The 57,671-nt window shown below is 32.9% G+C and carries 58 protein-coding genes (2 of these 58 only partly in view); 25 read left to right on the forward strand and 33 right to left on the reverse strand.

Annotated elements, in window-relative coordinates:
* Positions 1-405 carry the 3' portion of a lipocalin family protein gene (locus ACE3PD_RS05715; RefSeq protein ID WP_374400433.1) on the forward strand. 12 nt of this gene lie to the left of the window's left edge, so the window shows 405 of its 417 coding nt (coding positions 13-417); its start codon lies beyond the left edge, outside the window; the stop codon is at positions 403-405.
* Position 406: 1 nt separating this feature from the next.
* Positions 407-703 (forward strand): DUF721 domain-containing protein, encoded by a 297-nt coding sequence (locus ACE3PD_RS05720; RefSeq protein ID WP_026724607.1) that lies wholly within the window; start codon positions 407-409, stop codon positions 701-703.
* 63 nt (positions 704-766) lie between these two features.
* Here the strand turns inward: ACE3PD_RS05720 and aceA are convergent, their stop codons facing one another.
* On the reverse strand, positions 767-2,044 hold the full coding sequence (aceA, locus tag ACE3PD_RS05725) for an isocitrate lyase (RefSeq protein WP_374400436.1): 1,278 nt from the start codon (positions 2,042-2,044) through the stop codon (positions 767-769).
* Positions 2,045-2,130: 86 nt separating this feature from the next.
* The gene (gene aceB, locus ACE3PD_RS05730) at positions 2,131-3,711 is read right to left on the reverse strand and encodes a malate synthase A (protein WP_374400439.1); all 1,581 of its coding nucleotides are present in this window, start codon (positions 3,709-3,711) and stop codon (positions 2,131-2,133) included.
* 192 nt (positions 3,712-3,903) lie between these two features.
* On the opposite strand from aceB, the gene ACE3PD_RS05735 reads away from it, so the two are divergent.
* Complete coding sequence (locus ACE3PD_RS05735) at positions 3,904-5,379, forward strand: helix-turn-helix domain-containing protein (RefSeq protein ID WP_374400547.1); 1,476 nt, start codon at positions 3,904-3,906, stop codon at positions 5,377-5,379.
* Between the two features lie 53 nt (positions 5,380-5,432).
* Here ACE3PD_RS05735 and ACE3PD_RS05740 read toward each other — a convergent pair whose 3' ends face one another.
* Positions 5,433-5,852 (reverse strand): nucleoside-diphosphate kinase, encoded by a 420-nt coding sequence (locus tag ACE3PD_RS05740; RefSeq protein ID WP_159779243.1) that lies wholly within the window; start codon positions 5,850-5,852, stop codon positions 5,433-5,435.
* A gap of 184 nt (positions 5,853-6,036) precedes the next feature.
* Positions 6,037-7,626: a bacillithiol biosynthesis cysteine-adding enzyme BshC gene (gene bshC, locus ACE3PD_RS05745; RefSeq protein WP_374400441.1), complete on the reverse strand. Its 1,590-nt coding sequence runs from the start codon at positions 7,624-7,626 to the stop codon at positions 6,037-6,039.
* Positions 7,627-7,758: 132 nt separating this feature from the next.
* Between bshC and ACE3PD_RS05750 the strand changes: the two genes are divergently transcribed.
* The 7 genes from ACE3PD_RS05750 to ACE3PD_RS05780 all read left to right on the forward strand — a co-directional run bounded on the left by ACE3PD_RS05750 (position 7,759) and on the right by ACE3PD_RS05780 (position 15,995).
* Positions 7,759-8,985, forward strand: a complete 1,227-nt coding sequence (locus ACE3PD_RS05750; protein WP_374400443.1) for an ATP-binding protein — start codon at positions 7,759-7,761, stop codon at positions 8,983-8,985.
* Positions 8,976-9,470, forward strand: coding sequence for a hypothetical protein (locus tag ACE3PD_RS05755; protein ID WP_374400446.1), 495 nt, complete (start codon positions 8,976-8,978; stop codon positions 9,468-9,470). The genes ACE3PD_RS05750 and ACE3PD_RS05755 overlap by 10 nt, the downstream gene beginning before the upstream one ends.
* A gap of 7 nt (positions 9,471-9,477) precedes the next feature.
* A complete protein-coding gene (locus ACE3PD_RS05760; protein WP_374400448.1) occupies positions 9,478-11,676 on the forward strand; it encodes a radical SAM protein in 2,199 nt (732 codons plus the stop codon).
* Between the two features lie 92 nt (positions 11,677-11,768).
* Positions 11,769-12,254 (forward strand): biotin/lipoyl-containing protein, encoded by a 486-nt coding sequence (locus ACE3PD_RS05765; RefSeq protein ID WP_374400451.1) that lies wholly within the window; start codon positions 11,769-11,771, stop codon positions 12,252-12,254.
* A gap of 125 nt (positions 12,255-12,379) precedes the next feature.
* Positions 12,380-13,819: an acetyl/propionyl/methylcrotonyl-CoA carboxylase subunit alpha gene (locus tag ACE3PD_RS05770; protein WP_374400549.1), complete on the forward strand. Its 1,440-nt coding sequence runs from the start codon at positions 12,380-12,382 to the stop codon at positions 13,817-13,819.
* 42 nt (positions 13,820-13,861) lie between these two features.
* Positions 13,862-15,403 (forward strand): acyl-CoA carboxylase subunit beta, encoded by a 1,542-nt coding sequence (locus ACE3PD_RS05775; RefSeq protein ID WP_374400453.1) that lies wholly within the window; start codon positions 13,862-13,864, stop codon positions 15,401-15,403.
* A gap of 46 nt (positions 15,404-15,449) precedes the next feature.
* Positions 15,450-15,995 carry a peroxiredoxin family protein gene (locus tag ACE3PD_RS05780; RefSeq protein ID WP_374400455.1) on the forward strand — a complete coding sequence of 182 codons (546 nt, stop codon included), beginning with the start codon at positions 15,450-15,452 and terminating at the stop codon, positions 15,993-15,995.
* Positions 15,996-16,062: 67 nt separating this feature from the next.
* Here the strand turns inward: ACE3PD_RS05780 and ACE3PD_RS05785 are convergent, their stop codons facing one another.
* The 3 genes from ACE3PD_RS05785 to ACE3PD_RS05795 all read right to left on the reverse strand — a co-directional run bounded on the left by ACE3PD_RS05785 (position 16,063) and on the right by ACE3PD_RS05795 (position 19,807).
* Positions 16,063-16,668: a DUF6705 family protein gene (locus tag ACE3PD_RS05785; protein ID WP_374400457.1), complete on the reverse strand. Its 606-nt coding sequence runs from the start codon at positions 16,666-16,668 to the stop codon at positions 16,063-16,065.
* A 187-nt stretch (positions 16,669-16,855) separates the two neighbouring features.
* Positions 16,856-18,304, reverse strand: a complete 1,449-nt coding sequence (locus ACE3PD_RS05790; RefSeq protein ID WP_374400459.1) for a glyceraldehyde-3-phosphate dehydrogenase — start codon at positions 18,302-18,304, stop codon at positions 16,856-16,858.
* A gap of 123 nt (positions 18,305-18,427) precedes the next feature.
* Positions 18,428-19,807: a S1C family serine protease gene (locus ACE3PD_RS05795; protein WP_374400463.1), complete on the reverse strand. Its 1,380-nt coding sequence runs from the start codon at positions 19,805-19,807 to the stop codon at positions 18,428-18,430.
* A gap of 125 nt (positions 19,808-19,932) precedes the next feature.
* Between ACE3PD_RS05795 and dapF the strand changes: the two genes are divergently transcribed.
* From dapF to ACE3PD_RS05820, 5 genes are all read left to right on the forward strand, one after another.
* A complete protein-coding gene (gene dapF, locus ACE3PD_RS05800; protein WP_374400465.1) occupies positions 19,933-20,721 on the forward strand; it encodes a diaminopimelate epimerase in 789 nt (262 codons plus the stop codon).
* A 39-nt stretch (positions 20,722-20,760) separates the two neighbouring features.
* Positions 20,761-21,294, forward strand: coding sequence for a GNAT family N-acetyltransferase (locus tag ACE3PD_RS05805; protein WP_374400468.1), 534 nt, complete (start codon positions 20,761-20,763; stop codon positions 21,292-21,294).
* A 4-nt stretch (positions 21,295-21,298) separates the two neighbouring features.
* Positions 21,299-22,339 carry an endolytic transglycosylase MltG gene (mltG, locus tag ACE3PD_RS05810; protein WP_374400470.1) on the forward strand — a complete coding sequence of 347 codons (1,041 nt, stop codon included), beginning with the start codon at positions 21,299-21,301 and terminating at the stop codon, positions 22,337-22,339.
* A gap of 136 nt (positions 22,340-22,475) precedes the next feature.
* Positions 22,476-23,348: a DUF2279 domain-containing protein gene (locus tag ACE3PD_RS05815; protein ID WP_374400472.1), complete on the forward strand. Its 873-nt coding sequence runs from the start codon at positions 22,476-22,478 to the stop codon at positions 23,346-23,348.
* Positions 23,349-23,444: 96 nt separating this feature from the next.
* The gene (locus tag ACE3PD_RS05820; protein ID WP_374400474.1) at positions 23,445-24,092 is read left to right on the forward strand and encodes a peptidoglycan-binding protein LysM; all 648 of its coding nucleotides are present in this window, start codon (positions 23,445-23,447) and stop codon (positions 24,090-24,092) included.
* A gap of 2 nt (positions 24,093-24,094) precedes the next feature.
* Here the strand turns inward: ACE3PD_RS05820 and ACE3PD_RS05825 are convergent, their stop codons facing one another.
* The 3 genes from ACE3PD_RS05825 to dnaA are packed head-to-tail and all read right to left on the reverse strand — an operon-like array spanning position 24,095 to position 26,720.
* Positions 24,095-24,829: an SAM-dependent methyltransferase gene (locus ACE3PD_RS05825; RefSeq protein ID WP_374400476.1), complete on the reverse strand. Its 735-nt coding sequence runs from the start codon at positions 24,827-24,829 to the stop codon at positions 24,095-24,097.
* A gap of 4 nt (positions 24,830-24,833) precedes the next feature.
* Positions 24,834-25,289 (reverse strand): low molecular weight protein-tyrosine-phosphatase, encoded by a 456-nt coding sequence (locus tag ACE3PD_RS05830; protein WP_374400478.1) that lies wholly within the window; start codon positions 25,287-25,289, stop codon positions 24,834-24,836.
* A gap of 3 nt (positions 25,290-25,292) precedes the next feature.
* Positions 25,293-26,720, reverse strand: coding sequence for a chromosomal replication initiator protein DnaA (dnaA, locus tag ACE3PD_RS05835; protein WP_026724816.1), 1,428 nt, complete (start codon positions 26,718-26,720; stop codon positions 25,293-25,295).
* Between the two features lie 203 nt (positions 26,721-26,923).
* Here dnaA and ACE3PD_RS05840 point away from each other — a divergent pair, with 203 nt between their 5' ends.
* Positions 26,924-27,334 (forward strand): thioesterase family protein, encoded by a 411-nt coding sequence (locus ACE3PD_RS05840; protein ID WP_026724815.1) that lies wholly within the window; start codon positions 26,924-26,926, stop codon positions 27,332-27,334.
* Here the strand turns inward: ACE3PD_RS05840 and ACE3PD_RS05845 are convergent.
* The 4 genes from ACE3PD_RS05845 to ribD are packed head-to-tail and all read right to left on the reverse strand — an operon-like array spanning position 27,331 to position 30,452.
* Positions 27,331-27,945, reverse strand: coding sequence for a YigZ family protein (locus tag ACE3PD_RS05845; protein WP_374400480.1), 615 nt, complete (start codon positions 27,943-27,945; stop codon positions 27,331-27,333). The two genes, ACE3PD_RS05840 and ACE3PD_RS05845, sit on opposite strands and share 4 nt — an antisense overlap.
* 1 nt (position 27,946) lies before the next feature.
* Positions 27,947-28,807 carry an EamA family transporter gene (locus ACE3PD_RS05850; RefSeq protein ID WP_374400482.1) on the reverse strand — a complete coding sequence of 287 codons (861 nt, stop codon included), beginning with the start codon at positions 28,805-28,807 and terminating at the stop codon, positions 27,947-27,949.
* Between the two features lie 3 nt (positions 28,808-28,810).
* Positions 28,811-29,416, reverse strand: a complete 606-nt coding sequence (locus tag ACE3PD_RS05855) for an HAD family hydrolase (RefSeq protein ID WP_374400484.1) — start codon at positions 29,414-29,416, stop codon at positions 28,811-28,813.
* Entirely contained in the window at positions 29,409-30,452 is a 1,044-nt protein-coding gene (ribD, locus tag ACE3PD_RS05860; protein ID WP_374400487.1) for a bifunctional diaminohydroxyphosphoribosylaminopyrimidine deaminase/5-amino-6-(5-phosphoribosylamino)uracil reductase RibD, read from the reverse strand. Before ribD ends, ACE3PD_RS05855 begins: the two co-directional genes overlap by 8 nt.
* 216 nt (positions 30,453-30,668) lie before the next feature.
* Here ribD and ACE3PD_RS05865 point away from each other — a divergent pair, with 216 nt between their 5' ends.
* Together ACE3PD_RS05865 and prmC are read left to right on the forward strand one after the other, a co-directional pair.
* The gene (locus ACE3PD_RS05865) at positions 30,669-31,007 is read left to right on the forward strand and encodes a GNAT family N-acetyltransferase (protein WP_374400489.1); all 339 of its coding nucleotides are present in this window, start codon (positions 30,669-30,671) and stop codon (positions 31,005-31,007) included.
* A 180-nt stretch (positions 31,008-31,187) separates the two neighbouring features.
* Complete coding sequence (gene prmC / locus ACE3PD_RS05870) at positions 31,188-32,072, forward strand: peptide chain release factor N(5)-glutamine methyltransferase (protein ID WP_374400490.1); 885 nt, start codon at positions 31,188-31,190, stop codon at positions 32,070-32,072.
* A 10-nt stretch (positions 32,073-32,082) separates the two neighbouring features.
* Here the strand turns inward: prmC and ACE3PD_RS05875 are convergent, their stop codons facing one another.
* Complete coding sequence (locus tag ACE3PD_RS05875) at positions 32,083-33,324, reverse strand: ABC transporter permease (protein WP_374400491.1); 1,242 nt, start codon at positions 33,322-33,324, stop codon at positions 32,083-32,085.
* Positions 33,325-33,565: 241 nt separating this feature from the next.
* Between ACE3PD_RS05875 and hisS the strand changes: the two genes are divergently transcribed.
* Both hisS and ACE3PD_RS05885 read left to right on the forward strand, forming a co-directional pair.
* Complete coding sequence (gene hisS / locus ACE3PD_RS05880; RefSeq protein WP_374400493.1) at positions 33,566-34,936, forward strand: histidine--tRNA ligase; 1,371 nt, start codon at positions 33,566-33,568, stop codon at positions 34,934-34,936.
* A 277-nt stretch (positions 34,937-35,213) separates the two neighbouring features.
* Positions 35,214-35,561, forward strand: coding sequence for a hypothetical protein (locus ACE3PD_RS05885; protein ID WP_374400495.1), 348 nt, complete (start codon positions 35,214-35,216; stop codon positions 35,559-35,561).
* A gap of 107 nt (positions 35,562-35,668) precedes the next feature.
* On the opposite strand, the gene ACE3PD_RS05890 is transcribed toward ACE3PD_RS05885, so the two are convergent.
* From ACE3PD_RS05890 to ACE3PD_RS05920, 7 genes are all read right to left on the reverse strand, one after another.
* On the reverse strand, positions 35,669-36,613 hold the full coding sequence (locus ACE3PD_RS05890) for a tRNA dihydrouridine synthase (RefSeq protein WP_374400497.1): 945 nt from the start codon (positions 36,611-36,613) through the stop codon (positions 35,669-35,671).
* Between the two features lie 35 nt (positions 36,614-36,648).
* Positions 36,649-37,182 carry a CIA30 family protein gene (locus tag ACE3PD_RS05895; protein WP_374400498.1) on the reverse strand — a complete coding sequence of 178 codons (534 nt, stop codon included), beginning with the start codon at positions 37,180-37,182 and terminating at the stop codon, positions 36,649-36,651.
* Between the two features lie 106 nt (positions 37,183-37,288).
* Positions 37,289-37,972 carry a prolyl oligopeptidase family serine peptidase gene (locus ACE3PD_RS05900; protein WP_374400500.1) on the reverse strand — a complete coding sequence of 228 codons (684 nt, stop codon included), beginning with the start codon at positions 37,970-37,972 and terminating at the stop codon, positions 37,289-37,291.
* Positions 37,973-38,036: 64 nt separating this feature from the next.
* Positions 38,037-38,459: a VOC family protein gene (locus ACE3PD_RS05905; protein WP_374400503.1), complete on the reverse strand. Its 423-nt coding sequence runs from the start codon at positions 38,457-38,459 to the stop codon at positions 38,037-38,039.
* 47 nt (positions 38,460-38,506) lie between these two features.
* Positions 38,507-38,869 carry a hypothetical protein gene (locus ACE3PD_RS05910; protein ID WP_374400505.1) on the reverse strand — a complete coding sequence of 121 codons (363 nt, stop codon included), beginning with the start codon at positions 38,867-38,869 and terminating at the stop codon, positions 38,507-38,509.
* 141 nt (positions 38,870-39,010) lie between these two features.
* On the reverse strand, positions 39,011-39,460 hold the full coding sequence (locus ACE3PD_RS05915) for a DUF1456 family protein (RefSeq protein ID WP_374400507.1): 450 nt from the start codon (positions 39,458-39,460) through the stop codon (positions 39,011-39,013).
* A gap of 44 nt (positions 39,461-39,504) precedes the next feature.
* Complete coding sequence (locus tag ACE3PD_RS05920; protein WP_374400509.1) at positions 39,505-40,293, reverse strand: alpha/beta hydrolase; 789 nt, start codon at positions 40,291-40,293, stop codon at positions 39,505-39,507.
* A gap of 42 nt (positions 40,294-40,335) precedes the next feature.
* Here ACE3PD_RS05920 and ACE3PD_RS05925 point away from each other — a divergent pair, with 42 nt between their 5' ends.
* Complete coding sequence (locus ACE3PD_RS05925; RefSeq protein WP_374400511.1) at positions 40,336-40,737, forward strand: excinuclease ABC subunit B; 402 nt, start codon at positions 40,336-40,338, stop codon at positions 40,735-40,737.
* Here the strand turns inward: ACE3PD_RS05925 and ACE3PD_RS05930 are convergent.
* The 6 genes from ACE3PD_RS05930 to ACE3PD_RS05955 form a co-directional block, all read right to left on the reverse strand.
* On the reverse strand, positions 40,734-41,171 hold the full coding sequence (locus tag ACE3PD_RS05930; protein ID WP_374400513.1) for a VOC family protein: 438 nt from the start codon (positions 41,169-41,171) through the stop codon (positions 40,734-40,736). The two genes, ACE3PD_RS05925 and ACE3PD_RS05930, sit on opposite strands and share 4 nt — an antisense overlap.
* A gap of 54 nt (positions 41,172-41,225) precedes the next feature.
* Positions 41,226-41,699, reverse strand: coding sequence for a DUF4375 domain-containing protein (locus tag ACE3PD_RS05935; protein WP_374400515.1), 474 nt, complete (start codon positions 41,697-41,699; stop codon positions 41,226-41,228).
* An 8-nt stretch (positions 41,700-41,707) separates the two neighbouring features.
* Positions 41,708-43,699, reverse strand: a complete 1,992-nt coding sequence (uvrB, locus tag ACE3PD_RS05940) for an excinuclease ABC subunit UvrB (RefSeq protein WP_374400518.1) — start codon at positions 43,697-43,699, stop codon at positions 41,708-41,710.
* A gap of 41 nt (positions 43,700-43,740) precedes the next feature.
* Positions 43,741-44,403, reverse strand: coding sequence for a thiamine diphosphokinase (locus ACE3PD_RS05945; protein ID WP_374400520.1), 663 nt, complete (start codon positions 44,401-44,403; stop codon positions 43,741-43,743).
* A gap of 116 nt (positions 44,404-44,519) precedes the next feature.
* On the reverse strand, positions 44,520-45,347 hold the full coding sequence (locus ACE3PD_RS05950; RefSeq protein WP_374400522.1) for a DUF4249 domain-containing protein: 828 nt from the start codon (positions 45,345-45,347) through the stop codon (positions 44,520-44,522).
* 4 nt (positions 45,348-45,351) lie between these two features.
* Positions 45,352-47,724, reverse strand: coding sequence for a carboxypeptidase-like regulatory domain-containing protein (locus ACE3PD_RS05955; protein WP_374400524.1), 2,373 nt, complete (start codon positions 47,722-47,724; stop codon positions 45,352-45,354).
* A gap of 121 nt (positions 47,725-47,845) precedes the next feature.
* Between ACE3PD_RS05955 and ACE3PD_RS05960 the strand changes: the two genes are divergently transcribed.
* Complete coding sequence (locus ACE3PD_RS05960) at positions 47,846-48,508, forward strand: hypothetical protein (protein WP_374400526.1); 663 nt, start codon at positions 47,846-47,848, stop codon at positions 48,506-48,508.
* A gap of 64 nt (positions 48,509-48,572) precedes the next feature.
* On the opposite strand, the gene ACE3PD_RS05965 is transcribed toward ACE3PD_RS05960, so the two are convergent.
* From ACE3PD_RS05965 to ACE3PD_RS05985, 5 genes are all read right to left on the reverse strand, one after another.
* Positions 48,573-50,795 carry an NADP-dependent isocitrate dehydrogenase gene (locus ACE3PD_RS05965; RefSeq protein WP_374400528.1) on the reverse strand — a complete coding sequence of 741 codons (2,223 nt, stop codon included), beginning with the start codon at positions 50,793-50,795 and terminating at the stop codon, positions 48,573-48,575.
* Positions 50,796-50,951: 156 nt separating this feature from the next.
* Complete coding sequence (gene rplS, locus ACE3PD_RS05970; protein WP_374400529.1) at positions 50,952-51,308, reverse strand: 50S ribosomal protein L19; 357 nt, start codon at positions 51,306-51,308, stop codon at positions 50,952-50,954.
* A 137-nt stretch (positions 51,309-51,445) separates the two neighbouring features.
* Positions 51,446-52,123, reverse strand: coding sequence for a tRNA (guanosine(37)-N1)-methyltransferase TrmD (gene trmD, locus ACE3PD_RS05975; protein WP_194096522.1), 678 nt, complete (start codon positions 52,121-52,123; stop codon positions 51,446-51,448).
* A 17-nt stretch (positions 52,124-52,140) separates the two neighbouring features.
* The gene (locus ACE3PD_RS05980) at positions 52,141-52,950 is read right to left on the reverse strand and encodes a class I SAM-dependent methyltransferase (protein WP_374400531.1); all 810 of its coding nucleotides are present in this window, start codon (positions 52,948-52,950) and stop codon (positions 52,141-52,143) included.
* Positions 52,951-53,132: 182 nt separating this feature from the next.
* Positions 53,133-53,852, reverse strand: a complete 720-nt coding sequence (locus ACE3PD_RS05985; RefSeq protein ID WP_374400533.1) for a 3-ketoacyl-ACP reductase — start codon at positions 53,850-53,852, stop codon at positions 53,133-53,135.
* Between the two features lie 167 nt (positions 53,853-54,019).
* Between ACE3PD_RS05985 and ACE3PD_RS05990 the strand changes: the two genes are divergently transcribed.
* The 3 genes from ACE3PD_RS05990 to cas9 all read left to right on the forward strand — a co-directional run.
* On the forward strand, positions 54,020-54,952 hold the full coding sequence (locus ACE3PD_RS05990; RefSeq protein WP_374400535.1) for a peptidylprolyl isomerase: 933 nt from the start codon (positions 54,020-54,022) through the stop codon (positions 54,950-54,952).
* A gap of 192 nt (positions 54,953-55,144) precedes the next feature.
* A complete protein-coding gene (locus tag ACE3PD_RS05995; protein ID WP_374400537.1) occupies positions 55,145-55,891 on the forward strand; it encodes a hypothetical protein in 747 nt (248 codons plus the stop codon).
* A 283-nt stretch (positions 55,892-56,174) separates the two neighbouring features.
* Positions 56,175-57,671: the beginning of a type II CRISPR RNA-guided endonuclease Cas9 gene (gene cas9 / locus ACE3PD_RS06000; RefSeq protein WP_374400539.1), read on the forward strand. The gene runs 1,863 nt beyond the window's last position; 1,497 of the gene's 3,360 nt are visible here — the first part of the coding sequence; it begins with the start codon at positions 56,175-56,177; its stop codon lies beyond the right edge, outside the window.

Genomic DNA, 57,671 nt, shown 5'->3' on the forward strand with positions numbered 1-57,671 from the left:
CTTTTGTTAATTGTTTTATTTTCAGTGTTTTCATGTAAGCAGAAAATAACAGATACTGATATTTCTAATTTAAATGGATATTGGGAAATAGAAAAAGTAGAACTTCCTGATGGAGATAAGAAAGAATACAAGGTGAATGAAACGATTGATTTTTTTAAAATCGAGGAAAATAAAGGTTTTAGAAAAAAAGTTATGCCACAATTGGATGGAACTTACTTAACAAATGATGTTCAAGAAGACGTTACTGTGGTTTTAAAAGATGGCGATGCGTCACTACAATATAAAACTACTTATGCTTCATGGAATGAAGAAATTATCGAATTAACTAAAGATAAATTAGTAGTTAAAAACGAACAAGAAATTGAATATTATTATAAAAGACCAGCAAAATTTTCAGTAAAATAAAATGGCTAAGCGATTTAACGAAGAGAGTTCGATAGGAGATGTATTAAAACAATTTATTTCTCAAAATAAGCTGGAAGCAGGTATGGATGTAGTAAATGTTCGTGATGCTTGGAAAAATTTAATGGGAAATGGAGTAAATAATTACACAACCGAAATTCAGCTCAAAGGTTCTACATTGTATGTAGCTTTATCGTCAGCGGTTTTGCGTGAAGAATTAAGTTATGGAAAAGAAAAAATCATCAAGATGATTAATGAAGAACTCAGAAAAGATTTGGTAACGAATTTAGTTTTACGGTAAAAAGAAGCCCCAATTCTTTATCCAATGGGGCTTCAACAAACTCAAAATTAAAAATTAATAAGATTAAAATTGCGCAGTTTCTGTAGAATCTTTCATAGCTACAGTTGAAGATAATCCTGCAGTAACTGTGTTTTGGACTTCATCGAAATAACTAGTTCCTACAAAGTTTTGATGTTTTACAGCTCTAAATCCTTCTGCTTGTAAAGCGAATTCTTTTTCTTGTAACTCAGAATAGCCAGCCATTCCTCTTCTTTTATAAGCTAAGGCTAATTCAAACATTGAAGTGTTTAAAGCGTGGAATCCTGCCAATGTTATGAACTGGAATTTATATCCCATTTTGGCAATATCTTCTCGAAATGTTTCCATCTGAGCTACTGATAATTTTGCAGCCCAGTTAAATGAAGGCGAACAATTATAAGCCAGTAATTTTCCTGGATATTTTGCATGAATTGCAGATGCGAATTTTCTTGCCTCTTCTAAATCTGGTGTTGATGTTTCTAACCAAACTAAATCTGCATAAGGAGCATATGACAATCCTCTGTCAATTCCTTGTTCAATTCCAGCTTCAACGTAAAAAAAACCTTCAGGTGTTCTCTCTCCTGTAATAAATTTTCTATCTCTTTCATCAATATCGCTGGTTAATAAATTGGCAGCATCGGCATCGGTTCGTGCCACAATTAATGTTGGAACTCCCATTGTATCAGCTGCTAATCGTGCTGCAATTAATTTATTGATAGCTTCTTGTGTTGGAACTAATACTTTTCCGCCTAAATGTCCACATTTTTTTGCAGATGAAAGTTGGTCTTCGAAATGAACTCCTGCAGCCCCAGCTTCAATCATGCTTTTCATAAGTTCAAAAGCATTTAAGTTGCCTCCAAAACCCGCCTCTGCATCGGCTACAATTGGAACTAAATAATCTTTTTTATTTTCAACTTTGTTCACAGACTGAATTTGGTCGGCGCGTAACAATGCATTATTAATACGCTTAACAACTAATGGAACACTGTTAGCAGGATATAACGATTGGTCAGGATACATTTCGCCAGCTACATTTGCATCAGCAGCTACTTGCCAGCCACTCAAATAAATAGCTTCTAATCCAGCTTCTACTTCTTGAATAGCTTGATTTCCTGTTAGTGCGCCTAAACCTGCAACCCAATCTTGATTGTTTAATTTGTTCCAAAGAATTTCAGCTCCACGGCGCGCAATAGAATATTCAATTTGATATGAACCTTGCAGTTCTACTACTTTTTCCGCTGTGTAAGGTCTTTCGATACCTTTCCATCTTGGATTTGTTGTCCAATCTGTAACTAATTGTTGAATTCTTTCTTCAGTTTTCATAATTTTGTGGTGTTTTTAGATAGTTATTATTTTGTAATTATTTATGGATAGACTGTCGGATGTTGCAGCATTCGGCAGTTTTTTTGTTAGTCTATATACTCGTATGCTTTCAAGGTTAAAAATTCGTCTAATTCTGAATTTAATATCATATCTGTGAATAGTTTAGTCGCTAATTCAAATTTTCCTGAATTAAATCGTTCTTCTCCAACATAATTTTTGATTTTGATTAACTCTTCAGAGGTGTATTTTTGATATAATTCTGCGGTGCATTTTTCTCCATTTTCAAGAATAACTTCTTTATGTAACCAAAGCCATAATTGTGTTCTTGAAATTTCGGCTGTGGCAGCATCTTCCATCAAATTGTATAATGCGGCAGCACCCATACCCATTAGCCAAGACTCTATGTATAAAATTCCAACATTGATGTTTTTACGAACACCGTTTTCAGTTACAGTTCCTTTCGGAAGTTCTAACAATTGTTCTTCTGTTATATGCAATTCAGCTCTTTTAATGTGCATTTGGTTTTTTGTTGGCATATTTTCGTTGAAAACTTTCATTGCTAGTGGTACTAATCCTGGATGAGCTACCCAAGTGCCATCGTGTCCGTTTTTAACTTCTCTTTCTTTATCTGTTTTTACTTTTTCATAAGCTATTTCATTTGCATATTCGTCATTTTTTATTGGAATTTGCGCTGCCATTCCTCCAATAGCTAGTACATTTCTTTTGTGACAAACTTGAACTACTCTTTGCGAATAGGCACTCATAAAAGGGCTAGTCATTGTAACTTGGTCTCTATCTGGGATCATAAAACCAGGCTGTAATTTTAGTTTTTTGATGTATGAAAAAATGTAATCCCATCTTCCACAATTTAATCCAGCCATATGATCTTTTAATTCATATATAATTTCATCTAATTGAAAGCTTGCAGTAATTGTTTCAATTAAAACGGTTGCTTTTATTGTTCCAACGGGAATTTTGAAGTAGTCTTGTGAATACAAAAAAACATCGTTCCACCAACGAGCTTCTTCATAATGTTCTAATTTTGGTAAATAGAAAAATGGAGCTAATTCTTGTTTTATTAGCGTTTCTGCGTTGTGGAAAAAGAATAAGCCAAAATCTACTAAAGCGCCAGAAAAATTTTCCCCGTTTAATTGAATGTTTTTTTCTTCTAAATGCAAGCCTCTTGGGCGAACTAAAAGTGTGGCTGTTTGATTATTTAATTGATATTTTTTTTCATTTTGTTCTAATGAAATGGTTTTGTTTATAGCATCTTTTAAATTTTGTTGCCCATCTAATAAGTTAGACCAAGTAGGAGAGCAGCTATCTTCAAAATCAGCCATAAAGACTTTTGCGCCAGAATTTAATGCATTAATAACCATTTTTCTATCAACAGGTCCTGTAATTTCAACTCTTCTGTCTAGCAAAATTTCAGGGATTGGTGCAGCAGTCCAATTGCTATTTCTTATTTCTAATGTTTCTTTTGGGAAATGAGGTTTTTCGCCTAAATCAAAACGTTTTTGTTGTTCTTTTCGCTTCTCTAGTAATTCTAATCTTTTTGGATTGAATTTTACTTGTAGCTTTTCTATAAATAATAAAGCATCATCTGAAAGGATTTCAGGATACTTTTCTTGTTGTTTTACTTGAAGTTGTGAGATATTCGTTTCCATAATTAGAAAGTTTATTTGTTTGATTGGTACAATATTATAAAATTAAAAAATATAAAACAAGCGAACGTTCGCAAAAATGTAAAATAAATTTTAAAAATGTTTTTCGCAAAAATGTATTATATTTGTTTTCTGTTGTAAAATGAGGCAAAGAGCAAAAAATGTTTTCTATTTTTTTTAAATAATTTAATGATGATTGAAGAAGAATATATTCGTTTGATTTTTGGTTTAAAATTGAAACAAATCAGAACCGAAAAAAATCTATCGTTGTTTGGTTTGGCAAAAATGACAGGTTTGTCTAAATCGTATTTAAACGAAATTGAAAAAGGAAAAAAATATCCTAAAAGAGATAAGATTGTACTCTTATCTGAAGCTTTAGAAACAACATATGATCAATTAGTTTCTTTAAAATTAGATAAAAATTTGGCTCCAATTGGAGAGATTTTGCAGTCTAGAATTTTAAAAGAGATTCCATTAGATATTTTTGGAATTAAAGAAAGCGATTTAATTGATATTATTGCAGAGGCTCCAGTTAAGGTTAACGCCTTTATTAGTACACTTTTTGAAATTGCTAAGCACTATAATTTAACACGCGAAAGTTTCTTTTTAGCGGCTTTACGTTCATACCAGGAAGCAAATAATAATTACTTTGAAGAAATTGAGCTACAGGTTGAAAAATTTGCTAAAGCATATTCGTTAGATTTGAATAAACGTTTAAATTCAAAAGATTTTGAAGAAATTTTAGTTGAAGAATATGGTTATACAATTGATAATGATGAGTTAACCCAACATAAGGAATTGAATAATTTGCGTTCTGTTTTTGTACCAAACTCTAAAACTCTTTTGGTTTCCTCTGAAACAGATGATTCGCAACGAATGTTTATTTATGCAAAAGAAATTGCTTACAACTTTTTGAATATAACGGATAGATTGTTTACTTTTTCATGGATAAAATTTGATAGTTTTGATCAAGTTTTAAATAATTTTATAGCTTCATATTTTGCAGGAGCTTTGTTAATTCCGCGTAAATTACTAGTTGCATCACTTAAATCTTTTTTTGATAAGAAAACTTTTTCTACTAATGATTTTCAAATGTTGATGGATGGTTTTACAGATTCTCCTGAAACCTTTTATCAACGATTAACGAATGTGTTACCAAAAGATTTTAATCTGAAAAATTTATTCTTTTTGCGATTTAGTTACAAACCTGAACGTACTGATTTTCAGTTGACCAAAGAATTGCACATTACAAATTTATTAGAACCACATGCGAATGAACGCAATGAGCATTACTGTCGTAGATGGATATCTTTAAAAACAATTCAAAATTTGACAGAAACAACTGAAAATCATGTATTAGATAGTCAGATATCTTCTTATAATCATACAGATAATGAATATTTTGTAATTTCTTCGGCTACAAAAGATCCTTTTAGAAAAGGTTATTATAGAAGTATTGCATTAGGTATTATGATTAATCAACATTCTTTAGGTAAAATAGCTTTTTTGCATGATGAAAATATTAAACGAAGAAAAGTTGGTGTAACTTGTGAGTCTTGCTCAATTTCAGATTGTTTAGAAAGAGTTGCACCACCAAAAAATTTAGAACGAAAAGCTCGTTTTTTGCAAACCGATATGGTTGTGAAGGAGATAATGGAAAAATATAAATAAAAAAAATCCAGATTTATTAAATCTGGATTTTTTTATATGATAAATTCTAAAAATTAGAATTGCTCTCTTCCTGCAAAGTGGAAAGCACCTTCGATAGCTGCATTTTCATCAGAATCAGATCCGTGAACTGCATTTTCACCAATTGAAGTAGCGTATTTTTTACGGATAGTTCCTTCAGCAGCGTCTGCTGGATTTGTAGCACCAATTAAAGTTCTGAAATCCTCAACAGCATTTTCTTTTTCTAATATAGCTGCTACGATTGGACCTCTTGTCATAAATTCAACTAATTCACCAAAAAATGGTCTTTCGCTGTGTACTGCATAAAATTTTTGTGCATCAGCTACAGTTAATTGTGTTAATTTCATTGCTACAATTCTGAAACCACCTTCTGTAATCATATTTAAAATTCCACCGATGTGTCCGTTCTCAACCGCATCAGGTTTAATCATTGTAAATGTTCTATTTGTTGCCATTTTTATCTTTTTAATTTGGGTACAAAAGTAGTTATAAATCTTTAAAATAGAAATAAAATATAGCTTTTTTTAAAGCAAATTGTTCAGGCTTTTTTGGTTTCCATTTTCCTGCTGTCCGCACTACGCGGTAGTTCGCTCCCATCAGGGCTAAAGAGTCATTTTTGGAGTTCTTGCACTTTTGTTTTTACAAGCTAATTACTGTAAATTCGTTTTCCAAAAGTTTTAATTCCTTCAATAGAACTGCAATAAATTCATCTCCGTAAGACTCATAAAAAGGACTAAAGTTAGCTGTGCGTTCTTGTAAACTTCCGTTTGGAAATAATGAATTTTGCAGCTCTTTTATTCGCTCTAATTTTTCAGTATGAATTCTTTTTTCAGCTTTAAGTAGTTTTTTTTCTAAATTTTCTAAACCTTTTAATTGTTTTACTTCTTGTGCTTTTACAGCACCTAAAAATGATTTGTCGGTTTGATTTGCAATAGTATATAAAGCTTCAAACTGATTTTTAAGAAATGTTTTTTGTTCGCTGAAATCAATAGTGAAATTGGAAAATTCTTTCGTTTTTTTGTTGATTAAATCTTTTTGTTTTTGGAAAACATCCGTCCACTTTAAGCCTAAATTTTCCATTTTTTTATGCTGTTTTTTTGTTGCAATTAAAACAGAATTACGAAGTAACAAAATTGGGAATGTAATATTATTCGCTTCAAAATTAGATTTCAATTCTAACCAATAGGCCAATTCGCCACCACCACCAATGTAACATAGGTTAGGTAAAATCACTTCTTGATACAACGGACGTAAAATTACATTCGGACTAAAATTCTTTGGATTATTCTCTAATTCAGTTAAGATCTCGCTTTCTGAAAATGATAATTGTGTATTGTTAATTTTATAATTTCCATTTTCTAAAATGATACGCTCACGTAAATTATCTTGAATGTAAAATAAGTTAATTTCCCTCGGATTTACCTGAACGTTATATTCTTTTAATAATGGAAGTGTTTCGTTAACTTTTTTGAATGATGTTTGTTCCAATAATTCATTTTTAGCATAAGGAACAAATAATTTTTTTAGTTCCAAATCATCTCCATCAATAATTATTAAGCCTTCATTTTTGAATAATTCATTTGCTAAATAACGAGTTGCATCTGTTAGATTATCATGTTCTAAATAGGAATTTTTAAATAATTCTCGAAGATAATTGGCATTATTTCCTAAGCCTAGCTCAGTTGAAAATTGCTCAAAAACTTCTTCTAATCCAGAAGTGTTTAATCTCCCAACCGGTCCTTTACTATCTTTTTTCCACTGTATTTTCTTGCCTTTGAAATTGAAGAAATTGATTTCATCAAAATCATGATCTTCAGTTGCCATCCAATATACGGGGACAAAATTATGTTCCGGATAAGCTGTTTTTAATTCTTTCGTTAAATTAATTACCGAAATAATCTTATACAAAAAATACAATGGTCCCGTGAATAAATTCAATTGGTGACCAGTTGTAATCGTATAAGTGTTTGAGCTTTTTAAAAGTTCAATATTATTTGAAGTGGTTTCAGAAACCTCAAAATTTTGGTATTGATTTAATAATGCTTTTGCTAAAATTTCACGGTTTTTAATTGGAAAATTTTCACTTTTTTCCTCTATTTGAAGTCCGAAATTTTCTACTGTCGGAAACCGATTGTACAACGTTTTTAATTCAGCCTTTTGGTCTAAATAATCTACGATTAGTTTTGAAAAATATCCCGAATTTTGATACGTAATACAGTCGTTTGGCATTTTAGCAATTTTTTTTGCTAAAATACTAAAAAATCATTTTTAAAATATTATTGAAATGATAAAATCCAATTTGTTGGGTGCTTTGAAAGAAAAATAAAATGAACTACATTTGTTTTGTAATTAAAAAATAAAATGACATCAATTAAAATCAAACATTTCGGACCAATAGTTGAAGGTTATACAGAAAACGATGGGTTTATCAATATTGATAAAGTCATGATATTTATTGGAGGTCAAGGAAGTGGAAAAAGTACTGTGGTTAAATTAATTTCAACTTTATCTTGGTTAGAAAAGGCTTTATTTAAAGAGGCCATTTCAATTAAAGATGTTATTGAGAATGGGGCTTTTAAAGATGTATGGTGTGAGTATCAATCAATTCAAAATTATTTCAAAAAGGATTCATTTATAGAGTATAAAGGACTTTTCTTATACTTTAGATATGATTCTGGAAAAATTACTTTAAAATTAGATGAAAATGCATCTTATTCATTACCAAAGATAACATATATACCTGCAGAAAGAAATTTTTTAAGCGTTTTAGAAGATTTGGAAAATGTAAAAGGCTTGCCAAAATCTCTACAATGGACATTAGATGAATATATAAGAGCTTGTAGAAGCCAAAAATCTCCAATTCCTATAGGTATAAATGAAATTTTATTTGAGTATGATAGAGATAAAAAAGAGACGTTTATAAAAGGAAAGAATTTTGATGCTTTAAGATTATCTGAAGCATCAAGTGGAATTCAATCGGTTGTTCCAATGATAAATGTAATGTATTATTTAGAGTTTTTTATAAATAATAAAAAAATAAATAGTATTGAAAATTTGAGTTTTTCAGAGAGAGAAAGATATGAGAAACTCGAAGAGTTATTGTTGATTAAAGATAAGAAAAATAAAAATAGTAAAGAAGGTTTATTTGAAATTTTAAAAGGTAAAGTTTTGCCTCAGCATTTATTTACAATTGTTGAAGAAATTGAACAAAATTTGTTTCCTGAAAGTCAAAGAGAAATTTTAATTAATGCATTGAATAGAGTTAATAACAAGCTTGAAAATCATTTGATTTTAACTACTCATAGCCCATATATTATAGCTTACACAACATTGGCAATGAAAGCTTATAATGTTAAAAAACTAACTGATAATGAATCAATTTTAAAAAAAATTGATAATGTAATTCCTTTAACTTCAACTATTGATTCAAGTCAAACAGGAGTTTATCAAATTAATGATGAAGGTCAAATCATTTCATTAATAAGTAAAAGTGGCTTAATTTTAGATAATAATTATCTTAATAATTCTTTAGAAGACACCAATGAATTATTTAATGAGTTATTAGATTTAGAAGATTTATGCAAGTAGATTTTTTTAAAACCAGTTGTATTCCCAGTGAAACAAATGTTGAATTATTTGGGATTCATGATGAAACTAATAATAATGTACCTGCTTATTTGGTGTTTGATGAATTTAAATCTTGGATGCTAACAATACAAAATAATAAAAATAAGATTGTAGTATTTTATCCAATAGATAATTGTTTAAAAATTTTTAAGCCTGAAACAAGAAATAAAGAGAGTTTATGTGATGGTTTTTTTATTTATGAAGATAATATTTGTTTTGTTGAGCTTGCTGAAAGTAAACATAAATCTCCTCAAGAATGTATTGACCAGTTGATTTCAACTTTAACTTTTTTTAATACTTATCATTCTGCTGAACAATATTCTAAAAAATATGCTTTAGTTTCAAATATTCGGAAAATAACATCTTCTATAAGTACTGAAAGGCAAGAAAATTTTAAATTTAATACAGGTTATAATTTAATAATAAAGACGAAAATAGAAATTTAACTCTCTTTTGAAAGACATTCTCTTAATCACACCACCTTTTACCCAACTGAATACACCGTATCCAGCAACGGCTTATATCAAAGGTTTTTTGAATACCAAGAACATTTCCGCTTACCAAATGGACTTAGGTATTGAGGTGATTTTAGAAATGTTTTCCAAAAATGGTTTAGAAAGTTTGTTTCAAGTTTCAGGTTCCAAGTTGGAAGAATTTGGACCGAATTCGCAACGAATTTTCGCTTTAAAAGACGATTATATCAAATCCATTGATTCCGTAATCGCTTTTCTTCAAGGTAAAAATCCATCATTAGCGCGTCAAATTTGTTCAGGAAATTTTTTACCTGAAGCCTCTCGTTTTGACCAATTAGACGATATGGAATTTGCGTTTGGTTCCATGGGAATGCAAGACAAAGCGAAACATTTAGCCACTTTATATTTAGAAGATTTATCCGATTATATTGTAGAATGTGTGGATGAAAATTTTGGTTTCAGTCGCTATGCCGAGCGTTTAGGAAGAAGCGCGAATTCTTTTGATCAGTTATACAATCATTTGCAAAATGAATTAACGTTTATTGATGAAATCACCATCAAAATTCTGAAAAAAAGAATTGAAGAAGTTCAACCTAAATTAGTATGTTTTTCTGTTCCATTTCCGGGGAATTTATACAGCGCTTTCCGTTGTGCTCAATTCATAAAAGCCAATTTTCCGAATGTAAAAACGGCAATGGGTGGTGGTTTTCCTAATACAGAACTTCGAGAGTTAAAAGATACAAGAGTTTTTGAATTCTTCGATTTTATTACGTTGGATGACGGAGAATTACCTATCGAATTATTAATTAATCACGTTTTAAATTCCCCTCCTTTGGAGGGGTTAGGGGAGGCTAAACGAACTTTTCTTTTAGAAAATAACCAAGTCGTCTATAAAAACAATTCCACTCGTCACGATTACAAACAAAGTGAAGTAGGAACTCCAGATTATTCTGATTTACTATTAGATAAATACATTTCCGTAATTGAAGTTGCTAATCCAATGCACAGTTTATGGAGCGATGGTCGTTGGAATAAACTCACCATGGCTCACGGTTGTTATTGGGGAAAATGTACTTTTTGTGATATTTCTCTAGATTATATTAAGTTATATGAACCAATAGCTGCCAAAATTTTGGTGGACCGAATGGAAGAATTAATCGCTCAAACAGGCGAAAACGGATTCCATTTTGTAGATGAGGCAGCGCCACCAGCTTTAATGCGTGAAGTAGCTTTGGAAATTATCAAACGAAAATTAATGGTCACTTGGTGGACTAACATCCGTTTTGAGAAAAGTTTCACGGCTGATTTGTGTTTATTGCTAAAAGAATCAGGCTGTATTGCGGTTTCTGGTGGATTAGAAGTAGCTTCGGATCGACTTTTAGAACTAATCAAAAAAGGAGTAACTGTCGAACAAGTAGCGCAAGTAACCCGAAATTTCACCGAATCTGGAATTATGGTGCATGCCTATTTGATGTACGGTTATCCAACGCAAACCATTCAAGAAACGGTAGATAGTTTGGAAATGGTGCGTCAATTGTTTGAATTAGGTGTTTTGCAAAGTGGTTTTTGGCATCAATTTGCTATGACTGCACATTCACCTGTGGGAATGTTTCCAGAAGAATTCGGAGTAATTCCGGAGCAAAATGAAATTATGTTTGCTAATAACGACATCAATTTCAAAGATAAAACCGGAATCAATCACGATAAATTCAGCTTCGGATTAAAAAAATCGTTATTCAATTACATGCACGGAATCTGCTTTGATCATGACTTGCAAGATTGGTTCGATTTCAAAATTCCAAAAACAAAAATTTCACCTGACTTTATTTATAATTGTTTAGAAAAAGAACATAATTTCTCAGTAAAACCAAATGCTAAAATTGTTTGGATAGGAGGAAAACCTCAAACCGAAATCTTCACCAAATCGAAAAAAGGAAATTCTTGGGAAATGATGAAATTAACGTTTCACAACAAAACTCAAACGTATGATTTTTCTGTAAACGTCGAAGAAGGAAAGTGGCTGGTGGATACTTTAGAAAAAATTTCAGTTTACACAGATAGCAAAATGACTTTTTCGCAATTGAAATCAGATTTTGAACAACAATTTGATGATTTCGAATTGTTTTGGTATTCAAAACCAATCAATACTTTACGCCAATTGGGATTATTAACTTTGTAAGAACTATAGCATTTTTCCAAATTTTATGAGATTTAGCATTTACGAAAACGATTTCTTTTCGTAAGTTTACGTCCACTAAAAAAAAATCTCATATGGATAACATTTATAAGCTTTTAGTAAACAATGCTGCTTCGTTTGAAGTTACTGAAAATGACCTTCAAAATTTAGATGCCGTAAAGGTAGATGAAGCTAAGTTTCACGTACTAAAAGACAACAAACCTTATAAGGCTGAAATTGTATCGGCTGATTTTATTTCCAAAAAATATACTGTAAAAGTTAATAACAACACTTATGAAGTAGCTATTTCCGATGCTTTAGATGAGTTAATCAAAAGTATGGGAATTGAGCGCGGAAGAACAAAAGTGGTAAACGCTATCAAAGCGCCAATGCCAGGTTTGATTTTAGAAATCAACGTTTCGGTTGGACAAGAAGTAAAAGAAAACGATCCTTTATTGATTTTAGAAGCCATGAAAATGGAAAACTGTTTCCTTTCACCAAGAGATGGAGTTATCAAATCAATCGCGGTTGAAAAAGGAAATGCTGTAGATAAAGGACAATTGTTAATTGAATTCGAATAAATAGTTTAGTTTCAGGTTTAAAGTTTCAAGTTGCTTCATTAATCGAATTTATACCAACTGAAACTTTTACACAAACTTATTTAACCTGAAACCTCAAACTTGAAACAAAAATCAAGATGAAAGAAATTAAGAAAATATTAGTTGCCAATCGTGGTGAAATTGCTATCAGAGTAATGAAAACTGCAAAAAAAATGGGAATCAAAACGGTGGCGGTTTATTCGTCTGCCGATAGAAATGCATTACACGTTAAATATGCTGATGAAGCAGTTTTAATTGGAGAAGCAGCGTCAAGTCAATCATATTTACGAGGCGATAAAATCATCGAAGTTTGTAAGGAACTTGGAGTTGATGCAGTTCATCCAGGATACGGATTTTTGAGTGAAAACTCATCTTTTGCAGAAGCTTGTGAAAAAAATAACATCATTTTCATCGGACCAAAATCAAAAGCGATAGAAATGATGGGAAGTAAATTAGCAGCAAAAGAAGCTGTTAAACATTACAATATTCCAATGGTTCCTGGAACAGAAGATGCTATCACCGATATCGAAGCTGCAAAGAAAATTGCAACAGAAATTGGTTTCCCAATTCTAATCAAAGCTTCAGCTGGTGGTGGAGGAAAAGGAATGCGTGTTGTGGAAAAAGCAGAAGATTTCGTTTCTCAAATGGATAGAGCGATTTCGGAAGCAACCAACGCTTTTGGAGACGGTTCGGTTTTCATTGAGAAATACGTTACCAAACCTCGTCACATCGAAATTCAAGTAATGGCGGATAGTCACGGAAATATTGTCTATGTTTTCGAAAGGGAATGTAGTATCCAACGCCGTCATCAAAAAGTAGTTGAAGAAGCACCATCTGCGATTTTGACTCCAGAAAAACGTAAAGAAATGGGTGAGGCGGCTGTAAAAGTGGCTAAAGCTTGTGATTATTTAGGAGCAGGAACTGTTGAGTTTTTGATGGATGCTGACCATAATTTCTATTTCTTAGAAATGAATACGCGTTTGCAAGTAGAACACCCAGTTTCGGAATTAATTTCTGGATTGGACTTAGTAGAATTGCAAATTCGCGTAGCGCGTGGCGAAACTTTACCAATGAAACAAGAGGATTTACAAATCAAAGGTCACGCCATGGAACTTCGTGTGTATGCCGAAGATCCAATGAATGATTTCTTACCAAACGTAGGTTTCTTAAGTACTTATAAATTACCAGAAGGAGAAGGAATTCGTGTAGATAACGGAATCGAAGAAGGAATGGATGTGCCAATTTACTACGATCCAATGCTTTCAAAATTGATTACCTACGGAAACACGCGTGAAGAGTCTATCGAATTAATGATTAAAGCGATTGATAATTATTTGGTGGAAGGTGTTCACACTACGTTACCTTTTGGGAAATTTGTTATGGAGCACGAAGCGTTCCGTTCAGGAGATTTTGATACGGGATTTGTGAAAGCATATTATGATGCTGAAAAACTAAAATCAAAATTAGATACGGAAGCTGAAATTGCAGCCATGATTGCATTTCAACAATACGTAGAAGATCAAAAAGTACTAAGATTGCCAAATTAATTGGCACATCGACAAATTGTCTAATTGACTCATTGAAAGAAAATGGAAGATAAAATTAAAGTTTTAAACGATAAAATCGCTTTGGCCAAATTAGGTGGAGGCGAAAAAAGAATAGCAGCACTTCACGCTAAAAAAAGATTAACAGCAAGAGAGCGTGTCGAATATTTACTTGACGAAGGTTCGTTTGAAGAAATCGGAATGTTAGTTACACACCGTACTACTGATTTCGGGATGGAAAAAGAAATTATCTATGGCGATGGAGTAGTAACCGGTTACGGAACCATCAACGGAAGATTGGTATATGTTTTTGCTCAAGATTTCACGGTTTTCGGAGGTTCATTATCAGAAACCCATGCTGAGAAAATCTGTAAAGTAATGGATATGGCAGTGAAGAATGGAGCTCCAATGATTGGATTAAATGATTCTGGTGGTGCACGTATTCAGGAAGGTGTTCGTTCCCTTGGTGGTTATGCGGATATTTTCTACAGAAATGTTCAAGCTTCTGGAGTAATCCCTCAAATCTCAGCTATTATGGGACCATGTGCTGGTGGAGCCGTTTATTCTCCAGCTATGACCGATTTTACTATGATGGTAGAAAACAACAGTTACATGTTTGTAACGGGTCCAAACGTTGTGAAAACTGTTACGAATGAAGAAGTAACTTCAGAAGAATTAGGTGGAGCAGCAACTCATGCGTCTAAATCTGGAGTTTGTCATATCACTTCTCCAAATGGTGTAGAATGTTTGGAAGATATTAAACGATTATTGAGTTACATCCCACAAAATAATAGAGAAACGACTCCAAAATTACCTTATGTATTGCAAGATGAGGTTCGCGAAAAATTAGACACACTTGTGCCTGATAGTGCGAACAAGCCATACGATATGCACGAAGTAATCAGCGGAATTATCGATGAAGATTCGTTCTTTGAAATTCATAAAGATTTTGCAGATAATATCATTGTAGGTTTTGCTCGTTTAGGTGGAAGAAGTATCGGAATTGTGGCTAACCAACCAATGGTTTTAGCCGGTTGTTTGGATGTAAATAGTTCGATTAAAGCGGCAAGATTTGTTCGTTTTTGCGATTGTTTCAATATTCCTTTGTTAGTATTAGAAGATGTACCAGGATTCTTACCAGGAACCGATCAAGAATGGAACGGAATCATCACGCACGGAGCAAAATTATTATACGCATTTAGCGAAGCGACCGTTCCAAGAGTTACTGTAATTACTCGTAAAGCATATGGTGGAGCTTATGACGTAATGAATTCAAAACATATTGGTGCCGATATGAATTTTGCTTGGCCAAGTGCAGAAATTGCAGTAATGGGAGCAAAAGGAGCTTCGGAAATTATCTTCAAAAAAGAAATTAGCGAAGCAGCTGATCCAGTAGCCAAATTAGCAGAAAAAGAAGCAGAATATGCTGAATTATTTGCAAATCCTTATACAGCAGCGCAACGTGGTTTTATCGATGAGGTAATTTTACCTAGAGATACACGTAGAAAGCTAATAAAAGCGTTTAGTATGTTAGAAAACAAAGTGGTCGATACACCAAAACGCAAACATGGAAATATTCCGTTGTAAGTAATATTCAAATTTTATAAATGAAATCTTTAACTAGATGATGAAAATGAAATCAAAAATCGGTTTTTTAATAGCGCTAACTGTAATATTATCTTCAATTGTTTATTTTTATTCAAGATCTAAAAGTGCTACGTTGCCAGATCCAATTTTAATTAATTTTGAAAAACAAAAAGTAGCTAGCTTTTCTGATTTTTGGAGTATTTATGACAAAGATGGTAGTGAGGTTTCTTTTAAGAAGTTTAAGAAAAAGGTATTGTTTATTTGTTATGTCTCAACAAAATCTGAGGAAAGTTTAAAGCAATTGGAATCTTTGAAAAAAGTCTATGACGATTATAAAACAAAAATGGATTTTTTGTTACTATCAAATGATAACCAAACTAAAATGATTCATTATTTAGATGATAATGAGTACTATTTTCCTTTGTACTTTTATTTAAGTGAACCGCCAAAAGAATTTGAGGTTAAGAAATTACCACAATCTTATCTAATTAGCAAAAAAGGAAGAATTCTTGTAGATAGTAATGAAGCTGTTAATTGGGATTCTACAGAGTTTAGAAAAGTTTTAGATGGATTAATCTCTTCTCCAAAATAATAGCTTTTTTACAGATTTTTAAAACCATTCCACAACTTTTTACTTTTAAAGTGGTTGTGGAGTGGTTTTATTGTTTTATTAAAGTAAACTCTCCTATTGGTAAAGCAAAATCAGGTGCTGTGGGCTGACCTTCTATTTCAATAACTCTTGAAATATTAGTTATCTTTATTTTCATAACTTCTTGACCACCTTCTGTAGTTCTTCTTAACACTAATTCGGCAAATCTCTCAGAAACAACGTCTTCAATTTGTGTACTTAATCGATTTTCTGTTAAACTGCAAGATGTACATTTCCAAACTCTATAATTCTTATCAACAATTAAATTGCCTTCAATCTTATGATTTCTTTGATTCAAGTAAGTAGTTGTTATTTCAGAAAGTGTATTTGCAATTTGAACACCATCTTTTATGTATTGGTATTCACCAATAATTAAATCTTCATAATATTGACTATTGTATTGCAATACTTTTTTTACTAATACAATTTTTAAAGTAGTACTGCCACTTGTATAAACATAGGTACCTTCAAAAGGGTTGAGTAAATTATTAACATCTTTATAATAAGCACCGTTAACCTCTGAACCATCATCATCTATAATGTCAATAATTGGTGATTGAGCTTTACAATTAATTGAAAGTAATAATAAAACAAGTATGTTTAAATTTTTTATCATAAATAAATTGAAGAAGAAAATTTTCTTGAGTTTGTTTTTTTAAACAATTTCAACAAATAAATGAAACTTTTTTGAATGTGTTGTTGTAGTTTTTCTGTACATTTTGTTAAAATTTCAATATTTTTTAATTGTTGCAAAAAAAAGCTCCTAGTTTTCACTAAGAGCTTTTCAAATTTTATGCTATCTACTAATAGTAGCTGTATCTTCTTACTTTAGCAATGTATTTCGCTAAACGAATAACTTGGTGGCTGTAGCCGTATTCATTATCGTACCAAACATACATTACAATGTTTTTTCCGTCTCCAGAAACAATGGTTGCGTTACTGTCAAAAATAGCTGGAGCAGAAGTTCCTACGATATCTGAAGATACTAATTCATTGTTTAAAGAGTATTTAATTTGCTCAACAAGATCGCCTTCTAAAGCATATTTTTTCATAATGTTGTTAACTTCTTCAACTGAAGTATTTTTTCCAACTTCTAAGTTCAATACTACTAAGGAACCATTTGGAACAGGAACACGAATCGCATTCGAAGTTAATTTTCCAGCTAATGCAGGTAATGCTTTTGCAACAGCACTTCCAGCACCCGTTTCGGTAATAACCATGTTTAAGGCAGCAGCACGACCTCTACGGTATTTTTTGTGCATGTTGTCTACTAAGTTTTGGTCATTTGTATAAGCGTGTATAGTTTCTAAGTGTCCTTTTACTACACCTAAAGTATCTTCAACCGCTTTTAAAACTGGAGTAATCGCATTGGTTGTACAAGAAGCTGCTGAGAAAATGTTTACATCGTCTGGGTTGTAATCTTCATGATTTACGCCGTAAACGATATTTGGAACCCCTTTTCCAGGCGCCGTTAATAAAACTTTATCAGCTCCTTTTGAAGTTAAATGACGCTTTAGTGCTTCTTCAGTTGTGAAAGCTCCAGTGTTGTCGATAACTAATGCATCTTCAATTCCGTATGCGGTATAATCAATTTCTTCTGGTGTGTTTGCTGTAATGATGTGAACTGTTGTTCCATTGATCAATAACGCATTGTTTTCCGGATCAGCAATAACTGAACCGTTGAAATCACCATGAACGGAATCATAACGTAATAATGAAGCTCTTTTTTCTAATAAAACCGCATCACTTTTATCTCTAGTTACAATCGCTCTTAAACGTAATTGTTGTCCTTTTCCAATTTTCGACATCATTTCACGAGCTAATAAACGTCCAATTCTACCAAATCCATATAAAACCACATCTTTTGGTTTAATTTCTTGATAGTTTTTTGCGTTTTTTAATTTGTCGATTACGAATGCTTTTGCATCATTGTATTTGTCATCTTCTAAATGATATTCGTAAGTTAATTTTCCAATATCAATTCTTGAAGGTGGTAAATCTAAATCAACGATAGCGCTTGCAATTTCAACTGAGTCGAAAACGTTGATTGGTTTTCCAACGAAAGCACCAGCATATTCATGTAAATTGATGATTTCGCTTACGTTTTTGTCGATTAATTGATTGCGGAATAAAACCAATTCGATTGATTTATCATACCATAAATCACTAATGATTTTAATGAATTCTACACCAGCTTTTCTTCTGTCTGCCTGAAAAGCTAATTCTTTTTCGTATAAAGAGATATTGTTCATGAAAATAAATGTGTTGTTTTGTGGTGCAAAAGTATAGATTTCAATCGTTTTCGTAAAATTTTTTTAATAAAAAAACCAGACATTATTTTTGTCTGGTTTTAAAACTTATCGGTTTGGGTTGTTTTACATGATAATGCTATACATTTGACCGTTTCTGGAGATAATTTGGTATCGTGCTTTTTGATTTTCTTTCTTAGCCAAATAGCTAGAAACAGTTTCCATGTCTTTAGCTTTCATTCCATCGATACTAATAATTAAAGCGCCATCTAAAATATCATTGTATTCAGTGAATTCAGGATTGTTTACTTTTTTGATTTTGATTCCTTCTTTCACGTTGAATTGTTTTTTGTCGGCAGCATCTAAATCTTCAAATTCAATACCGTTGAATTCATAATTTAGAATTTCTTTTTTGGTCAACTTAACAGGAAGTGTTTTTTGTTTCCCATCGCGTAACACACTTACTTGAATAACATCGTTCGGACGTTTTGTATTGATGTAAGCTGATAATTCGGCAAAACCATTGATTTTTTTATCATCTAATTGTACAATAATATCGCCTTTAGTCAATCCTGCTTTTTCGGCACCTGAATTTTTAGTCACCTTATTAATGTAGAATCCTTGTGTTTCTTTAATTCCTAATTCTTTTGCGTAGTTCGAATTCAATTCGCCACCTTCAATTCCTAAAACACCGCGTTGTACATTTCCAAATTGCATTAAATCTTCAATAATTTTTCGAGTTAAATTCGATGGAACGGCAAACGAATAACCAGCATAGCTTCCTGTTGGAGAAGAAATCATCGTGTTAATTCCAACTAATTCTCCACGTGTGTTTACCAAAGCACCACCACTATTTCCAGGATTTACAGCAGCATCGGTTTGAATAAAAGATTGAATTCCGTTGTTGGATAAATTTCTAGCTTTTGCTGAAACAATTCCGGCAGTAACAGTAGAATTTAAGTTGTACGGATTTCCAACCGCCAAAACCCATTCGCCAACTTTAATTGCATCAGAATCTCCAAAAACTACATAAGGTAATTTTTCATCGGCTTCTACTTTTAAAAGCGCAATGTCCATTTTTGAATCGGTTCCAACCAATTTGGCTTTGTACGATTTATTGTTGTTAAGCGTAACTTCTAATTCCGTAGCATCTTGGATAACGTGATTATTAGTCACAATATAACCATCTTCGGTAATGATAACCCCAGAACCTGTTCCTATTTGCGTTTGTTCTCTTGAACCTTGATAGCCGTAAATGAAATCTATGATGTTTCCGGGAACTTTTGAAACACTCACATTTTTAACGTGAACTACGGCATGAACCGTGTTTTCGGCAGCAGCTGTAAAATCAATATTTTCAGCTCCTAAATTTACATTTTTAGCATAATTAGGTGATGCAAGTGTTAGTTTTCCTGCATTATTTGGTTCTAAAAAGAATTTGTAAGCACCTAATGTTACAGCACCACTTAATAAAGAAACCGCTAATAAACTTCCAAAATTTTTCATCTTTTTTTAATTTTTGTTCACTCAAAATTATAACAAAAAATATTCCAAAAAATCACTTTAACGCTCGATTAACAATGTTTAACATCTTATTAATAATTCGTACTTTTGTATAAACTAATTTGATAATGCAACTTACATTTTATAAATATCAAGGAACAGGAAACGATTTTGTTATGATTGACAATCGTTCAGAGTTTTTTCCAAAAAATAATACCAAACTTGTGGCACAATTATGTGATAGAAGATTTGGTATAGGTGCTGATGGCTTGATTCTTCTGGAAAATCATCCACAATATGATTTTAAAATGGTCTATTATAATTCCGACGGAAATGAAAGTTCGATGTGCGGAAATGGTGGAAGATGTCTAGTAGCTTTTGCCAAACAAATGGGCGTTATAGAAAACAAAGCCGAGTTTGAAGCAGTTGACGGCTATCATTATGCAACTATTGATACAAACGGAATTGTAGCGCTACAAATGAAAGATGTTGATACAGTTAATCAATATGAAGATTATACCTTTTTAAATACAGGTTCGCCTCATCATGTGCAAATGGTACACGATTTGAAAACTTTGGATGTAAAATCAGAAGGTGCAAAAATCCGTTATTCTAATTTGTATGGAAATGCAGGAAGTAATGTCAATTTTGTATATCAATTAGCGAATGACATTTTTGCAGTTCGCACCTATGAACGTGGTGTTGAAGATGAAACTTTGTCGTGTGGAACAGGGGTGACTGCAGTTGCTATTGCGATGCATCAAACTGGAAAAACAAATAATAACATCATAGATTTAAACGTAGAAGGCGGAAAATTGAAAGTACAATTCGATGTAGACAACGGAAAATACACCAACGTTTTCTTAATCGGGCCAGCAACTTTTGTTTTTGAAGGGAAAATTGATTTTGATTTTTGAACTTGTAATTGTCCCGAAGCTTCGGGATTGAACTTGAAAATGACAACATTAAAAGGAACTACCATCTACCTGCGCGCACTCGAACCCGAAGATTTAGAGTTTATCTACAAAATAGAAAACAACGAATCAATTTGGGAAGTAAGCAATACACAAACACCTTATAGTCGTTTTTTGATTCGTCAGTACTTGGAAAATGCGCATCAGGATATTTATGAAGCCAAACAATTGCGGTTAGCTATTTGCTTAAATGATACATTCGAAGCAGTAGGTTTAATTGATTTATTTGATTTTGATCCTAAAAATAATAGAGCAGGAGTTGGGATTGTAATTTCAAATGGAAGTAATCGAAATTTAGGATTAGGTTCCGAAGCATTGCAACTTGTTATCAATTACGCTTTCAATCAATTGCAATTGCATCAATTATATGCAAATATTGGTTCAAAAAATGAAATTAGTATTTCCCTTTTTACTAAATTTGGCTTTCAAAAAATCGGAGTAAAAAAAGATTGGAATAAAATCAACAATCATTACGAAGATGAAATGCTATATCAATTAATCACATTTAAAAAATAACCCCTTGAACGTAAAAAAAATAATTTCAATAATTGCCGTTGCTGGAATTGTAGTTGCAACTGCAGTAGGTGTTTATGTCTATTTCAAAGCTTTTACACCAAATACACAGTTTTCACAAGACGAAGTTTATGTTTACATTCCTACAAATTCGACTTATGAACAAGTAGTAGAAATCGTGAAACCATTCGTGAAAGATTTTGAAAAATTTGATTTCGTAGCCACATCAAGAAATTATAGTACTAATGTAAAAGCCGGAAAATTTCTTTTCAAAAAAGACATGACCAGTTTTGATATGGTAAGAAGTTTGCGTTTAAACGTTCCAGTAAAAGTAGCGTTTAACAATCAAGAAACTTTAGGAAAGTTAGTACAACGTTTAGCAACTCAATTAGAACCGGATAGTTTAAAATTAGAAGTAGCTTTTACTAACACACCATTTTTAGAAGAAAACGGATTAACAGAAGAAACGATTTTAGCTCTTTTTATTCCAAATACATACGAGTTCTATTGGAATACACCAGCAGACAAAATCGCTCAAAAATTAGCAAAAGAATACCGTATTTTCTGGAATAAGGAACGCACAGAAAAAGCAAAAGCGTTAGGATTAACTCCAATTCAAGTGTATACGTTAGCGTCAATTGTACATAAAGAAACAGCAAAAGTAGATGAAAGACCAACAGTAGCTGGTGTTTATTTAAACCGTTTAAAACAAGATATGCCGCTTCAGGCTGACCCAACTGTCATTTTTGCAATTAAAAAACGTTCGGGTAATTTTGACCAAGAAATCAAACGTGTTTTCTTTAATGATTTGCGAATTAATTCTCCTTACAATACTTATATTAACAAAGGATTACCTCCAGGTCCAATCGCTATGCCAGATGTTTCGGCTATCGATGCGGTTTTAAATGCTGAAAAACACGATTATATTTATTTCTGTGCCAATCCAGACAAACCGGGCTATCACGCTTTTGCATCAAGTTACGAAGCACACCAAGTAAATGCTAAAAAATATGCAGAGTGGGTAACTAAGTTAGGAATTGATCGTTAATTTTTAGAAGCGAATGGCTTGGGCTCACTTGGTTTCCATATTCCTGCTTTCCGTTGCAATCTTTTATAAAACTTTAGGGTTTTATAAAAGGATTTCCACTACAATCAGGGCTAGTTGGCTATTCATTTTTTTGTTTGTGTCTATTTTTTCTCAGGCGCAATCGGATATCAATACTTTTTTAAAACCTTCTGACACACTAAATAAGCCTAGACGAACTGGAGTTTACATTGGCGAATCCGCTGCTTTAGGTGCTACTTTAATTGGTTTAAATCAACTTTGGTACAAAGACTATCCAAAATCGAGTTTCCATTTCATCAACGATAACAATCAGTGGTTGCAAATGGATAAATTAGGGCATATGTATTCAACCTATCATTTAGGAAGAGTAGGTGCCGAAATGTTGCAATGGAGTGGCGCATCTCAAAAGGAACAATTAATTTATGGTTCCACTTTGGGTTTGGGATTCCTTACTGTAGTTGAGGTTTTTGATGGTTTTTCACAAGAATGGGGAGCATCTTCTGGCGATATAATTGCCAATGTTTCGGGAACTGCGCTTTATGTATCGCAAGAATTACTTTGGAAAGAGCAACGCATCACACCTAAATTTTCATTTCATCAAACTAAATTTGCTTCACAACGACCAGAAACTCTGGGTACATCGCTTAACGAAGAAATTTTAAAAGATTATAACGGTCAAACGTATTGGTTGTCGTTCAATGTTCATTCGTTCACAAAAGATAAGTTTGTTCCTAAGTGGTTAAACCTTGCCGTAGGCTATGGCGGAGAAGGAATGCTGTACGGAAAAGATGCCGAAGCAATCGAAAATGGAATCATTCAAAACCCATATCGTCAATTTTATCTGAGTTTGGATGTTGACTTAACGAAAATTACTACAAAATCTCATTTTTTAAAGACGCTTTTCTCGGTTTTTAACACAATTAAAATTCCTGCACCAACTTTGCAATACGATGAGTATAACGGACTTAAAGCACATTTCATCTACTTTTAGAAAAGATTAACATGCTGTAAATCAATATTCTAATTTTTTTTGTATATTTGCATCGGTAATTTCAGATGGGTGACAGACGCTGAGAAATAACAATTCATGATAAAAAAAAGGTCGTATTTTATAGGATTGACACTCCTAGTATTAGTAGTTTCTTCAGGTTTTATAACCTTTAAGGAAGAAAAATTAGAAGGATTTCATTTGTCGAACTCAGAGGTAATTAAATACCATGTTCCAAATGAATATGAGAACGAAGAAGTAATTATTCCAGTTAAAGTGCCAAATGTTGGTAAATCATTTTCTGGTTTTGCTCAAAAAATGGCTTACAAAGAGTCAAGAGGTATATTACATTTAGTGAATCCATACGGATACATGGGTAAATACCAATTCGGAAGAAGTACGCTACGCACTGTGGGTATTTATGATTTTCAAGAATTTTTACGTAATGCTGAATGGCAAGAAGAAGCTTTTAAAGCTTTAATCGCTAGAAACAAGTGGGAATTACGTAAAGAAATTCAAAAATATTCAGGTAGAGTAATCAATGGTGTAGAAATTACAGAATCAGGTTTAATTGCGGCAGCGCATTTAGGCGGAGCGGGTTCAGTAAAAAAATATTTAAGAAGTAATGGACGTAATGGTTTCAAAGATGGTTTTGGAACATCGTTATCAAGCTACATCAGAAAATTTTCAAATTACGATATTTCGCACATCGAAGCAGATGCAAATGCTAAAGTAGATTTAGAGTAATTTTACATTTTGTGAATAATAAAAATACAAGGTCGATTATGTAAATCGGCCTTTTCTTTTTTCCATTCGTTAACCGTTTTGGTTTTGATGAATTCTGTCGGCAACGTAATATCACAAGCCACACATAAAAGCGTACTCGGTTGTAGAATTTGCAACAAATCTTCCATTAATTTATTATTGCGATAAGGCGTTTCAATAAATAATTGCGATTGATTTTTATCTTGCGACAAACGTTCGAAATTTTTCAACGCTTGTTTTTTATCGTTTTTATCAATAGGTAAATAGCCGTTAAAAGCAAAACTTTGTCCGTTCATTCCGCTAGCCATCAAAGCCAATAAAATAGAACTTGGTCCTACTAACGGCACTACTTGAATTCCTTTTTCATGTGCCAATTTCACAATAACAGCACCAGGGTCAGCAACACCTGGACAGCCAGATTCGCTCATTAATCCAATGTTTTCGCCTCTTAATAAAGGTTGGATGAATTCATTATGTTCAGCAAAATCGGTATGTTTATTTAGAACCGAAATCTTTAAATCGGGTTGTTTTTTTTCGGGATGAATGCTTTTGATGAATTTTCGAGCAGTTTTCTCGTTTTCAACAATGTAATAATCTATAAAATCAATAGTTCTCTTAATAGTTTGAGGCAAAACATCTTCAGGAACTACCGTAGTTTCTCCAGGATTAGAAAGTGTAATTGGAATTAAATACAGTTTGCCTAAAGTGTTTGATTTCATGATATTATTGCTTAAGTTTTCTTGCGATTTCCTCACAAGCTTGGTCTAACATATCAAAAACGTTTTCAAATCCGTCTTGACCTCCATAATATGGGTCGGGAACATCGACATTTTCGTTTGGAAAAATTTCGTTTAGAATCAGTTTGACTTTTGATTTAGCTTCTTCATTTGGAGCTAAAGCCAAAACATCTTTGTAATTGGAATTATCCATCACAAAAATATGGTCAAAAGTATCAAAGTCACTTCTTTTGAATTGTCTTGCTCTTTGATTGGTGATGTCTAAACCTCTACCTTTAGCAGTTGAAATGGAACGTTTATCGGGTAATTCTCCAGCATGCCAACCGCCAGTACCAGCAGAATCAACTATAAAATCTTCGGAAAGTTTAGAGCGCATAATGCCTTCTGCCAAAGGAGAACGGCAAATATTTCCTAAGCAAACCATTAAGATTTTTGTAGCCATGAATTATAGCGATAACTTCTTGTTGATATCGTCAACGAATTTACGGAATTGTTTGTCAGTAGTAACTAAGTTATCAACTGTTTTACAAGCGTGAAGAACCGTTGCGTGGTCTCTGTCTCCAATTTGCGAACCAATGTTAGCCAAAGAAGCTTTCGTGAATTTCTTAGCAAAGAACATCGCTAATTGTCTGGCTTGTACCACGTGACGTTTTCTAGTTTTTGACTGTAACGTTTCAACATCCAATTGGAAATAATCCGAAACAATTTTCTGGATATAATCAATTGAAATTTCACGTTTTACGTTTTTAACGAATTTTTCAACTACTTGCTTAGCTAAATCAATAGTAACTTCACGTTTGTTGAAAGAAGATTGAGCGATTAATGAAATAATAGCGCCTTCTAGTTCACGAACATTAGATTTAATATTTTTAGCAACGTATTCGATAATTTCTTCTGGCATTTCCACTCCATCACGGAATAAAATGTTTTTCAAAATTGAAATACGTGTTTCGTAGTCGGGTTGATGTAATTCTGCTGATAATCCCCATTTGAAACGAGATAGTAAGCGTTGCTCAATATCTTGCATGTCCACTGGTGCTTTGTCAGAAGTAAGAATTACTTGTTTTCCGTTTTGGTGTAAGTGGTTGAAGATGTGGAAAAATACATCTTGCGTTCCTGATTTACCCGATAAGAATTGTACGTCATCGATAATCAAAACATCAATTAATTGATAAAAATGAATAAAATCGTTACGCGTGTTTTTCTTAACCGAATCAATATATTGTTGTGTAAATATTTCAGCCGAAATATACAACACGGTTTTTTCTGGATATTTATCTTTGATTTCAACCCCAATAGCGTGAGCTAAGTGCGTTTTTCCTAATCCAACTCCACCAAAAATTAATAATGGGTTGAAGGAAGTTCCGCCTGGTTTGTTGGCAACTGCCATACCTGCACTTCTTGCTAAACGGTTTGAATCTCCTTCAAGGAAATTATCAAAACTATAATTAGCATTTAATTGCGATTCGATTTTTAAATTTCGAATTCCAGGAATGATGAACGGGTTTTTTAATTCTGGATTTTTATTCACAATTGGCACATCTACTTCCTGAGGTTTTACCGCGGTTCTGTTGTAACTCGGAATTTGCTCAGTAAATGGAAGTTTATTGCCATAAGTGTTTTCCATTTTAATTTTATACAATAACTTTGCGCCTGGTCCTAATTCTTTAGTTAGGGCTACTTTTAATAATTTTACATAGTGTTCTTCTAACCATTCGTAGAAGAATTTACTAGGTACTTGAATAGATAACGCGTTATCGTTTAGTTCAACTGACTGAATAGGTTCAAACCAAGTTTTGTAAGCTTGATCTTGAATATTGTCTTTTATGAAAGACAGACAGTTGTTCCATACCGATTGCGCAGTTTTCGTCATAAATTCAATTAATTATTACTTGTTTATTTTAGTTTTGTAATAGGTTACAAAAGTGAACAGAATGGATATTCTGTTCGGTTAATTTGGGTTAGCAAATATGTGAACAATTTTTTGTAAAAAAAATTTTTTTAGACTTGATTTTTAAAAAAAAATATTGTAAGCCTAAGAGGATTTTTTTAATGTTAATTTAATATAGATTTAATATGAGAGAATATCAGTTTCAAGTTCGTGTGCGTTATGCGGAAACAGACCAAATGGGAGTAGTTTATCACGGAAATTATGCACAGTATTTTGAGATGGGACGCGTGGAATGGCTAAGAAATTTAGGGGTTTCGTATAAATGGATGGAAGAAAACGGCGTTATGCTTCCTGTGGTTTCATTGACAATGAATTACAAAAAGCCAGCTCGTTATGATGACTTGTTGACTGTTAAGACAATATTAAAAAGTCAGACCTCAGTGAAGATAGAATTTGACTATGAAATCTATAATGAAGCAAATGAGTTATTAACAACGGGTTACTCAATGTTAGTGTTTGTTGATATGAAAACTGGACGTCCAATTTTGCCCCCAAGTTATGTTTCCGAGAAGATAAATTCGTTTCTTGAAGTTTAAATTTCGGTTAGTTTTATTTCGTATAAATTTTCAAAAGTGTCCAATAAATTTTGGACATTTTTTTTTCGGGTAGCAATTTCGATTTCGCAATCCATTTCCATTTTTTGAGAAACAATTTGCAGATTTTTCTCTTTGATGATGCGCATCACTTTATTCATGTTGGCATATCCAAAAGAAATAATAAAATGTTTGTCAATGGTTCGCTCTACAATTTCAGAATTTTCCAATGCCATTTGGGCTGTAATCTTGTAAGCAGAAATTAATCCACCAACGCCCAATTTTACGCCACCAAAATAACGAACTACTACAACTAATATATTGGTAACTTCAAACGACTGAATTTGTCCGTAGATTGGCATTCCAGCACTATTATTTGGTTCGCCGTCATCATTAGCACGGTATTGAATTTTCTCAGTTCCAATTTGATACGCATAACACCAATGACGCGCTGAAAAATGCTCTTTTCGTAAACGTTCTAAAATTTCTTTGATTTCTTCTTCAGTAGTTACAGGAAAAGCGTAGCCAAAGAATTTACTATTCTTTTCTTTATATAGTACTTCTTCAGAAGCAGTTGCAATGGTTTTATACGTGTCTTTTTCTGGAAAATCCATTTTAATAGGTAACTAACAATAAGGCAAATAGTGCTAATCCAATTCCGAAAGCATTTCGCATGGAAATTCTTTCTTTGAAGAAAAGGATGCCTGCAAAGGTAGAAACAATTACAATAGCAATGTTATGAATGGTAAATAAAGTAGCACTTTCAAACGCTTTTGCTTCTAACATTTTGACTAAGAAATACAACGAAAAATAATTGGGTAAACCTAATGCAATTCCGCCCAAAATATTTCTTCCAGCAAATTGAATTTTTCCGCGAAGGGTTAGAAATAGTATCGTTAGTATTCCCACAGTGAAAGCACAGAAAAAAGTTACTGAGGAAAACAAACCGATTTTATTCGACGGTACATGGAATGTTTGCAAGTATTTTAAACTCGCATCAATAGTTCCGGCCCCAATAAACACCAAAATAGGATAGAGGAGATTCGAAGCTTGTTGCACTTCGCCAGTTTCTTTTTTTGAAGTAAAATATACTGCTATTAATGTTAACAAAATCCCAATAATTTTAATAAAACCAAGGTTTTCGTTATATAAAATTACACCTAATGAAATAGGAATTATTACCGACATTTTAGATGCCACCGAAGCCACCGAAAGTCCGTTTCGTTGCGAAGTTAGGGTAGTAGCGTAAAAAGTAGAGATAAAAACAAATCCCAAAAGAAGACTTCCTTTAAACCAATCTTCACTAATAATTTCTGTTGGTACAATACTCGAATCTAAAAAGAAAAGTCCGACCAAAAATGCTACAAAATAATTTACTACTAAAGCTTGTAAGGCATCAATATTGAATTTGGCGAATAATTTAATAATAACAAAAAGGACAGCATTAAATAAAATGCTTAGTAGTAAATAAATCACGGATTAGTATATTATTTTTTTATCAAAAATTTGGGTAACATCATCTGTTCCAGGTTTTAGATTCCAAACTTGAAGTCCAAGTTTTTCTGCAACATCGGTGTTTTCTTTTTTATCGTCGATAAATAGTGTTTTTTTTGGATTCAAATTATGGTTGTTGATTACATATTTGAAAGCGTTTTCATCTGGTTTTCTTAAACCAATTTCATAGGAGAAATACACTTTTTCGAAACAACTGTAAAAATCGCGAGCAAACGTTTGTCCTTCTTTATGTTCAAATTTCTCAATGTGAGTATGATCGGTATTGCTTAAAAGAAATAAGCGATATCTTGAAGAAATCATTTGTAAAAATTCCAAGCGATACAAGGGGAAATCGCCCAAAATAGAATTCCAAGCGGCTCTAATTTCTGTTAAATCAGCATTTGGTAGATGTTTTTGAAAACCTTGTATGAATTCAAGTTCGTCAATTTTTCCAATTTCGTACTTTTTATTCAAAGTGTCTAAATCATCATGCCAAGCGGTTAAGCCTAGTTTTCTAAATTCAGAATCAATTGCTTGTTTGTTCAAATCGATAAATACATCGCCAAAATCAAAAATAATTGCTTCAATCATAATTCTTGAAAATTTTAAGTTCATCATTCATTATGTCAAAACCAGCAACCGGATTTCCGGAAATATTTGGGGCTAATATGCCGTTTTGAAATGTTGTGTCTCCTTTGAAAACACGTGCTTCATCCCATAAATTCGCATCTATAAAGGATTGCAGCGTTTTACTTCCTCCTTCAATTATAACGGATTGTATGTCGTTTTTATACAAAATATCGCAAATTGAAGAAATTAGGTGAATATCAAAGATAGCATTTTCATAGATACAATTTTCAGTTGAAATGAAATTTTCGCTTTCCGTAATAAAAATTGTTTTTTGGGAATTATTTTTAACGTGATAGTTTTCAGAAATTTTTCCTGATTTATCCAACACAATTCGAATCGGATAATTTCCTGAAAAATCTCGGGCATCTAATTTTGGATTATCGTCTAAAACGGTGTTGGTTCCCACTAAAATAGCTTGTTCTTCCGTACGCCATTTGTGAACCAATTGTCTGGAATATGGATTTGTAATCCAAACGGGAACTTTTTCTTCTTTCGAAAGTGGAGCAATAAAGCCATCAGCTGTTTCCGCCCATTTCAAAATAATATAAGGTCTTTGTTTTTGATGAAAGGTAAAAAAACGTTTGTTGAGTTCGTTGCATTCGTCTTCTAAAATACCAACGGTTACATTTTTGCCACTTTCAACTAGTTTTTTGATGCCATTTCCAGCCACTTTTGCAAAAGGGTCAACGGTTCCAACAACTACATTCGGAATTTCATTCGCAATAATTAAATCGCAACACGGAGGCGTTTTTCCGAAGTGACTACACGGTTCTAAACTCACGTAAATCGTAGCTTCTTTCAATAACGATTTATCTTTTACCGAATTCACAGCATTGACTTCCGCATGAGGTTCGCCTGCTTTTTTGTGCCAACCTTCGCCAATGATTTTACCATCGTGAACAATTACACTTCCCACTAACGGATTTGGATACGTCGTTCCCAAACCATTTTTAGCGAGTTCAATACAGCGTTTCATGTAAATTTCGTGCGTCGTCATAATACAAAAGTAGTATTTTTAAGAGTATAAAATTAAACATATATGTCATATAAGTTTGAAAATGTTTAAGGAGTTAATTTTTAAGCTTGTATAAGTTTTTTGTCTTCTTTTATGTGCTTTTTAAATCTTATGAAAAGGTAAAAAAACTTAAATGACTTCTATGTTTAAAACAATCTCAAGTTAATTTATGTAATTTTACCCAACAATAAAAATGCTATGTTAATTAGAGAAATCCAACAAAAAGATAATGTGTCGATTGCAAAGGTAATTCGCGATATTTTTCATGAACTCGATGCGCCAAAAGTAGGAACAGCTTATGCCGACCCAATTTTAGATACGTTATATGAAGTATATCAAGCGCCACGTTCTGTTTATTATGTGGTGGAACATGAGGGAAAAGTGGTTGGTGGTTGCGGAGTTACACCTCTAGAAAATGCAGATGCATCTGTATGTGAATTACAAAAAATGTACTTTGCTCCTGAAATCAGAGGAACGGGTTATGCCGAAAAAATCATTGAAAAGTGCTTGGAATTTGCTAAAAAAACAAGGATTTGAAATCTGTTATTTAGAAACTTTATCTTTCATGACAACCGCCCAAAAATTATACAAAAGAATAGGTTTTGAAAATATAGATGGTCCAATGGGAAATACAGGTCATAACAGCTGTGAAGTTTGGATGACTAAGAAATTGTAGAATTAAGATTTGAGAATTAAGAATTAAGACCAATTTAGCTTATGCTACTAAAAAAATACAAAACCCACTTTTTCGATTCATTAAAAAATAGTCAAGACGAACAAGAAATCGAAAGTTTCTTTTTCATCTTAACGGAGTATTTGCATAATTTAAAGCGAGTTGATTTGGCTTTGAATCCGAATTTTGAACTTTCAGATGCAGAAGTTGAAAAGTGGAATATTATTTTAGCGGATTTACAACAAGAAAAGCCCATTCAATACATCATGGGTGAAACTTGGTTTTATGGGTTGCGATTTGAAGTGAATGAAAACACCTTAATTCCAAGACCAGAAACGGAAGAACTTATTGAATGGATTATTGAAAGTCAAAAGTCAAAAGTCAAAAGTCAAAAGTTTGATATTCTAGATATCGGAACTGGTTCAGGATGTATTCCAATTTCGTTGAAAGCTAATTTACCACAAGCTAATGTTTCAGCTATTGATGTTTCCGAAAAAGCATTAGAAGTAGCAAAAAGAAATGCAATATCAAATAAGGTTGAAATCAATTTTATTCAAACTAACATATTAGAAGTTGAAGATTTATCTCAACTCCCAACTCCCAACTCCCAACTCCCAACTTCCTTCGATATCATTGTGTCAAATCCGCCTTATGTTCGTAATTTGGAAAAAGAAGAAATCAAGAAAAATGTCTTGGAATACGAGCCACATTTAGCGCTATTTGTGGAAGATACCGACGCTTTACTTTTTTATAGAAAAATAGCACAACTGGCGTTGAAAAACTTAACTCCAAACGGATTATTATTCTTCGAAATCAATCAATATTTAGGGAAAGAAACCGTTGAATTGTTGCAAAATCTAGGTTTCAAAAATATCGAGTTGAAAAAAGATATTTACGGAAATGATCGAATGATAAGATGTGAAAAGTAAAAAAAACTAATTACTCATATCGCAACGCTTCCACAGGATCTAATTTCGATGCTTTTATTGCAGGATATAAGCCAGAAACAATCGTTACAATAAACGTTGTAATGAAAGCCGCTATAATTGCCATCCATGGAATTGTGAATGAAAATCCAATTGCAGATGCAATTCCAAATCCGATTAAAATTCCTAAGATGATTCCAACAACGCCACCTAATTGACCAATGACTAAAGTTTCTGTGAAAAACTGCCACGCAATTGTACTTCGTTTCGCGCCAAGCGATTTTCTAACACCAATTTCACGCGTTCTTTCGGTAACGGAAACCAACATGATGTTCATCAACGCAATTGAAGAACCAAAAACCGTAATAATTCCTATTACCCAAGCCGAAATTGCCAATACTGCTGTGTTGGAAAGTAAGGTTTGAATCAAATCGTCGCTTCGTTCAATTCCGAAATTATCTTTTTCAACCGGACTCAATTTACGAACTCTTCGCATCGTTATTATTGCATCATCCACCGCTTCATCTAATAAACCTTCGTTCATCACCATAACGTCTAAATCGTAATTGATATTCGGAGCAGAAAATAATGAACGTGCTACTTGTGTTGGAATCAAAACACGTAAATCCTGACTGTTTCCAAACGTTGAACCTTTTTCTTTTAAAACTCCAATCACCTTAAATTTAGCTCCACGAATCGAAATCGTTTTGTCAATTGGATTAATGTTTTCAAATAATCCTTTTTCAAAATCGGAACCTAAAATACAAACGTAATTATTGTTAGATATGTCGAAGGAATTAAAATTTCTCCCTTTTACGACTTCTAAACCTTTATTTGGACAAAAATTTTCATCCACACCTAAAACCGAAATTTCAGGATCGGTTTTCTTTTCTCCGTATTTTACCTCGATGGCTGAACCAGCTGTAAAGGATAGGGAAGTAGTAGTAAACGGAAAGTTAAATTTATCTTGAAACGATTTTGCTTCGGGATAGCTGATGATAGGATTAACACGTTGCTCCGTATCGTTTTGATTGATTTCAGAAGAAAAATCGTATTGACTAATAGAAAAAGTATTCGCTCCCATGGAAGCAAAATCTTTCAATATCGTATTTTCTAATGCAGAAACCACCGTTAGAATCCCAACCAAAGCCGTTATTCCAATAGCAATAATCATAACCGTTAACGAAGTACGCAAAGCCTGACTTCTAATGGAATCAAGCGCAATTTTTGTATTTTCCTTAAATAATCCTACCATGACTATAAGACTGAATAATCTTTTTTTTGTTACAGTTTAAAGCGAGAAATTTGTCAGTTCGAGCGTAGTCGAGAATTTTATAATGAATTAATCTCGACTTCGCTCGATTTGACAATTAGATTTATAAAGAATTCAGTTTTGATATATTTGATTTTTTATACTGCCGAATATGTTCGATATTTGCACTACAAAAAATCAGAATTGTCTTATTGACACATTTTCAAATTGACACATTAGAAAAATGGCACAAAAACCAAGCATACCAAAAGGAACCCGAGATTTTTCACCAGCAGAAGTGGCGAAACGCAATTATATTTTCAGTACGATAAAAACCAATTTTGAGAAATTTGGCTTTCAACCTATTGAAACGCCTTCATTTGAAAACTCAGAAACCTTAATGGGAAAATACGGTGAAGAAGGGGATCGACTGATTTTTAAGATTTTGAATTCGGGAGATTATTTGGCTAAAGCGGATGCTACTTTATTAGAAAATAGAGATAGCTTGAAGTTAACAAGTCATATTTCCGAAAAAGCCCTTCGTTACGATTTAACCGTTCCTTTTGCGCGTTATGTGGTGCAACACCAAAACGAAATTGAGTTTCCGTTCAAGCGTTACCAAATTCAACCAGTTTGGAGAGCAGATCGACCTCAAAAAGGACGTTTTAGAGAGTTTTATCAATGTGATGCTGATGTGGTGGGTTCTAATTCGCTTTGGCAAGAAGTGGAGTTGGTGCAATTGTATGACTCGGTTTTCACGCAATTAGGTTTAGGTGGCGTTACGATTAAAATTAACAATCGTAAAATATTATCTGGAATTGCTGAGGTTATTGGCGCTTCGGATAAATTGATTGATTTTACGGTAGCGTTAGATAAATTAGACAAAATAGGTGAAGACGGTGTGAAAAAAGAAATGTTAGAAAAAGGCATTTCAGAAACAGCGATTGAAAAAGTACAACCATTGTTCAATTTCACAGGAACTATCAATGAAAAAATAGAAAAATTAGCGAATTTATTAGCGAATTCTGAAGAAGGAATGAAAGGGGTTAACGAGTTGCAATTTATTTGTAATAACGTTTCGACTTTAGGTTTACAAACCGCTTTCTTGGATTTAGATGTTACATTAGCACGTGGTTTAAATTATTACACAGGAGCCATTTTTGAAGTCGCTGCACCAAAAGGTGTCGCTATGGGTTCAATTGGTGGCGGTGGTCGTTATGATGATTTGACAGGGATTTTCGGGTTGAAAAACATGTCGGGCGTTGGAATTTCGTTTGGTTTAGACCGAATTGCTTTGGTAATGGAAGAAGTAGGTTTATTCCCAGAAGCCGTTTTAGCGACATCAAAAGCGTTATTCTTGAACTTTGGTGATAAAGAAGCCTTGTATGCGATGAAAGCCATCGGTAAATTGCGTCAAAAAGGAATAAAAGTGGAATTATATCCTGATAAATCGAAAATTGACAAACAATTCAAACACGCCGATAGAAGAGGAATTCCATTTGCAGTAATTGTAGGAGAATCAGAAATAGAGCGTGAAGAATTTGGATTGAAAAACTTAGCTACTGGTGAGCAACAAAAAGTGGATTTTGCAACATTAGTTACTTTATTAAAATAATTTAAAGCCGAGCTTTGTTACACACAAACTTGTCACGCTGAAAGCGTCTCTTTTTACACAGAGATTAGACCTTAAATAATCTTAAAAATAACTTTGCGAAAGACTTTGCACCTTTGCGTTAAAATTTACAAAGAGATTCGCCGAGTTTTTTTGACCTTGATTGTGATGATTAGAGTTGCACAGAGCGTTTCACTTATTTTGCGCTTGAATTTGTAATAGTTTTTGAACTTGAACTTGAATTTGATTTTTGACCTTGAACTTGTAATTTATTTTTGATATGAATGTAGACGACGAAGCTAAAAAAGTAATTTGGTCCCTTCAGAACAACAAACGTACTGAAGCAGAACGAAATGTATTTGCCCCAACAGGCAAAAAACCGATGAATAAAAACGTAGTTTATGTTTTGTCGGCGATTGGAATTACTTTTTTGATGAGTTTTGCGTTGTCGTTATTTTCTAAAGAGACTACACAATTTTGTTTCCTAATTGATAATTATTGCTTCAATTCAACTGAAAATCCAATTGCTTATACGCTTTATATCTTTATGAATCTTTGGATTTTAATTTTAGGAATTGGAATCGCTTATTTGATTGGGAAAAAATTAGGAGATCGATTTAAGATTTAGTTTTACACAGAGATACGCCGAGTTTTTTGATTTTGTTGAAAAGAGAGACACAGAGCGTTTTACTTATTTGAATTAGATTTGACTTTTGAATTTGTAATTGTCCTTGATTACCCATTTTTAAAAATCTCTTTAACAGCAGCTTCGTAATTCTTGCTATTTCCCGCTTTTTTTATCTTTTTGAATGTCTTTTGTGGATTTGAAAATGATTCTGAAAAGTATTCCCAAAAGCCTAACATTTTCATACGAATAGGCGTTGGACCTTGTAAATATGCATCATATTGTTGATAAATTTCATCATGAAAAGCTTCAAAAATTTCGAATCTGTTTTTCGGATATTCAGTAGTATTGTTTTTTATCATTGAAGGTAAAAAAGGATCGGCAATTAAACTTCTGCCTATCATAAAATGATCAACGGAAGGAAAACGATTTTGTAATTCTTTGAATTTCGCTACCGAAGTAATATCTCCATTGTAATAAATCTTCTGTTTGGAAGTGTCTAGACATTTCTGAAACGAATCTAAATCGACACCACCTTTGTACAATTGTTTACCAATTCGCGCATGAATGGCAATATTTTTAATCGGATATTGTTCTAAAATTGGGAAAACATCTAAAATTTCGGTTGGATTTTCATAACCCATCCGCATTTTCATCGAAACAATAATATCGGTTTCATTGTGAACTCGTTTTAAAATATTTTCAATTTGCGATGTGTTACTAATTAATCCTGAACCCATTCCACACTTGGCTACCATAGGATACGGACAACCTAAGTTCCAATTCAATTCCTTGTAACCAAATTGCTGCACATATTTAGCTACGAATAAAAATTCTTCAGCATCATTAGTAATTATCTGCGGAATGACTTCTAAAGTGTCATTATTTTCAGGAAGAATATCACGTTCGTACGAACCTTTTACCACCAATTTTCCATTCAATTTGATGTAAGGCGAATAAAAAGTGTCTATGCCACCAAAGTGTTTGTGGAAAGCGTTTCGGAATCTAAAATCGGTAAATCCTTGTAAAGGAGAAGATAATAATGTGATACTCATACAGCAAAGATACTATATTTTTTAAGCTGCCGATTTTATTTTACTAATTCGATTTTATCCAATTTCAATTCAAAAGATTCATCTTTTTTATTTCCTATTAGAAATACAATTTCTTCCAAAACTTTGCCATTAAAATTGGGTAAGTTTAATGTTTGACCTCTAAATGAAGGATATAAATCTTTTAACTCTAGGGTAACGGTTTCCCATTCACCTGAAGTTTTAAAGGTTGTGATATACGAATAATAAGAATCGACATCGTCTTTTATTCTAAATTGATAGTTTTTACCATCACCTTTTAATCGAATATTAACTTTGGAAACATTACTAATATCTTTAGTTTTCATTTGATAGCGAACCGATGAAAAGCCTCCATTATTTTCGGTCGAAACTCTTCCAAAAAATACACCATTTCCATTTTCGTCAATTTTGAATTTTCCATCAGAAATTCCTCCCATCACTACATCATCTATGATTCTCCACTCACGAGGATTGGTATTTTCATTGAAGTCAAAGAGTAAAAAATCATTCATGATAAAAGGAGTTAAAAGCAAAACAAGTAAATATTTCATATTGCAATTTTTGTTAAAAGTGCAGCAATGAAATTATTTATTGAGAAATTTAACCTTAAGTTTGGAAGTGTTTAAGAGGTAAATTTTGATTTTAAAACAGGAATAATTATTCTCTTTTCTGTTTAAATAACCAATCATACATAGCATCTTCATGAAAAAGACGTTCTACATTTCCATGATTTCCACCTTTAATAATGGTTAAAGTAACATCGGCACTCTCATCGCATTTTTTTATTGCCTCTACTACTTTTTTTGATTCCGACATGGGTACAATATAATCCACATCACCATGTTGAATCCATAGTGGAATTGTGGCCAATTTACAACCATCACTAACATTACCACCACCACAAATAGCAACGGCTGCGGTGATTTTATCCGCGTGTTTTCCTGCAAAATGTAAAGTACCATAACCACCTAAACTCATACCACAAACATAAATTCTTGATTCATCTACGTTGTAGTTTATCTTTACATATTCTAAAACTTCTAAGACTTTATCTGGATTCCAACTTCCCTTAGCTAATTGTGGTGCAACTACAATAGCTGGAATTTTTTTTCCTTTATCCATTGCACGTAAAACCCCATATCTTCTAACACGATTTAGATCAGTTCCTGAAAGACTTTTTCCGTGAAGAAAAATTAAAACAGGTTGTTTTTCCGTGCTTTCTTTTTCGGGAACATTAATCCAAAACGGATATGTAGTTTTGTTTTTTATGGTTTTTAATTGGGAAAACCCAAAAGCACTAGTAAGTATGAAAAGCGCTATATAAAATGATTTTAATTTCATTATTTAAGTAATTGTTTTTAATAGAGAAGGCAATGGGAATTTAATTCGAACCTGTTATTTTTGTTTATTTTCCTGTAAAATTAATCATCCATTCGATGCCGTATTTATCTCTAAACATGCCAAAGTAAGAACCCCAAGGACTATCACTCATCGGATATTCGACAGTGCCGCCAGCTGAAAGCCCTTTGAATAAATGGTCTGCTTCTTCTTTACTTGCTGCACTAACGGAAATCTTGGAACGGTTTTCATTTTCATTTACACGACCCATAATTTCAGGCACATCGTTTCCCATTAAAATGTTGTTGCCAATTGGCAATGCAATGTGCATGATTTTGTTGGCTTCGTTTTCTGGAACTGGAAATTCTTCACTTGCCAAATCTTTGAAACGCATAATTTGAGCCAACTCGCCACCAAATACCGATTGGTAAAAACGAAACGCTTCTTCGGCATTGCCGTTGAAATTGATGTGTGGATTGATTAGTGCCATGGTTTTGTTTTATGTTTGAGGTGATTTATATTATTGTGATGGATTATTTAAAATCCTATTAACTTATTTTTTTCTCGCTTAATAGCTTTACCCTCGAAATAATACTCAATTCTTCTTCTATCAATATTGATTTTTATTTTGTCTGTTTTCTCAGGAATTTTAAATATCACATGTGGACCAGTATAACTTAGTTCGAATTCTGAATTAAAATTAGTAACTATTAGTTGAGCATTGCCGTTAAAATCAGTGGTTGTTTCGTTTAAATTTCCTTCTTTTTTTTCAACTATATTCCCTCCAGCTAATGGGTAATCTTTTTCATAGTAAACTTCAAAATATACGGTCTTTGATTTTGTTTGTGAAAATGAATTTATAAAAATAAATATGAAAATTAAAGTTAAGAAGTTTTTCATTTTTTGTATGTTTTTAGAGTTGTCTAAATCAATAAATTCAATTTAAACCATACTCAGAAGCGTTAATTTTGTCTCTCAAAAATAAAAAATTAATCTCAAACTTCTTAAACAAAAAAATCCTCAATTACTTGAGGATTTTGTTTACTTTTTATTTTTACCAGAGTTAAACTTAAAACGTTCTACTGGGCTTTCTGGTTTTTGCTTTTTGTCGGAAGGTTTGCCTTGTCCAAATGGTTTTTTAGCGGGAGTGCCTTTTGGTTTAAAAGGTTTTTTCTCGCCCTCTTTTTTAAAATCCGGTTTCTTGTCTTCTTTGTAAAGTGGGGCTTTGTTTTTTGCAATTTGATCTAAAACTTCTTTCGGATTTTTAGGGTCTTCTTTAGTGCCACGCAAATGAATGACTAATCCGTTTAAGAAATTGCGTAATAATTGATCGCCACATTCCATAAAGTTGGGATGGTCTTCACTTCTAAATACGTTTGCTAATTCGCCTTTTGAAACTCTGAAATTTACTAAGTTCAAAATTTCAATAATTTGGTCATCACGTAATTGTAAGGCTACACGTAACTTTTTAAATATATCGTTGTTATTCATTCTGTGTCTTTTTTAAATATTCAATTTCTAAATTATTAATTCATTTAGAAGAGCCAAAGGTACGCTTTTCCAAATTCTTTCGCCCATAATTTTTCATTATGTTTACCATTAACAATTACTACTTTTTTTGTTAAATGTATGCAAGTGCATCTTTTATCGTTCACCAAGTCTACCATTTTATCCATATCGGCTACTGTGGTTTCGCCTTCACTATCACCGCACATAAAGTACAATTTGGTTTTGAGATTTTTGGTGTTTTCAGTCAAAGTATAAATAGTATTGTTAAACCAAAATGATGGAGAAAAAATAGCTGCTTTTCCAAATATTTTAGGATATTTTAAAATGGCGTAATAAGAAACGAGTCCGCCAAGTGAACTTCCTGCAATAGCGGTATTCATTTTACCTGTTTTCGTTCTGTAATTGGTATCGATATGAGGTTTTAAGATAGTTACAATGAAATCCAAATAAGCATCGGCTTTTCCGCCACCGTATTTTTCATTTGGATAAGGTGTAAGTTCATCCATTCGTTTTTCATTGCCGTGTTCAATTCCTACAATGATGACTTCCGCTTTTAAACTATCTAAGGTTTCATCCACATGCCATTCGCCAGCATATGAAGTTTTATTATCAAATAAATTTTGGGCATCGTGCATGTAAATTACGGGATATTTCTTCTCAGAAGTGTTGTAATTGTGTGGTAAATACAACCAAATTTTCTTTGAAGTCTGTAATTGTGGAGCTTCAATCATAAAAGAAGTAACTTTGCCTTGCGACCATCCCGAAAGAGATGTTAATAAAAAAAAGAACAAAAATGGGAAATACTGCTTTTTCATTTTTATATTTGAATTCATCTAAAACTTAAAAATACTATTTTGATGAACAGTTACCAAGAAAAAATAAGTTTATTACAGGAAATGATAGGTTTTGCCTTAATTGATGGCGAATTGCATGATAGAGAATACGATTTTTTAGAAATGGTAGCCATGGAATTAGAAATCGAGAAAACTGTTTTTCATAAGTTATTTGAAAATAGAAGGGAAGTTACTGTAATAAAAGATGAGTTTCACCGAATTTGTCAGTTTTATCGTTTGGCCTTGTTAATGCATTGCGATGGTGTTTTGCACGATGCCGAACAAATTAAAATCAACGAAATTGGAATTAACATGGGATTGAATCCGTATGCTATGAAACGCGTACTGAATTTAATGAAAAACTCCCCAAACCGAATGGTTGAGGGAGATGTTTTATTGTCCGTTTTTACTGAGCAACATAATTAGTTTGCTGGAACTTCGTCGAAATTTACCATCCAATTAATACCGAATTTATCAGTAAACATGCCAAAATAAGCACCCCAGAATGTTTTTTCCATTGGCATAATAATGTTTCCGCCTGCAGAAAGCCCGTTGAATAATGTATCGGCTTCTTCTTTGCTGTCCGCATTTATCGATACAGAGAAATTATTTCCAAAAGTAACATCGCCACTAAACGAAGTACTATCACTTCCCATTAAAATAGTCTCTTTGCTAATAGGTAAACTTACATGCATGATGCGATTGCCTTCTTCCTCACTTGGTGGAGGACAATTTTCATCAGTTGGCATATCTTTAAATCTGCCTATATAAGTAAATTCGCCTCCAAAAACCGATTTGTAAAAATTAAAAGCCTCTTCTGTATTACCATTAAAGGTAAGATATACATTTACTGTTGCCATACTTTATTGTTTTATGATTGATTACTTAAAAGTATAAAATTTATTTTAAAACACTTAAGCTCCAAATTGATTTTCATTGGCTTTAATATAATCTACGATTAACGTTACGATATCTTCTTCAGTTTCGTCTTCGAAAAATAATTCGTCTAAGTCTTCCCAACCTGAAATGATGTTTTCATCTGCTTTTTCAATGAATGTTAATCTTTTTTCCACGTCAGGCGAATAAGTTTTAGCTGGAAATAAGCCAAGCGCTTTTGAAATCAATTCAGCTGTTTTAAATGCTTTAATTTCTTTATACGATGTGATAAATTCTTCTGCAAAATCACCTGCTTCTGAACTAAAAAAGAATTGAAAACCGCCTTCTCCCATAGCACCTTCAAATAAATCTACAAAAACGAATACTTTCTCTTCATCGGTTAACGATGAGAAATCTTCTGTTTCTTCTTTTTTTTGCCAAATGATTTCTCCAATAGCTTCAATGATTTTGATTTCGTCTTCTAATTTTAGAATGTTTTCAATTTTGCTCATATGTGTTTTTATTTAATTTTCTCTTGTAAAACTTTTATTTCGTCACGCAATTTCGCTGCTTGCATGAAATCTAATTCTTTAGCCGCTTTTTCCATCATTTTGCGTAAATCTCTAATTTTTTTCTCAATTTCGGGTTTACTCAAGTATAAACTTTCGGGTTCGGCCGCTTTTAGAGCTTCTTTTTCAAAGTAACCTGTAGAAACAGAATTACCACTTAATGCACTTCCTAAACTTTTATTCAAAGCTTTTGGTGCTAATCCGTTTTTGGTATTGTAGTCGATTTGTTTTTGTCTTCTGTAATTGGTTTCGTCAATGGTTTTTTGCATCGAAGCGGTAATTTTATCCGCATACATAATGGCTTTTCCATTTACGTTACGAGCAGCACGACCTACAGTTTGTGTTAACGAACGATGGCTTCTTAAAAAACCTTCTTTATCGGCATCTAAAATCGCAACTAACGAAACTTCGGGTAAATCCAAACCTTCACGAAGTAAATTCACTCCAATTAACACATCAAAAATTCCTTTTCGTAAATCTTGCATGATTTCCACACGCTCCAACGTATCTACATCGGAGTGAATATAGCGACAACGAATCGAAACTTTAGTCAAATATTTTGCTAATTCTTCTGCCATTCTTTTGGTTAAAGTAGTAACTAAAACGCGTTCATCAGCTTCACATCGCACTTGAATTTCTTCAATTAAATCATCAATTTGGTTGGCACTTGGTCGAATTTCAATAATTGGGTCAAGCAAACCTGTTGGACGAATGACTTGTTCTACATAAACACCTTCTGTTTTATGTAATTCATAATCAGCAGGTGTTGCCGAAACGTAAATAACCTGATTTTGTAAGGCTTCAAATTCTTCAAATTTTAGTGGGCGATTGTCCATAGCAGCAGGCAATCTGAAACCATATTCTACCAAGTTTTCTTTACGACTTCTATCGCCACCATACATGGCATGCACTTGTGAAATCGTAACGTGACTTTCATCCACCACCATTAAATAATCATCTGGAAAATAATCCAATAAACAGAAAGGTCTTGTTCCAGGTTCTCTTCCGTCAAGGTAGCGCGAATAATTTTCAATTCCAGAGCAATAGCCCAATTCTCGAATCATTTCTAAATCGAAATTCGTGCGTTCTTCCAAGCGTTTTGCTTCTAAATGTTTGCCAATTTCTTTGAAATAATCCACTTGTTTGACCAAATCTTGTTGGATAGCCCAAATAGCGTTTTGTAACACATCAGGCGAAGTCACAAACATATTCGCTGGATAAATTGTTAGTTTTTCGTATCGTTCTATCACTTTTGCAGTGGTTGGATCAAAAGCTTCAATTTCTTCAATTTCATCTCCAAAAAAGTGGATTCGGAAAGGTTCATCACCATAACTTGGGAAGATTTCCACAATATCGCCTTTGATTCTGAAATTTCCAGCGGCAAATTCTGCTTCGGTTCTCGAATACAAACTTTGTACTAATTGATGTAGTAATTTGGTACGCGAAATTTGCTGACCTGCTTCTAAATTGATTACGTTTTTTTGAAATTCAACCGGATTTCCAATTCCATACAAACAAGAAACGGATGAAATTACAATAATATCTCTTCGACCCGAAAGTAGGGCGGAAGTTGTACTTAAACGTAATTTTTCTAATTCATCATTAATCGATAAATCTTTCTCAATATAAGTTCCGGTAACGGGAATAAAAGCTTCGGGTTGGTAATAGTCGTAATACGAAACAAAATATTGTACCGAATTATTTGGAAAAAACTGCTTGAATTCGGAATATAATTGAGCTGCAAGAGTTTTATTATGCGCTAAAATAAGTGTTGGTCGTTGTACTTCTTGCACTACATTAGCCACGGTAAATGTTTTTCCAGAACCTGTAACCCCTAATAATGTTTGGTATTTTTCACCATTTAAAATGCCTTTTGAAAGTTTTTCAATGGCTTGAGGTTGGTCACCAGTAGGTTTGTATTCAGATACGACTTGGAATTTCATTAAAGTACAAAGTGTAAAATGTAAGGTACAAAGTTACAAAGTTAATCCCAACATTCCATTAATAACAAATCGCCTTTTTCGTGAGTAATTGTCACTATTCCATCTTCGGAAACATAATTACTACTTCCTGTTTTATATCCAATGGTTAGTGAATGATTGGATAATGGATAAAAAAGATTAGAAGAATGAATTCCGGTAACTTCTCCTATTGGAATGAGTGAAATAGGAGTGTTTTTAGTATACCATTTTTCAAAGGTATTGGGTAATAAAAATATTTTAGAATGATCGTCAAGCAATACTATTTTCAATTGATTTCTGAATTTAACGATACTTGTAATGTTGGTAATTGTATGATCAGCACGTTTGCCAGTCGCCCAAATTACATTTACCGCTTTATGACCTTTTTCGATAAGATAATCAAAGGCTTTTTCTAAATCGGTTTTATCTTGATTGGGTGTATGAACAATTTCTAACGGATATTGTTTATCTAAATAATATTCAGGTTTAAAACCTCGGTCAAAATCGCCCAATAAAACGTCGACTTTAATGTCTAATTCTAAAACACGTTCAATTGCTGAGTCTAAAACAATCACTAATGGTGACCATTCTAACAATTGTCCCATTAATTCTTCGCTACAGGATGCGCCATTAGCAATGATTAATGCAGGTTCTTGGTCGTCGCGAACAATATGGTGTGATGACATTTTTTAGATTTAATGCCGTAAATATATCGTTAATAAAAATTAAGTGCAAGAACAAACGCAACTTCAACTGTCATTTTTTGATATTTGTTCTTGAAATTGAAATTGTTTTTGAAGGATTATTGAACCAAATAACTAACCGTATCAATTTCACTCAAAAAGAAATAACCCAGCGGATAATTTGAGTTAGTTGATATATTACTAATATTTCCTCTAACGGTAGCTGGTGGTGTTGCAAATGGATTTCCAGAACCACTTCCGGCAATTGCAATTAATTTATTCATGTAGTTATAATAGCTTTTTGAAACGCCTTGAACGCTTAAATCTAGCGTAATCCCAGGTTCCGTTTCACTACTACCGTAAAAACCAAACATAACGTTTCCTTGAAAAAACTCGTCGCTAACTACACCGAATTCTGGAAATTGTTTGTTTGGATTTTTAACACCTAATAGATAATAATTTTCTTCAGCTCCATTATCTTGATAGAAATATTTAATTTGAATTTCGTCTTCACCACTAATTCCAACTACTGTTTCCTGTTGAACATTAATGATATATGGAGTAGGATATAAAGCGCTAGATGCAGTATATATTTCTCCATCATATAGAATTTCTAATGTATAAATTTCGCCAATTACAGGTTGAAAGTTATCACAAACATAATCTCCTGTATTTGGGACTTCAATAAAATTGAAAACTACATTGGAACTATTTGTAACGGTAACAATAGCACCATTAGCAGGAAGAATTTCATTGGTATAAAAATCATTTGTTAAACTTAACTTTATGGTTTGATTTTCACCTGTTGTTCCTTTCTCCCATTTGATGATGGCATCAATAACCAATTTTGGATCTGAATTGTCTAATTCAATATCTACTACTTTTTCACAACTACTATTAAATAATGTTAGGAATAGTAAAACGCTACATAGAAATATATTTTTCATAAAATTAAAATTTAAAATTATAAGAAACCGAAGGCACAATTCCGAAAATAGAAAGTTTTACGGCTTCATTTACACCAGTTTCTGAATTTTGTCTAAACGATATGGAAGCAGCATTATAGCGGCTATAGATGTTGTAAATTCCAAAAACCCATTCTCCTTTAAATTTCTTGTTTTCATATTTTTTTGGTGTTAAAGTCGCCGAAATGTCCATTCTGTGGTAAGTCGGTAATCGGTCTTCGTTTCTAGAGTTATAACTTGGAACAGTTACTCCTTGAAAAACATATTTTCCGCTCGGATAAGTAACAGGTTGACCAGATTGAAGGGTGAAATTAGCTCCAAAACTCCATTTTTTATTTAATTTATAGCTTCCAGTAACTGCTAAATTATGGGTTTTGTCATACGCAGAACGATACCAATCACCATTATTGATTCCAATTTCAGTTGGTGTTCTTCCAGGTGTTTGTTGTTCTGAGCGTGATAATGTGTAAGAAACCCATCCGTTTAAACGTCCTTCATTTTTTTTAATCATCATTTCTAGACCATAGGAGCGCATTCTTCCGTTTAATAGAACTTGTTCTATTGCTTCGTTGGCAATTAAATCGGCACCATCAATATAATCGATTCGGTTTTGTACTTTTTTGTAGTAAGTTTCTAATTCTAAAGTGTAATCACCATCCTTAAAATTTTTAAAGTAACCAATAACAACTTGGTCAGCCAGTTGAGGTTTAATGTAATTATCGCTTGGGGTCCAAACATCTAATGGAGTAGGTGATGCGGTATTTGAAACCAATTGCATGTATTGAACCATTCGGTTATAACCTGCTTTTACGGATTGATCTTTATCAATTTCATAGGATACCGTAAAACGAGGTTCAAAGTTGGAATAATCTGCTATTTTTTCATTCGAACCAAAATACCTTGTAGAAGTTGGAGTTGCTTTTTCGTAAATTTTCAACTCTTCATCATACAAAACGGGTTGATCGTTATCGTAATAGTTTACTGTAGAAGCTCCTACTCGGTAAAAAGAACTAAAGCGAACTCCTGCCATAATAGCAAGTTTATCAGTTAAATTATGTTCGAAATCGACATATAAAGCATTTTCAAAAGCATATTTTTTATCCAATTGACGGTAGTTAATTGAAGATTCTTCATTCAATGGTTTTATGGTGCCGGGATTGATATCAAATTTTGTGACATTAGCTCCAAAATTGAACTTTGTTTTTTCAGTAGCGTAATATTTAAAATCGTATTTCAAATTGTAGTTTTGAATTGTAGATTCCCAATTAAACCCTATGAAATCTAAATCTAATCCGTAAAAATAATTGCTGTAAATGAGCGATAAGTTAGAAAATAATTTATCGGAAAATAAGTGATTCCAACGCACATTAAGTGTCGAATTTCCGTAAATATTTCGGAAGGATTCATTTAAATTAAAGATATCGCGTCCGAAATAACCCGATAAATATAAGTTGTTATTTTCGTTAACTTTATAATTCAATTTAGTGTTCAAATCATAAAAGTAAGCGGAGTTTTTATTATCAGTTAATTTCAAAAATAAATGGGCATACGAACCTCTTCCTGCTATAAGAAAAGAGCCTTTGTCTTTTACAATTGGACCTTCAGCTAATAAGCGACTGGAAATTAATCCAATTCCGCCATTCATACTGAATTTATTGCTATTTCCGTCTTTTTGATACACATCTAAAACCGAAGAGGCTCTTCCTCCAAAACGGGCTGGGATTCCGCCTTTATATAGTTTTAAATCTTTAATAGCATCCGCATTAAAAACCGAAAATAAACCAAATACATGTGATGTATTGTAAAGTGTCGCTTCATCTAAAAGTACTAAATTTTGATCGGCTCCACCACCACGAACATTAAAACCCGATTGGCCTTCTCCAGCATTTGTAACTCCTGGCAAAAACAAAAGCGATTTAATAATATCAACCTCACCTAATAAAACAGGCATTTGTTTTATGGTGGTAATCGCTAATTTATTAACGCTCATTTCCGGTTTTTTGATATTGGTTTTATAAGCGTTTTCTGTAATGACAACTTCTTTAAGTTCTTGCTTACTTTCTTTTAGACCAAAGTTTTTCTTTACATTTTGATTGATTTCTAATTTTTCAGAAAAGGTTTCAAATCCAATATAGCTAACTTGAATTGAATAATTCCCTTTTGGTAAAGTAATAGAATAAAAGCCGTATTCATTAGTATAAGTACCAATATTTAATTCGGAAATGTAAACGGAGACACCAATTAAAGTTTCGTTGTTATTAACATCTGAAACAACTCCACTTAGTGTTACTTTTTCTTGACTAAATCCCAAAAGTGAAAAAAAGAATAAAATCCAATAAAGTTTTAGTTGTAGCCCCATTTTGGTGTAAATTTTGTACTACAAATTTCACAAAAAAAATATGCAATAATTTAAAACAAATGTTAATTTGTAATCAAAAATCAATAATTGTTTTAAATTTACCACTTTCAATGCAGTTCAAATGAAAACCAAATTATTTGTTTTACTTTTTCTATTTCAATTTGTGTCGGTTTTGGCTCAAAAAGATTCTCCTTTTAAAACTTCAAAGCTGAAGTTAAATTGGGACGAACCTGCAAAAGTTGAGTCGTCTTCTAATACTATTTCTTTACCCTACAAAAGTGTTTTAAATAATGATGATAGCTACTTAAAACGTTATTCAATTCTAAATCAGAAGAAAGGTGAAGAGAGTGTTATGGTTTCCAAAAATGACTTTAAGAATCCTGGAGATGAAATAAAGAAAAAACTAAATAAAGAAGCACAGGAAGGAAGTTGGGAAGATGTTTTCTTTGGAAAATTTAAAGTTAGTTCTCCTGTTATAAAAATAATGACACGCGATCACATGGATCCCGATGGTGATAAAGTAAGGGTTATTTTAAATGATGTTACAATAGTTAATGTTATTAACTTGGATTCAGATTTTAAAACGAGCTATATTGATTTAAGAGAAGGTGATAATTTTATAGATATTGTAGCTCTTAATCAAGGTTTGGCCGGACCTAATACTGCAACTTTTGCCATTTATGATGAAAATGATAATTTAATCACATCTAATGATTGGAATTTGAATACTGGAGTAGCAGCTAAATTTGTTATTGAATATGTCAAGCCAATAGAAAAGAAATAAAAAAAGCGACTTAAATTTTGGGGGCAGTCTAGTTTAAGTCGCTTTTTTATTGTGTTTAAAAATCTTAATTCAATTGAGCTAAGATTGTATTCAATGTTTCACTCGGACGCATTGCTTTTTCGGTTAATTCAAAACTTGGATGGTAGTAACCACCAATTTTTTGTTCTTTACCTTGAGCTGCAATTAATTCTGCATCAATTTTAGATTCGTTAGCAGTCATTGCCTCAGCAATAGGAGCAAATGTTGCTTTTAATTCAGCGTCTTTAGTTTGGTTTGCTAAAGCTTGTGCCCAGTAGAAAGCTAAATAGAAATGCGAACCTCTGTTATCAATTCCACCCACTTTTCTTGCTGGCGATTTGTCTTCAGCTAAGAATTTTGCATTTGCTTCATCTAAAGTATCTGCTAAAACTTGTGCTTTTGCGTTGTTTTGTGTTTGTGCTAAATGCTCTAAAGAAGCTTGTAACGCTAAGAATTCACCTAATGAATCCCAACGTAAATAGCCTTCTTCGATAAATTGCTCAACGTGTTTTGGAGCTGAACCACCAGCACCTGTTTCGAACAATCCACCACCGTTCATTAATGGAACGATTGATAACATTTTAGCCGAAGTTCCTAATTCTAAAATTGGGAATAAATCCGTTAAGTAATCACGTAATACATTTCCAGAAACTGAAATTACGTCTTTTCCTTGACGGATGATTCGTAAGGTTTCTTTCATTGCATCTTTAACATCCATAATACGAATGTCTAAGCCAGTTGTATTGTGATCTTTTAAGTATTTCTCAACTTTTTTGATGATTTCTCTATCGTGTGCTCTGTCTTTATCTAACCAGAAAATAGCTGGAGTATCAGATAATCTTGCTCTGTTAACCGCTAATTTTACCCAATCTTGAATAGGAGCATCTTTCGTTTGACACATCCTGAAAATGTCACCCGCTTCTACTTTTTGAGATAATAAAATGTTTCCATTTTCGTCTTCTACGTTAACTGTTCCGTTTTCTTTTAATTGGAATGTTTTATCGTGAGAACCGTATTCTTCTGCTTTTTGAGCCATTAATCCAACATTCGGTACTGAACCAATTGTTTTAGGATCTAAAGCGCCATTTTGTTTCATTTCTTCGATACAAGCCGAATAGAATCCAGCATAAGAACGGTCTGGAATAATTGCGATAGTATCTTCTTCTTTTCCTTCTGCATTCCACATTTTTCCTCCACTACGAGCTAAAGCAGCCATAGAAGCATCTACAATTACATCAGAAGAAACGTGGAAATTCGTGATTCCTTTTTCTGAATTCACCATAGCCACACGTGGACCGTTTGCTAAAGCATCAGCAATTGCTTGTTTGATTTCTGCTTCTTGAGGAATTCCTGCAATTTTGTTGTATAAATCTTGTAATCCGTTATTTGGATTGATATCTAATGATTTGAAAAGTTCTGCATATTTAGTGTAAACATCAGCAAAGAATGTTTCAACGATAGCTCCAAAAATAATTGGATCAGAAACCTTCATCATCGTTGCTTTTAAATGTGCAGAAAGCATTATGTTTTTCGCTTTAGCATCTGCAATTGTTGTTGCTGCGAATTGTTTTAAAGCATTCAGATTCATTACTGAACTGTCAATAACTTCACCCGCTTTTAAATTTGCGAAATCTTTTAAAACCGTAGTTGCTCCATTATCTGAATTGAAAACGATTCTGAATTTTCCATCTTTTTCAACTGTAGTAGAATTTTCAGTTCCGTAAAAGTCACCTGAATTCATGTGAGCAACCTCAGTTTTACTATCAGCAGCCCAAGTTCCCATTCTGTGAGGATTTGCTTTAGCGTAGTTTTTAACTGCTTTTGGAGCTCTTCTGTCTGAGTTTCCTTCACGTAATACAGGATTTACAGCTGAACCTAAAACTTTAGCATATCTAGCTTTGATTTCTTTTTCAGTATCGTTTTGTGGTTCTTCTGGATAGCTAGGAATATTGAATCCTTGAGATTGTAATTCTGCAATCGCTTCTTTTAATTGAATTACCGAAGCTGAAATGTTAGGTAATTTAATAATGTTAGCTTCTGGAGTATTAGCTAATTGTCCTAATTCAGTAAGTGCATCACCAACTTTTTGGTCTTCTTTTAAGAATTCTGGAAAGTTAGCTAAAATTCTTCCTGCTAAAGAAATATCTCTAGTTTCAATTGCAATATTAGCAGGTTTAGTAAAGGCTTTTACAATAGGTAAAAACGAATGTGTTGCCAACATTGGCGCCTCATCCGTAATGGTATACATTATTTTAGATTGGTTGGACATGGATATTATGTGTTTGTTTTGAATATAATTTGTAAAATCTGCCAAATATAGGAAATTTGAAGGAAATAATGGGGTGAATTTGCTTAAATCTTGAATAAAATTCAATAAAAAAAGCCACAACATTGTTGCGGCTTTTTATACTTGAGAAAGTACAAATTAGTTTTTGTATCTTCTTTCTTTGATTTTTGCTTTTTTACCAGTAAGATCTCTAAAGTAGAAGATACGAGCTCTACGTACTTTACCTCTTTGGTTCACTTCAATTTTTTGTAAAGCTGGCATGTTGATTGGGAAGATACGCTCAACACCAACAGCACCAGACATTTTACGGATTGTAAAAGTTTCAGTAGCACCAGTTCCTCTTCTTTGGATTACAACACCTTTGAAGAACTGTGTTCTAGTTTTTTCACCCTCTTTAATTTCGTAGTACACAGTGATTGTATCACCAGCACCAAACTCAGGGAAATCTTTTTTTGTAACAAATTCGTTATTAACGAAATCAACTAAATTTGACATAGTTATAAGTATAATAATTTGATTCAAAGCAACATACACGTCTATCGCCAGAGGTTGGTTCAAAGTGGGTGCAAATTTATGAAATAATTTTAATAATTAACAATTAATAATTGATAATTTTCTTTCAAATATTAATTTTACTCTTCCAACAAATCAGGTCTTCTGTTTTTGGTGTGTTCGTAGGCCATTTCTTCACGCCATTTTTCAATTTTTCCGAAGTTGCCACTCAACAATACTTCTGGAACCTTTAATCCTTTGTATTCGGCAGGACGAGTATAAATAGGAGGTGATAACAAATTGTCTTGAAAACTATCCGTCAAAGCCGAAGTTTCATCACTTAAAACACCCGGAATTAATCGGATAATTGCATCACAAAATACGATAGCGCCAATTTCGCCACCACTTAATACATAATCACCAATCGAAATTTCGCGCGTAATGTGCATATCACGCACACGTTGATCCACTCCTTTATAATGTCCGCACAAAATCATGATGTTTTCGTACATCGAAATGGAATTGGCCATTTTTTGATTTAGGGTTTCACCATCTGGAGTCATGTAAATGATTTCATCGTAGGTTCTTTCGCTTTTTAGTTTCGAAATACAATCGTCGATAGGTTGTACCATCATTACCATACCAGCACCACCGCCAAATTGATAATCGTCTACACTTCGTTGTTTATTCGTAGTGTAATCTCTTAAGTTGTGAAAATGGACTTCGACCAATCCTTTTTGAATGGCGCGTTTCATTATCGAAGCTTCAAACGGACTTCGCATTAATTCGGGTAAAACGGTAATAATATCAATTCGCATGCTGCAAAGATAGTAGATTATTTTTTAGTTGCCGAAAGCGAATACACCATCGGAATTTTGTTTTCCAAGTGCTTGATTCGGAATTTTTTTTCCGAACCTTCGGAATCAAATTCTTCGGTTTGATTGAAACAATTGTAAGGTGAAAAATCGAATTCGTTAAAACAATTAATTACCAATCCATTTGAAATTAAAGCGTTTAAGACTTCTGAAATTGGATGATTCCAAGTGATGGTTTTTGCATTTAGAGGTGCTTCTTTATCAGCGTAAGTTCCAGATTCTTCTTCTAAAATAGGTTCGACATTGAAATAACTATAGAAAACATCTTTAAAATCATTATCAAACATCCAAACTACAGGATGAAATTCGGCAAATACAAATTTTCCATCTGGTTTTAAGAAATGCGAAACCACTTTTGCCCATTTGTCTAAATCGGGAAACCAACCAATTGTGCCATAACTGGTGAAAACAATATCGAATTTTTCGTCCAAATGATTCGGTAAATCATAAATATCACAACAAATGAAAGTCGCGTCTAAATTCAATTTATTGTTGATTTCTTTCGCTTTTTCAATTGCCTTGTCGGATAAATCAATTCCAGTTGCTTTAGCTCCCATTCTTGCTAAAGTCATGGTGTCTTGACCAAAATGACATTGTAAATGCAAAACTCTTTTTCCAGAAACATCGCCAAGTAAATCCAATTCAATCGAATTTAATGTAGATTTTCCTTTCAGAAAACCTTCCATGTCATAAAAATCCGAGTTCACGTGAACTTCTACTTTGTTGTTCCAAGTTTGTTTATTGATATTTAAGTAATCATTAGCTTGCATACGAATCGTTATTTGTTTATCGAAGCTTCAAATGGACTTCGTATTAATTTGGGTAAAAAAATCATAGTATCGATTCTCATAATCGATTTTGAAGCATTAAAGATAAGAAGAATAGTGGTTTAAAAACAAAAAAGCGATGTTTTACAGAAGTAACATCGCTTTTAGATTAGATTTTGTTGATTTTATGGATTTGTGGACCACAAAGAAGCATTTTTCAATAAAGCTCTTCTTGGAAGTTGTAATGCACTAACGATTAGTTCAGCAAAATCTTCAGGTTGTAATACGGTTTCTGTGGAGTCTTTGCTTGCTATTCCTAATTGAATCGACATATCAGAAGCAATTGTGCTTGGTGTTAACGTACACACTCGGATGTTGTTCTTTCTCACTTCTTTCATTAACGATTCTGACATTCCGATTACAGCGAACTTTGATGTAGAATACGCAGAAGTATTTGGGTTTCCAGTTAATCCAGCAGTAGACGAAACGTTGAAAATATCTCCTTGATTGTTAGCAATTAGATAAGGTAACACTTCTTTAGTTACGAAGTACATTCCCATTACATTCGTTTGAATTATCGATTGCCATTGGTTCACATCCATTTCTAAAAAGCTTCCAAAAGCTGCAATTCCAGCATTATTAACTAAAATATCGACTGTGTTAAAAGTATTCATGATTTCTTGAATTCCTTTTTTTACTTCGTCATAATTACCGATGTCAAAAGCCGCATACGTAGCGTTTATACCCAATGCTTTTAATTCGGCAATAGTTTCTTTTAAATTTGCTTCATTTCTTCCTGTTATGGCAACATCAATTCCTTGATTTGCAAATGCTATAGCTGTAGCTTTTCCTAAACCTCTACTACCGCCCGTTATGATTGCTTTTTTACCTTTTAAATTTTCCATTCTTTTTCATGATTTTAGACCACAAATTTACTACATAAAGATATTTTACTTGTTTTATATGATGTTAAAGATTGTTTAAATTCGTGAGGAGATTATGCTATAACATAACTTAATTGATAGGTTCGTAATATTTTTGTAGTTTTGCACTTTAATTTAATAAATAGAAAATGGAAAACGGAATATACGCTAAATTCAATACTTCAAGAGGTACTATTTTAGTAAAATTAACGCACGATTTAACACCAGGAACGGTTGGGAATTTCGTAGGATTAGCAGAAGGACAATTAGAAAATTCGGCTCGTCCAATGGGAAAACCATATTATGACGGATTAAAATTTCACCGTGTAATTCCTGATTTTATGATTCAAGGTGGTTGTCCACAAGGGCAAGGAACAGGTGGTCCGGGTTACAACTTCGACGATGAGTTTCACCCAACTTTACGTCACGATGGGCCTGGAGTTTTATCAATGGCAAATGCTGGACCTGGAACTAATGGATCTCAATTCTTCATTACTCATGTTGAAACCGCTTGGTTAGACGGAAAACACACCGTTTTTGGACATGTTGTTGAAGGACAAGATGTAGTGGATGTTATTGCACAAGGAGATACAATTGATTCATTAGAAATTGTAAGAGTAGGAGAAGACGCTCAAAAATGGAATGCTATTGAAGCTTTCAGAACATTTGAAGGTTCAAGAGAAAAAAGAATTGCGGAGCAAAAAAAAATGGCAGAGGAAGCTTTAGAAAAATTAGCCGCTGGTTTTCAAAAAACTGAAAGTGGTTTACGTTACCAAATCATCCAAAAAGGAAATGGTAAACAAGCTGAAAAAGGTAAAAAAGTATCGGTTCACTATCAAGGAGCATTAGAAAACGGACAAGTTTTTGATTCTTCATACAAAAGAAAGCAACCTATTGATTTTACTTTAGGTATTGGTCAAGTTATCGAAGGTTGGGACGAAGGTATTGCTTTATTAAAAGTGGGTGACAAAGCTCGTTTTGTAATTCCATCTTATTTAGGATACGGTTCTAGAGGCGCTGGAGGCGTTATTCCACCAGACGCTACTTTGGTTTTTGATGTTGAATTGATGGATGTTAAATAGTTAAGTCCAAAGTAAAAAGCTAAAAGTAAAAAGTATATTTAAAAGAAATCCTGAGACTTAGTCTTGGGATTTTTTTTGTTTTATGCACTAGTTAGACATCGGATAATCTATTAATATAAGTTATTATAAAGTTACTATATAGTTGCTATATACTTATTATAAATATTTATATTTGTTTTAAATTAGTTTATTATGGCAAAAGTTTCAGGGATAATTCAGATTGAGGGAACGTTATCGGGTATTACTTTTTATAAGCGAAAAGGAGTTTGGATTGCGCGTAAAGCTGGAGGAGGGTTTAATGGTAAGGCTATTAAAACTAAAGCTTCAATGGTAAGGGTTCGTGAAAATGGTAGCGAGTTTGGTCGTTGTATGAAAAGTGTTCAACTTTTTAAAAAGGCTTTGTTTCCGTTATTGGTTTTGGTAAAAGATACTGATCGTCATGCTCGAATTGTTAGTTTATTTACAAAAATTAAGAATAGTGATGTGGTTTCTGAAAGAGGTTCTAGAAGTGTAGCTGTAGGTTTGCAACAGGTATCGGGTAGGGATTTGTTGATGAATTATTTGTTGACTAAAGGAAAAGATTTGTCATCTTTTTTTGCTACGGGCTATTTATTTGAATGGGAAACTGGAATTAGGTTTTATAATCTTGATGGGAACCATTTGTTTTTTCCTAAAGGAGCTGATTTTATTGAAATTCAATTGATGTATGCTAAAATTGATTTTGAGAATCAGCAATATGAAATTAGTGATTGTGTTAGAGAAATAATTGGTAAGTATTTTCAGGGTGACTTTTTACTACCGAAACCTGATTTTACACCTGAATTGGAGGGTGTTTTGGTTGCGGCTGTAAGTATGCGATATATGCAGGAAGTTAATAACGAATTACATCCGTTATTAGAGCAACAACATAGTTTTATTCAGATTTTGGGTGTTTTGTAGGGACAAATTGTTATTTATTTTTTCTGTGATAAATTGGATTTAATAAATTAAATCAAGGGGGGACAGGTCGCGACCTGTCCGTACGGGGAAAAAAAAGTCCCACCGAAGCAGGACTAAAGGTTTTCACCTACGGCATATAGCCTTATTGTGATAAGATTAAAGATTTGAAAGTTTAATCTGTTGCAAATATAGCAAAAAACTTTTTTAGTTAGTTTACGGATTTCCGTATTTGTAGTAATTTTCTTTTCTTATATTTATGAATTGATTTTTTAAGCGATACAAAATGGCAAAGATTTTAGGATTAGATTTAGGAACTAATAGTATTGGGTGGGCATTGATTGATGATGTTCAAAATAAAATTTTAGGTATTGGAAGTAGAATATTTCCAATGGGAGTTGAAAACTTAGGGGATGGTGAAGGAGAAATTTCTAAAAATGCAAGCCGAACAGGAGCAAGAGGTATTAGAAGACAATTTTTCAGAAGAAAATTGAGAAAGAAGATTTTATTGAAAGCACTTGCTGAGAATCAAATGTGTCCTATGGTTACTAATGATTTTGAAGATTGGAAGAAAACAAAAGAATTTCCATCTGAAAAATTAGCTAATTGGTTTGCTTTAAATCCTTATGAATTACGTCAAAAAGCATTAAATGAAAAATTATCTTTAGAAGAAATAGGTAGAATTTTTTATCATTTAATTCAAAGACGCGGGTTTTTAAGTAATAGTAGAAAAGGAGGAAGCGATGATGGTGCGATTTTTAAAGGAAATCCTAAAGAAGGTAAAATAGGAATTACAGAAACTCAAGAAAGTATTCAAGGTAAAACACTTGGCTCTTATTTATTTGAAATTTATCCCAAAGAAAATCAACCTTTTCAAGATGGTTTGGAGCGAATTCGTAATCGATATACAACCCGTAAAATGTATGTGGACGAGTTTGAATTAATTTGGAACAAACAAGCTCAATTCCATGCTATTTTAAATGAAGATTTAAAAGCAAAATTTGGAGGCAGAAAATTAGACGGATACAAAGAAGATGGAATTTTATTCCATCAACGACCTTTACGCTCGCAAAAACATTTAGTTGGAAATTGTTCTTTTGAACCTAACAAAACGAAATGTCCAATTAGTGCAATACCCTTTGAGCAATTTAGAGTTTGGCAATGGGTGAATACCGTGGAATATAATGGAAAGAAAATTTCTCAAGAAGAAAAAGAAAAGATAGTTGAGTTTTTATATGCTAATGAAAAACCTGATTTTAAGAAAATTAGAAAAGCTATTGGTAAAGAAAGTGCAGAATTCAAATTCAATTATAAAGATGACGATAAGATTGTTGGGACTCACACAATTTCTAACTTATCCAATAAAAAATATTTTGGTAAAAAATGGTTTGAGTTTTCTGAGAAGGAGCAAGAAGATATTTGGCATGTGCTGTATTTCTTCGACAGTAAATCGAATCTAAAAGAATATGCTATTAAAAATTGGAATTTTACTGAAGAACAAGCAGAATCTATTGCAAAATTCAATCTTAAAGATGGTTATTCTAGTTTGAGTAGAAAAGCGATTTCAAATATTTTACCATTTTTAAAATTAGGTTTTACCTATGACGTTGCGGTTGTACTTGGTGGAATTAAAAATGTTTTTGGTTCCGAATGGGAGAAATTATCCGATGAGAAAAGAAATTATTTAATTGACAATGCAGAAGGAATTGTTCGTTCCAAAACCAAAGGTGGATTCATTGATATTATCAAAGATATTCTTAGGAATGATTACAACATTTCAGAC

It is taken from the genome of Flavobacterium sp. (assembly GCF_041911335.1).
Classification (GTDB): Bacteria; Bacteroidota; Bacteroidia; order Flavobacteriales; family Flavobacteriaceae; genus Flavobacterium.

What these genes read in the sequence shown, in the direction of transcription:
- ACE3PD_RS05890 (WP_374400497.1), bottom strand. Translation starts at nt 36,613, where the DNA reads ATGAGTATCACATTATTATCTTCTCCTTTACAAGGATTTACCGATTTT.
- dapF (WP_374400465.1), top strand. Translation starts at nt 19,933, where the DNA reads ATGCAACTTACATTTTATAAATATCAAGGAACAGGAAACGATTTTGTT.
- ACE3PD_RS05980 (WP_374400531.1), bottom strand. Translation starts at nt 52,950, where the DNA reads ATGCAAGCTAATGATTACTTAAATATCAATAAACAAACTTGGAACAAC.
- ACE3PD_RS05805 (WP_374400468.1), top strand. Translation starts at nt 20,761, where the DNA reads ATGACAACATTAAAAGGAACTACCATCTACCTGCGCGCACTCGAACCC.
- ACE3PD_RS05950 (WP_374400522.1), bottom strand. Translation starts at nt 45,347, where the DNA reads ATGAAAAATATATTTCTATGTAGCGTTTTACTATTCCTAACATTATTT.
- bshC (WP_374400441.1), bottom strand. Translation starts at nt 7,626, where the DNA reads ATGCCAAACGACTGTATTACGTATCAAAATTCGGGATATTTTTCAAAA.
- ACE3PD_RS05790 (WP_374400459.1), bottom strand. Translation starts at nt 18,304, where the DNA reads ATGAACAATATCTCTTTATACGAAAAAGAATTAGCTTTTCAGGCAGAC.
- ACE3PD_RS05945 (WP_374400520.1), bottom strand. Translation starts at nt 44,403, where the DNA reads ATGTCATCACACCATATTGTTCGCGACGACCAAGAACCTGCATTAATC.
- ACE3PD_RS05765 (WP_374400451.1), top strand. Translation starts at nt 11,769, where the DNA reads ATGGATAACATTTATAAGCTTTTAGTAAACAATGCTGCTTCGTTTGAA.
- ACE3PD_RS05865 (WP_374400489.1), top strand. Translation starts at nt 30,669, where the DNA reads ATGTTAATTAGAGAAATCCAACAAAAAGATAATGTGTCGATTGCAAAG.
- hisS (WP_374400493.1), top strand. Translation starts at nt 33,566, where the DNA reads ATGGCACAAAAACCAAGCATACCAAAAGGAACCCGAGATTTTTCACCA.
- ACE3PD_RS05820 (WP_374400474.1), top strand. Translation starts at nt 23,445, where the DNA reads ATGATAAAAAAAAGGTCGTATTTTATAGGATTGACACTCCTAGTATTA.
- ACE3PD_RS05855 (WP_374400484.1), bottom strand. Translation starts at nt 29,416, where the DNA reads ATGATTGAAGCAATTATTTTTGATTTTGGCGATGTATTTATCGATTTG.
- aceA (WP_374400436.1), bottom strand. Translation starts at nt 2,044, where the DNA reads ATGAAAACTGAAGAAAGAATTCAACAATTAGTTACAGATTGGACAACA.
- ribD (WP_374400487.1), bottom strand. Translation starts at nt 30,452, where the DNA reads ATGACGACGCACGAAATTTACATGAAACGCTGTATTGAACTCGCTAAA.
- ACE3PD_RS05885 (WP_374400495.1), top strand. Translation starts at nt 35,214, where the DNA reads ATGAATGTAGACGACGAAGCTAAAAAAGTAATTTGGTCCCTTCAGAAC.
- dnaA (WP_026724816.1), bottom strand. Translation starts at nt 26,720, where the DNA reads ATGACGAAAACTGCGCAATCGGTATGGAACAACTGTCTGTCTTTCATA.
- ACE3PD_RS05740 (WP_159779243.1), bottom strand. Translation starts at nt 5,852, where the DNA reads ATGGCAACAAATAGAACATTTACAATGATTAAACCTGATGCGGTTGAG.
- ACE3PD_RS05830 (WP_374400478.1), bottom strand. Translation starts at nt 25,289, where the DNA reads ATGGCTACAAAAATCTTAATGGTTTGCTTAGGAAATATTTGCCGTTCT.
- ACE3PD_RS05895 (WP_374400498.1), bottom strand. Translation starts at nt 37,182, where the DNA reads ATGAAATATTTACTTGTTTTGCTTTTAACTCCTTTTATCATGAATGAT.
- ACE3PD_RS05905 (WP_374400503.1), bottom strand. Translation starts at nt 38,459, where the DNA reads ATGGCACTAATCAATCCACACATCAATTTCAACGGCAATGCCGAAGAA.
- trmD (WP_194096522.1), bottom strand. Translation starts at nt 52,123, where the DNA reads ATGCGAATTGATATTATTACCGTTTTACCCGAATTAATGCGAAGTCCG.
- ACE3PD_RS05825 (WP_374400476.1), bottom strand. Translation starts at nt 24,829, where the DNA reads ATGAAATCAAACACTTTAGGCAAACTGTATTTAATTCCAATTACACTT.
- ACE3PD_RS05840 (WP_026724815.1), top strand. Translation starts at nt 26,924, where the DNA reads ATGAGAGAATATCAGTTTCAAGTTCGTGTGCGTTATGCGGAAACAGAC.
- ACE3PD_RS05795 (WP_374400463.1), bottom strand. Translation starts at nt 19,807, where the DNA reads ATGAAAAATTTTGGAAGTTTATTAGCGGTTTCTTTATTAAGTGGTGCT.
- uvrB (WP_374400518.1), bottom strand. Translation starts at nt 43,699, where the DNA reads ATGAAATTCCAAGTCGTATCTGAATACAAACCTACTGGTGACCAACCT.
- ACE3PD_RS05955 (WP_374400524.1), bottom strand. Translation starts at nt 47,724, where the DNA reads ATGGGGCTACAACTAAAACTTTATTGGATTTTATTCTTTTTTTCACTT.
- ACE3PD_RS05935 (WP_374400515.1), bottom strand. Translation starts at nt 41,699, where the DNA reads ATGAGCAAAATTGAAAACATTCTAAAATTAGAAGACGAAATCAAAATC.
- ACE3PD_RS05845 (WP_374400480.1), bottom strand. Translation starts at nt 27,945, where the DNA reads ATGGATTTTCCAGAAAAAGACACGTATAAAACCATTGCAACTGCTTCT.
- ACE3PD_RS05775 (WP_374400453.1), top strand. Translation starts at nt 13,862, where the DNA reads ATGGAAGATAAAATTAAAGTTTTAAACGATAAAATCGCTTTGGCCAAA.
- ACE3PD_RS05720 (WP_026724607.1), top strand. Translation starts at nt 407, where the DNA reads ATGGCTAAGCGATTTAACGAAGAGAGTTCGATAGGAGATGTATTAAAA.
- ACE3PD_RS05960 (WP_374400526.1), top strand. Translation starts at nt 47,846, where the DNA reads ATGAAAACCAAATTATTTGTTTTACTTTTTCTATTTCAATTTGTGTCG.
- ACE3PD_RS05930 (WP_374400513.1), bottom strand. Translation starts at nt 41,171, where the DNA reads ATGGCAACAGTAAATGTATATCTTACCTTTAATGGTAATACAGAAGAG.
- ACE3PD_RS05750 (WP_374400443.1), top strand. Translation starts at nt 7,759, where the DNA reads ATGACATCAATTAAAATCAAACATTTCGGACCAATAGTTGAAGGTTAT.
- ACE3PD_RS05910 (WP_374400505.1), bottom strand. Translation starts at nt 38,869, where the DNA reads ATGAAAAACTTCTTAACTTTAATTTTCATATTTATTTTTATAAATTCA.
- ACE3PD_RS05875 (WP_374400491.1), bottom strand. Translation starts at nt 33,324, where the DNA reads ATGGTAGGATTATTTAAGGAAAATACAAAAATTGCGCTTGATTCCATT.
- ACE3PD_RS05920 (WP_374400509.1), bottom strand. Translation starts at nt 40,293, where the DNA reads ATGAAAAAGCAGTATTTCCCATTTTTGTTCTTTTTTTTATTAACATCT.
- ACE3PD_RS05900 (WP_374400500.1), bottom strand. Translation starts at nt 37,972, where the DNA reads ATGAAATTAAAATCATTTTATATAGCGCTTTTCATACTTACTAGTGCT.
- prmC (WP_374400490.1), top strand. Translation starts at nt 31,188, where the DNA reads ATGCTACTAAAAAAATACAAAACCCACTTTTTCGATTCATTAAAAAAT.
- ACE3PD_RS05755 (WP_374400446.1), top strand. Translation starts at nt 8,976, where the DNA reads ATGCAAGTAGATTTTTTTAAAACCAGTTGTATTCCCAGTGAAACAAAT.
- ACE3PD_RS05785 (WP_374400457.1), bottom strand. Translation starts at nt 16,668, where the DNA reads ATGATAAAAAATTTAAACATACTTGTTTTATTATTACTTTCAATTAAT.
- ACE3PD_RS05990 (WP_374400535.1), top strand. Translation starts at nt 54,020, where the DNA reads ATGGAAAACGGAATATACGCTAAATTCAATACTTCAAGAGGTACTATT.
- ACE3PD_RS05915 (WP_374400507.1), bottom strand. Translation starts at nt 39,460, where the DNA reads ATGAATAACAACGATATATTTAAAAAGTTACGTGTAGCCTTACAATTA.
- ACE3PD_RS05925 (WP_374400511.1), top strand. Translation starts at nt 40,336, where the DNA reads ATGAACAGTTACCAAGAAAAAATAAGTTTATTACAGGAAATGATAGGT.
- rplS (WP_374400529.1), bottom strand. Translation starts at nt 51,308, where the DNA reads ATGTCAAATTTAGTTGATTTCGTTAATAACGAATTTGTTACAAAAAAA.
- ACE3PD_RS05780 (WP_374400455.1), top strand. Translation starts at nt 15,450, where the DNA reads ATGAAATCAAAAATCGGTTTTTTAATAGCGCTAACTGTAATATTATCT.
- aceB (WP_374400439.1), bottom strand. Translation starts at nt 3,711, where the DNA reads ATGGAAACGAATATCTCACAACTTCAAGTAAAACAACAAGAAAAGTAT.
- ACE3PD_RS05995 (WP_374400537.1), top strand. Translation starts at nt 55,145, where the DNA reads ATGGCAAAAGTTTCAGGGATAATTCAGATTGAGGGAACGTTATCGGGT.
- ACE3PD_RS05965 (WP_374400528.1), bottom strand. Translation starts at nt 50,795, where the DNA reads ATGTCCAACCAATCTAAAATAATGTATACCATTACGGATGAGGCGCCA.
- ACE3PD_RS05985 (WP_374400533.1), bottom strand. Translation starts at nt 53,852, where the DNA reads ATGGAAAATTTAAAAGGTAAAAAAGCAATCATAACGGGCGGTAGTAGA.